General features: G+C 45.6%; 62 protein-coding genes and 1 tRNA gene (1 of these 63 running past the window's edge). 40 read left to right on the forward strand and 23 right to left on the reverse strand.

The genetic code is table 11. The features are described 5' to 3' along the window. Positions 1-52 precede the first annotated feature (52 nt). Positions 53-125, forward strand: a tRNA-Asn gene (locus HRI96_RS08860). Positions 126-170: 45 nt separating this feature from the next. On the opposite strand, the gene HRI96_RS08865 is transcribed toward HRI96_RS08860, so the two are convergent. Together HRI96_RS08865 and HRI96_RS08870 are read right to left on the reverse strand one after the other, a co-directional pair. Continuing rightward, positions 171-3,395: a FlgD immunoglobulin-like domain containing protein gene (locus HRI96_RS08865; RefSeq protein ID WP_210117017.1), complete on the reverse strand. Its 3,225-nt coding sequence runs from the start codon at positions 3,393-3,395 to the stop codon at positions 171-173. A 90-nt stretch (positions 3,396-3,485) separates the two neighbouring features. Then, positions 3,486-4,544 carry a hypothetical protein gene (locus tag HRI96_RS08870; RefSeq protein ID WP_210117018.1) on the reverse strand — a complete coding sequence of 353 codons (1,059 nt, stop codon included), beginning with the start codon at positions 4,542-4,544 and terminating at the stop codon, positions 3,486-3,488. 483 nt (positions 4,545-5,027) lie between these two features. On the opposite strand from HRI96_RS08870, the gene rsxC reads away from it, so the two are divergent. Genes rsxC through HRI96_RS08900 form a run of 6 tightly spaced genes read left to right on the forward strand, consistent with a single transcriptional unit; the run spans position 5,028 to position 9,506 of the window. Then, positions 5,028-6,395, forward strand: coding sequence for an electron transport complex subunit RsxC (gene rsxC, locus HRI96_RS08875; protein WP_210117019.1), 1,368 nt, complete (start codon positions 5,028-5,030; stop codon positions 6,393-6,395). Next, positions 6,395-7,357, forward strand: a complete 963-nt coding sequence (locus tag HRI96_RS08880) for an RnfABCDGE type electron transport complex subunit D (protein WP_210117020.1) — start codon at positions 6,395-6,397, stop codon at positions 7,355-7,357. The genes rsxC and HRI96_RS08880 overlap by 1 nt, the downstream gene beginning before the upstream one ends. Next, positions 7,354-7,947, forward strand: a complete 594-nt coding sequence (locus HRI96_RS08885) for an RnfABCDGE type electron transport complex subunit G (RefSeq protein WP_210117021.1) — start codon at positions 7,354-7,356, stop codon at positions 7,945-7,947. Before HRI96_RS08880 ends, HRI96_RS08885 begins: the two co-directional genes overlap by 4 nt. Before the next feature lie 18 nt (positions 7,948-7,965). Continuing rightward, positions 7,966-8,628, forward strand: a complete 663-nt coding sequence (gene rsxE, locus HRI96_RS08890) for an electron transport complex subunit RsxE (protein ID WP_210117022.1) — start codon at positions 7,966-7,968, stop codon at positions 8,626-8,628. Beyond that, the gene (locus HRI96_RS08895; RefSeq protein WP_210117023.1) at positions 8,625-9,203 is read left to right on the forward strand and encodes an electron transport complex protein RnfA; all 579 of its coding nucleotides are present in this window, start codon (positions 8,625-8,627) and stop codon (positions 9,201-9,203) included. Before rsxE ends, HRI96_RS08895 begins: the two co-directional genes overlap by 4 nt. Before the next feature lie 12 nt (positions 9,204-9,215). After that, complete coding sequence (locus HRI96_RS08900; protein WP_210117024.1) at positions 9,216-9,506, forward strand: RnfABCDGE type electron transport complex subunit B; 291 nt, start codon at positions 9,216-9,218, stop codon at positions 9,504-9,506. A 76-nt stretch (positions 9,507-9,582) separates the two neighbouring features. Here HRI96_RS08900 and HRI96_RS08905 read toward each other — a convergent pair whose 3' ends face one another. The 3 genes from HRI96_RS08905 to HRI96_RS08915 all read right to left on the reverse strand — a co-directional run bounded on the left by HRI96_RS08905 (position 9,583) and on the right by HRI96_RS08915 (position 11,730). Next, positions 9,583-10,452 carry an alpha/beta hydrolase gene (locus HRI96_RS08905; protein WP_210117025.1) on the reverse strand — a complete coding sequence of 290 codons (870 nt, stop codon included), beginning with the start codon at positions 10,450-10,452 and terminating at the stop codon, positions 9,583-9,585. A 110-nt stretch (positions 10,453-10,562) separates the two neighbouring features. Further along, entirely contained in the window at positions 10,563-11,036 is a 474-nt protein-coding gene (locus HRI96_RS08910; protein ID WP_210117026.1) for a flavodoxin, read from the reverse strand. Positions 11,037-11,337: 301 nt separating this feature from the next. Beyond that, positions 11,338-11,730, reverse strand: a complete 393-nt coding sequence (locus HRI96_RS08915) for a type II toxin-antitoxin system HicB family antitoxin (RefSeq protein ID WP_210117027.1) — start codon at positions 11,728-11,730, stop codon at positions 11,338-11,340. A 233-nt stretch (positions 11,731-11,963) separates the two neighbouring features. Here HRI96_RS08915 and HRI96_RS08920 point away from each other — a divergent pair, with 233 nt between their 5' ends. The 4 genes from HRI96_RS08920 to HRI96_RS08935 all read left to right on the forward strand — a co-directional run bounded on the left by HRI96_RS08920 (position 11,964) and on the right by HRI96_RS08935 (position 14,485). Beyond that, on the forward strand, positions 11,964-12,167 hold the full coding sequence (locus HRI96_RS08920; RefSeq protein WP_210117028.1) for a hypothetical protein: 204 nt from the start codon (positions 11,964-11,966) through the stop codon (positions 12,165-12,167). Positions 12,168-12,449: 282 nt separating this feature from the next. Continuing rightward, a complete protein-coding gene (locus HRI96_RS08925; protein WP_210117029.1) occupies positions 12,450-12,551 on the forward strand; it encodes a LysR family transcriptional regulator in 102 nt (33 codons plus the stop codon). 18 nt (positions 12,552-12,569) lie between these two features. Next, entirely contained in the window at positions 12,570-12,779 is a 210-nt protein-coding gene (locus tag HRI96_RS11765) for a hypothetical protein (RefSeq protein WP_256729202.1), read from the forward strand. A 155-nt stretch (positions 12,780-12,934) separates the two neighbouring features. Further along, the gene (locus tag HRI96_RS08935) at positions 12,935-14,485 is read left to right on the forward strand and encodes a DUF5312 family protein (protein WP_210117030.1); all 1,551 of its coding nucleotides are present in this window, start codon (positions 12,935-12,937) and stop codon (positions 14,483-14,485) included. 164 nt (positions 14,486-14,649) lie between these two features. On the opposite strand, the gene HRI96_RS08940 is transcribed toward HRI96_RS08935, so the two are convergent. From HRI96_RS08940 to HRI96_RS08960, 5 genes are all read right to left on the reverse strand, one after another. Next, complete coding sequence (locus HRI96_RS08940) at positions 14,650-15,315, reverse strand: methionine ABC transporter permease (RefSeq protein WP_430741160.1); 666 nt, start codon at positions 15,313-15,315, stop codon at positions 14,650-14,652. A gap of 35 nt (positions 15,316-15,350) precedes the next feature. Continuing rightward, positions 15,351-16,379 carry a methionine ABC transporter ATP-binding protein gene (locus tag HRI96_RS08945; RefSeq protein ID WP_210118676.1) on the reverse strand — a complete coding sequence of 343 codons (1,029 nt, stop codon included), beginning with the start codon at positions 16,377-16,379 and terminating at the stop codon, positions 15,351-15,353. A gap of 71 nt (positions 16,380-16,450) precedes the next feature. Then, positions 16,451-16,864 (reverse strand): acyl-CoA thioesterase, encoded by a 414-nt coding sequence (locus HRI96_RS08950; RefSeq protein WP_210117031.1) that lies wholly within the window; start codon positions 16,862-16,864, stop codon positions 16,451-16,453. Positions 16,865-17,015: 151 nt separating this feature from the next. Continuing rightward, positions 17,016-17,237 carry a DNA-binding domain-containing protein gene (locus HRI96_RS08955; protein WP_210118677.1) on the reverse strand — a complete coding sequence of 74 codons (222 nt, stop codon included), beginning with the start codon at positions 17,235-17,237 and terminating at the stop codon, positions 17,016-17,018. A 40-nt stretch (positions 17,238-17,277) separates the two neighbouring features. Continuing rightward, the gene (locus tag HRI96_RS08960; RefSeq protein WP_210117032.1) at positions 17,278-20,148 is read right to left on the reverse strand and encodes a hypothetical protein; all 2,871 of its coding nucleotides are present in this window, start codon (positions 20,146-20,148) and stop codon (positions 17,278-17,280) included. A 236-nt stretch (positions 20,149-20,384) separates the two neighbouring features. Between HRI96_RS08960 and hflX the strand changes: the two genes are divergently transcribed. The 6 genes from hflX to HRI96_RS08990 all read left to right on the forward strand — a co-directional run bounded on the left by hflX (position 20,385) and on the right by HRI96_RS08990 (position 24,276). Beyond that, positions 20,385-21,500 (forward strand): GTPase HflX, encoded by a 1,116-nt coding sequence (gene hflX / locus HRI96_RS08965; protein WP_210117033.1) that lies wholly within the window; start codon positions 20,385-20,387, stop codon positions 21,498-21,500. A 17-nt stretch (positions 21,501-21,517) separates the two neighbouring features. Next, a complete protein-coding gene (locus tag HRI96_RS08970) occupies positions 21,518-22,144 on the forward strand; it encodes an HD domain-containing protein (RefSeq protein WP_210117034.1) in 627 nt (208 codons plus the stop codon). Positions 22,145-22,275: 131 nt separating this feature from the next. Continuing rightward, entirely contained in the window at positions 22,276-22,749 is a 474-nt protein-coding gene (locus tag HRI96_RS08975) for a flagellar basal body-associated FliL family protein (RefSeq protein ID WP_210117035.1), read from the forward strand. A 121-nt stretch (positions 22,750-22,870) separates the two neighbouring features. Beyond that, positions 22,871-23,224, forward strand: a complete 354-nt coding sequence (locus HRI96_RS08980; protein ID WP_210117036.1) for a hypothetical protein — start codon at positions 22,871-22,873, stop codon at positions 23,222-23,224. Beyond that, positions 23,214-23,798: an RNA polymerase sigma factor gene (locus HRI96_RS08985; protein ID WP_210117037.1), complete on the forward strand. Its 585-nt coding sequence runs from the start codon at positions 23,214-23,216 to the stop codon at positions 23,796-23,798. Before HRI96_RS08980 ends, HRI96_RS08985 begins: the two co-directional genes overlap by 11 nt. A gap of 16 nt (positions 23,799-23,814) precedes the next feature. Next, a complete protein-coding gene (locus HRI96_RS08990) occupies positions 23,815-24,276 on the forward strand; it encodes a hypothetical protein (protein WP_210117038.1) in 462 nt (153 codons plus the stop codon). 2 nt (positions 24,277-24,278) lie between these two features. On the opposite strand, the gene HRI96_RS08995 is transcribed toward HRI96_RS08990, so the two are convergent. Both HRI96_RS08995 and HRI96_RS09000 read right to left on the reverse strand, forming a co-directional pair. Then, the gene (locus tag HRI96_RS08995; RefSeq protein ID WP_210117039.1) at positions 24,279-25,187 is read right to left on the reverse strand and encodes a peptidoglycan DD-metalloendopeptidase family protein; all 909 of its coding nucleotides are present in this window, start codon (positions 25,185-25,187) and stop codon (positions 24,279-24,281) included. Positions 25,188-25,216: 29 nt separating this feature from the next. Then, complete coding sequence (locus HRI96_RS09000) at positions 25,217-25,825, reverse strand: SAM-dependent methyltransferase (RefSeq protein WP_210117040.1); 609 nt, start codon at positions 25,823-25,825, stop codon at positions 25,217-25,219. A gap of 109 nt (positions 25,826-25,934) precedes the next feature. Between HRI96_RS09000 and HRI96_RS09005 the strand changes: the two genes are divergently transcribed. From HRI96_RS09005 to HRI96_RS09015, 3 genes are read left to right on the forward strand one after another with little or no spacing between them, the layout of a single operon-like run. Then, on the forward strand, positions 25,935-27,032 hold the full coding sequence (locus HRI96_RS09005; protein WP_210117041.1) for an FPP/GGPP synthase family protein: 1,098 nt from the start codon (positions 25,935-25,937) through the stop codon (positions 27,030-27,032). A gap of 12 nt (positions 27,033-27,044) precedes the next feature. Next, on the forward strand, positions 27,045-27,581 hold the full coding sequence (locus HRI96_RS09010) for a tetratricopeptide repeat protein (RefSeq protein WP_210117042.1): 537 nt from the start codon (positions 27,045-27,047) through the stop codon (positions 27,579-27,581). Continuing rightward, positions 27,574-27,990, forward strand: coding sequence for a SoxR reducing system RseC family protein (locus tag HRI96_RS09015; protein WP_210117043.1), 417 nt, complete (start codon positions 27,574-27,576; stop codon positions 27,988-27,990). Before HRI96_RS09010 ends, HRI96_RS09015 begins: the two co-directional genes overlap by 8 nt. On the opposite strand, the gene HRI96_RS09020 is transcribed toward HRI96_RS09015, so the two are convergent. Together HRI96_RS09020 and HRI96_RS09025 are read right to left on the reverse strand one after the other, a co-directional pair. Next, on the reverse strand, positions 27,982-29,178 hold the full coding sequence (locus HRI96_RS09020; protein WP_210117044.1) for a protein-glutamate methylesterase/protein-glutamine glutaminase: 1,197 nt from the start codon (positions 29,176-29,178) through the stop codon (positions 27,982-27,984). The genes HRI96_RS09015 and HRI96_RS09020 overlap by 9 nt on opposite strands. 147 nt (positions 29,179-29,325) lie before the next feature. Beyond that, entirely contained in the window at positions 29,326-30,144 is an 819-nt protein-coding gene (locus HRI96_RS09025; protein WP_210117045.1) for a CheR family methyltransferase, read from the reverse strand. A gap of 102 nt (positions 30,145-30,246) precedes the next feature. On the opposite strand from HRI96_RS09025, the gene HRI96_RS09030 reads away from it, so the two are divergent. The 5 genes from HRI96_RS09030 (at position 30,247) to rny (ending at position 35,875) form a co-directional block, all read left to right on the forward strand. After that, complete coding sequence (locus HRI96_RS09030) at positions 30,247-31,854, forward strand: CTP synthase (protein WP_210117046.1); 1,608 nt, start codon at positions 30,247-30,249, stop codon at positions 31,852-31,854. Beyond that, on the forward strand, positions 31,851-32,456 hold the full coding sequence (gene lptC / locus HRI96_RS09035) for an LPS export ABC transporter periplasmic protein LptC (RefSeq protein WP_210117047.1): 606 nt from the start codon (positions 31,851-31,853) through the stop codon (positions 32,454-32,456). The genes HRI96_RS09030 and lptC overlap by 4 nt, the downstream gene beginning before the upstream one ends. Further along, positions 32,453-33,424, forward strand: coding sequence for an LptA/OstA family protein (locus tag HRI96_RS09040; protein ID WP_256729203.1), 972 nt, complete (start codon positions 32,453-32,455; stop codon positions 33,422-33,424). The genes lptC and HRI96_RS09040 overlap by 4 nt, the downstream gene beginning before the upstream one ends. A gap of 13 nt (positions 33,425-33,437) precedes the next feature. Next, positions 33,438-34,205 (forward strand): LPS export ABC transporter ATP-binding protein, encoded by a 768-nt coding sequence (lptB, locus tag HRI96_RS09045; RefSeq protein ID WP_256729327.1) that lies wholly within the window; start codon positions 33,438-33,440, stop codon positions 34,203-34,205. 140 nt (positions 34,206-34,345) lie between these two features. Then, complete coding sequence (rny, locus tag HRI96_RS09050; protein WP_210117049.1) at positions 34,346-35,875, forward strand: ribonuclease Y; 1,530 nt, start codon at positions 34,346-34,348, stop codon at positions 35,873-35,875. 113 nt (positions 35,876-35,988) lie between these two features. On the opposite strand, the gene HRI96_RS09055 is transcribed toward rny, so the two are convergent. Beyond that, a complete protein-coding gene (locus HRI96_RS09055; RefSeq protein ID WP_210117050.1) occupies positions 35,989-36,573 on the reverse strand; it encodes a hypothetical protein in 585 nt (194 codons plus the stop codon). A 221-nt stretch (positions 36,574-36,794) separates the two neighbouring features. Here HRI96_RS09055 and HRI96_RS09060 point away from each other — a divergent pair, with 221 nt between their 5' ends. Together HRI96_RS09060 and HRI96_RS09065 are read left to right on the forward strand one after the other, a co-directional pair. Continuing rightward, entirely contained in the window at positions 36,795-37,289 is a 495-nt protein-coding gene (locus HRI96_RS09060) for a COG2426 family protein (RefSeq protein ID WP_210117051.1), read from the forward strand. Between the two features lie 223 nt (positions 37,290-37,512). Further along, positions 37,513-38,340, forward strand: coding sequence for an Mrp/NBP35 family ATP-binding protein (locus HRI96_RS09065; RefSeq protein ID WP_210117052.1), 828 nt, complete (start codon positions 37,513-37,515; stop codon positions 38,338-38,340). Positions 38,341-38,459: 119 nt separating this feature from the next. Here HRI96_RS09065 and HRI96_RS09070 read toward each other — a convergent pair whose 3' ends face one another. Then, entirely contained in the window at positions 38,460-39,536 is a 1,077-nt protein-coding gene (locus HRI96_RS09070; RefSeq protein WP_210117053.1) for a 2-dehydro-3-deoxygalactonokinase, read from the reverse strand. A 418-nt stretch (positions 39,537-39,954) separates the two neighbouring features. Here HRI96_RS09070 and HRI96_RS09075 point away from each other — a divergent pair, with 418 nt between their 5' ends. Next, positions 39,955-40,587, forward strand: a complete 633-nt coding sequence (locus HRI96_RS09075; RefSeq protein WP_210117054.1) for a bifunctional 4-hydroxy-2-oxoglutarate aldolase/2-dehydro-3-deoxy-phosphogluconate aldolase — start codon at positions 39,955-39,957, stop codon at positions 40,585-40,587. On the opposite strand, the gene HRI96_RS09080 is transcribed toward HRI96_RS09075, so the two are convergent. Together HRI96_RS09080 and HRI96_RS09085 are read right to left on the reverse strand one after the other, a co-directional pair. Beyond that, on the reverse strand, positions 40,568-41,584 hold the full coding sequence (locus HRI96_RS09080; protein WP_210117055.1) for a tRNA-dihydrouridine synthase family protein: 1,017 nt from the start codon (positions 41,582-41,584) through the stop codon (positions 40,568-40,570). The two genes, HRI96_RS09075 and HRI96_RS09080, sit on opposite strands and share 20 nt — an antisense overlap. Before the next feature lie 36 nt (positions 41,585-41,620). Continuing rightward, positions 41,621-42,526, reverse strand: a complete 906-nt coding sequence (locus tag HRI96_RS09085; RefSeq protein ID WP_210117056.1) for an aldose 1-epimerase family protein — start codon at positions 42,524-42,526, stop codon at positions 41,621-41,623. Between the two features lie 61 nt (positions 42,527-42,587). On the opposite strand from HRI96_RS09085, the gene HRI96_RS09090 reads away from it, so the two are divergent. The 3 genes from HRI96_RS09090 to sppA all read left to right on the forward strand — a co-directional run bounded on the left by HRI96_RS09090 (position 42,588) and on the right by sppA (position 44,826). Next, the gene (locus HRI96_RS09090; protein WP_210117057.1) at positions 42,588-42,734 is read left to right on the forward strand and encodes a hypothetical protein; all 147 of its coding nucleotides are present in this window, start codon (positions 42,588-42,590) and stop codon (positions 42,732-42,734) included. A gap of 114 nt (positions 42,735-42,848) precedes the next feature. Continuing rightward, complete coding sequence (locus HRI96_RS09095) at positions 42,849-43,553, forward strand: DUF975 family protein (protein WP_210117058.1); 705 nt, start codon at positions 42,849-42,851, stop codon at positions 43,551-43,553. Positions 43,554-43,707: 154 nt separating this feature from the next. Continuing rightward, positions 43,708-44,826, forward strand: a complete 1,119-nt coding sequence (gene sppA, locus HRI96_RS09100) for a signal peptide peptidase SppA (RefSeq protein WP_210117059.1) — start codon at positions 43,708-43,710, stop codon at positions 44,824-44,826. Here sppA and HRI96_RS09105 read toward each other — a convergent pair. The 5 genes from HRI96_RS09105 to HRI96_RS09125 all read right to left on the reverse strand — a co-directional run bounded on the left by HRI96_RS09105 (position 44,814) and on the right by HRI96_RS09125 (position 47,754). Next, a complete protein-coding gene (locus tag HRI96_RS09105; RefSeq protein WP_210117060.1) occupies positions 44,814-45,422 on the reverse strand; it encodes a response regulator in 609 nt (202 codons plus the stop codon). The two genes, sppA and HRI96_RS09105, sit on opposite strands and share 13 nt — an antisense overlap. A gap of 263 nt (positions 45,423-45,685) precedes the next feature. Further along, on the reverse strand, positions 45,686-46,303 hold the full coding sequence (locus tag HRI96_RS09110) for a regulatory protein RecX (protein WP_210117061.1): 618 nt from the start codon (positions 46,301-46,303) through the stop codon (positions 45,686-45,688). Positions 46,304-46,306: 3 nt separating this feature from the next. Next, on the reverse strand, positions 46,307-46,699 hold the full coding sequence (rpsI, locus tag HRI96_RS09115) for a 30S ribosomal protein S9 (protein WP_210117062.1): 393 nt from the start codon (positions 46,697-46,699) through the stop codon (positions 46,307-46,309). A 12-nt stretch (positions 46,700-46,711) separates the two neighbouring features. Further along, complete coding sequence (gene rplM / locus HRI96_RS09120; RefSeq protein WP_210117063.1) at positions 46,712-47,143, reverse strand: 50S ribosomal protein L13; 432 nt, start codon at positions 47,141-47,143, stop codon at positions 46,712-46,714. Between the two features lie 380 nt (positions 47,144-47,523). Continuing rightward, the gene (locus HRI96_RS09125) at positions 47,524-47,754 is read right to left on the reverse strand and encodes a hypothetical protein (protein WP_210117064.1); all 231 of its coding nucleotides are present in this window, start codon (positions 47,752-47,754) and stop codon (positions 47,524-47,526) included. Between the two features lie 190 nt (positions 47,755-47,944). Between HRI96_RS09125 and HRI96_RS09130 the strand changes: the two genes are divergently transcribed. The 9 genes from HRI96_RS09130 to HRI96_RS09170 all read left to right on the forward strand — a co-directional run. Further along, positions 47,945-48,667 carry an AzlC family ABC transporter permease gene (locus HRI96_RS09130; protein ID WP_210117065.1) on the forward strand — a complete coding sequence of 241 codons (723 nt, stop codon included), beginning with the start codon at positions 47,945-47,947 and terminating at the stop codon, positions 48,665-48,667. 23 nt (positions 48,668-48,690) lie between these two features. After that, positions 48,691-49,017, forward strand: coding sequence for a branched-chain amino acid transporter permease (locus HRI96_RS09135; RefSeq protein WP_210117066.1), 327 nt, complete (start codon positions 48,691-48,693; stop codon positions 49,015-49,017). Between the two features lie 119 nt (positions 49,018-49,136). After that, complete coding sequence (locus tag HRI96_RS09140; protein ID WP_210117067.1) at positions 49,137-50,324, forward strand: ABC transporter ATP-binding protein; 1,188 nt, start codon at positions 49,137-49,139, stop codon at positions 50,322-50,324. Between the two features lie 107 nt (positions 50,325-50,431). Continuing rightward, positions 50,432-51,262 (forward strand): ABC transporter permease, encoded by an 831-nt coding sequence (locus tag HRI96_RS09145; protein ID WP_256729328.1) that lies wholly within the window; start codon positions 50,432-50,434, stop codon positions 51,260-51,262. Next, complete coding sequence (locus HRI96_RS09150) at positions 51,259-52,140, forward strand: ABC transporter permease (protein ID WP_210117069.1); 882 nt, start codon at positions 51,259-51,261, stop codon at positions 52,138-52,140. Before HRI96_RS09145 ends, HRI96_RS09150 begins: the two co-directional genes overlap by 4 nt. 103 nt (positions 52,141-52,243) lie before the next feature. Continuing rightward, positions 52,244-53,305 carry an extracellular solute-binding protein gene (locus HRI96_RS09155; protein WP_210117070.1) on the forward strand — a complete coding sequence of 354 codons (1,062 nt, stop codon included), beginning with the start codon at positions 52,244-52,246 and terminating at the stop codon, positions 53,303-53,305. 38 nt (positions 53,306-53,343) lie between these two features. Next, positions 53,344-53,832 carry a Holliday junction resolvase-like protein gene (locus HRI96_RS09160; RefSeq protein ID WP_256729204.1) on the forward strand — a complete coding sequence of 163 codons (489 nt, stop codon included), beginning with the start codon at positions 53,344-53,346 and terminating at the stop codon, positions 53,830-53,832. Between the two features lie 49 nt (positions 53,833-53,881). Then, positions 53,882-55,141 carry an OmpA family protein gene (locus HRI96_RS09165; RefSeq protein ID WP_210117071.1) on the forward strand — a complete coding sequence of 420 codons (1,260 nt, stop codon included), beginning with the start codon at positions 53,882-53,884 and terminating at the stop codon, positions 55,139-55,141. Between the two features lie 51 nt (positions 55,142-55,192). After that, positions 55,193-55,451, forward strand: partial view of a CarD family transcriptional regulator gene (locus HRI96_RS09170; RefSeq protein WP_210117072.1) — the 5' end (the start) only. It continues 416 nt past the right edge of the window; the window shows 259 of its 675 coding nt (coding positions 1-259); the start codon lies at positions 55,193-55,195; its stop codon lies beyond the right edge, outside the window.

Raw genomic sequence — 55,451 nt, forward strand, 5'->3', positions numbered from 1 at the left:
ATTGACAAAGGATTTGTATTCTTGTATATTTTTTATCACATTCTAAAAATATGCTTGCTTAGCTCAGCTGGTAGAGCAATGGACTGTTAATCCATGTGTCGCAGGTTCAAAACCTGCAGCAGGCGTAAAAAAAAGCGCTTCGGCAAACCGAAGCGCTTTTTTATTTTAAGCTACTTATTAAGTATGAATTCCACGCGCCTGTTTTTCCAGTTGTTGTTTTTATCCTGCCAATCGGCTACGAGCTGCGTTCCTCCCTTTCCCTCCGTGGTAAGACGGTCTGCCCTTATTCCGAACTTTACAAGGTAATTTTTTACATATTCGGCGCGCGCCTGTGACAGCGGAATAAGTGCAGGGCCCCAAAGACCGGGATTGTCCTGCGTTTCTTCTTCTTCATACGCCGTAATCTTGTTTGCATGCCCCACTATCGTAACCTTATAATCGCTGAATTTTGAAAGTATGGCTTCTACACGCTTTAAAACCCGCTCGTTGCTGGCAGCTTTTTCAGGATCCAAACCGCCCTTTCCCACTTCGGCCGTCGTTTTAAAGTCCGCGTGATCGCTCCTGAATATAATGGAGGGAACCGCCATCTTAAGGACGTTGCCGTCGCGAATAACCAGAACGTCGACCCCTATAACGCCTTTTACGGTGCTACTCATACCCAAATCGTCGGAAGCTGTAAAGACGAAGGGATAGTCCATAGCGGACTGCACTCGTTCGGCAAGACCCTTGGAGTCTTTAGATACGTTGCTCAAACCGTCCCAGACAATTCTTTCGGTTATAGCCGAAGTTCCGCCGGTAGTCCAAAATTTCTGCCCGCTCTGCGGGTCATTGATCGAAAAGCTCCAGGATTTAAGATTGCTTTTGGTCTTTCCGGAGAGTTTTATAAACAGATCGTCGTTCGAACCGTCGTTGTCGGGACTAAAGAATTCGGGAGCGACCGAAGCCGTAAGCTCAGGCGGCGTTACCGTGCAAACAAAGGCCGCAGCTTTGGCGTGAACTTCATTTCCTTTGGCGTATATTATCTCAAGGCTTCCCGTCATCACTCCTTCGGCGGGTTTACCTTCGCCTGTCAAACCGTCCCAAACTATTTCTGCAGGAAGGTTTGCGCCGTTCCCGCCTGTCCAGCTTCTCACAGTCTTTCCGGCTTCATCGTTAACGTCAAATTTCCATGAAGAAATTCCTTCGGCAAGCGACGTTCTTACGGTAAACGTCTGAGTATCCTTTACGCCGTCTCCGTTCGGAGAAATTCCTTCAAGCGAAGTGGTAACGTAAGCTTGAGCCGGCCGCACGTCGGGTATTATCTTACTGATTTCGGAGCGGAAAGAGTTTCCTGCAAGGTCTTCCGATCTTATGACCATAGAATAGTTTCCGTACGGAACCGTGTTACCCGATTCATCCGTGCCGTCCCATGTAAAGCCTTCCCGCCCGGACTCTTCGATCTTTCCTTTCCACGAATAAGAGCGCACCGGCTTTTTATTAGCGTCTAGCACTTGAGCCGTCCAAAGATCTTCCTCCGTACAATCTTTTACCGAAACCGGTAAAACGTCTTTTTTCCCGTCCCCGTCGGGTGAAAACAGCGTCCACGGAACTTCGGCCAAGAGCGACGGATACTTGGTGTCAAGAACGAACGGCTGGGTTACGGATTTAGCTGCGGAGCCGCTTTCCGATCTTACCGAAAGCTCTGCAAGATACCTTCCGTCGGCGCATATTATACCATCGTCGCCCTTACCGTCCCACGTAAACGACTGGGGGAGCGTCCTTGAACCGCTTACCGTCCTTACGGTTTTTCCCGAATTATCTTTTATAAGAAGATCATAGGCCGCCACGGCGCTTTTTATCTTGGACATGACGGAAAAACCGATCGTATCTTTTACGCGGTCGTTGTTGGGGGAAAATGCGGAATTTTGCGCCGTAAGTATTACTTCCGTTTTGCTGGTGTCAAGAGTAAAAGCCGAAGGCGTTTCATAAACGGCGGAATTGCCGGCCAAGTCGGACGCGCTCAAAACAAATTTATAATCGCCGTCGGGGGCAAGTTTGCCGTTAGAATCGATTCCGTCCCATTGAAGCGATGAAGGAGGGAATTCTCCCAAATCGTATTCTTTGACTACGCGCAGAGGATCGGAAGCCGAAACTATCTTTCCCTTCCAGTTTTTAACAGGTGCCCCGGTTTTAGGCGTTATCATTTGGCTTACGGTTATCGTCTCTTTTACGCCGTCTCCGTCGGGTGAAAAGATTTTGTCACCGGCGCGCACGACGGCCTGCGGCTTTGAAGTGTCCAAAACAAAAACAGGCGATTTTATGGGAGAAGGTTCATAGCCGTTCAGATATTTTGCAGTAAGTCTCGCCTGATATGAGCCGTTTGAAAGCCTTTGTCCCACGTTATCTTTACCGTCAAAGGAAAGAACCGTAGGCGGCGCTTCGACTTCCATAGGGGTAACGGGAGCAAATTCCGCCACAGTGTTCCCTTTTTCATCGATTATGGAAATGTTCCACGCCGTAAGTTTATTGCCGGACGACTTTGCCGGAACCGGAACCGTTATGCCTAAAGTGATATCCTTCATCGGACTGTCGGTTCCCGGAGAAAAATACTTTCCTCCCAGAATAGTAATGTTTGTTACGGGTTTTTCAGCCGAGTAAATTATATTCTGTATTGAAACGGGAGCTGAAATATTACCCGCCCTGTCTTTTGCCGTTATCGAATACGAATACACTCCGTCCGCTACAAAAGAGTCTCCGTCGTTCTTGCCGTCCCAGCTGAAATTGAGCGGCTCGGATTCGACCCAACGATAAGTTTTAACCTCGTCGCCCGAAGCGTTTTTGAATTTGGCCGTCCATTCGTCTTCCTTTGTTCCGGACTGCTTGATCAAAAGCTTTGCTTTAGAGCCTTCGCCGAAGATCTTATCGTTATCCTTCATTTCGCCCAAAACCACGTTCGGCGGAGTATTGTCTACGACTACGTGATTAGGCGAAGTTTTTCTTATATCCGGAGAATAGCCTACGTTGCCGTTGTCGTCCGTGGCGGTAAAATAGTAGTAATAATCTCCGTCGGGAGCCGTTTCTCCGTTATCCAAAGCGCCGTTCCACGTAACGGTTTCGGGAATCACCACGCCCTGCTTAGGCGTAAAAAGACGCTTAAAAAAACCTTTTACGTCCATTTTATAAGGCACTTCATATTTGTTGCCTATCGTGCGGACAACTTTGCCCGATCGGTCGGTTATTATAAGACTCCACGCAGTTATATACCGGCGGTCGTAAATCTTTAAAGGAACTGTCAGATCGTCCTGCACGCCGTCGTTATTAGGCGAAATATAGACCGTCTGTCTTTCGGCAAACGCGTAAGAAGAGATAGAGATAAGAAAAAGCGCACATGCGGCGCATCTTAATATTTTTTTCATTTTAAACTCCGTCCAAATATCTGAATTGAGCGCCGGTTAAGGCGGCGACGGATTAACCGGCGATAACGTTAAAATTTCCTTCAGCTCCGTTTATTCGCCAAAAAGCTTTATTTCAGGAGCTTCGGTATCCTTCATGCCGAGTTTGAGCGTCACTCCGCCTGAAAACGCATTTACGTTTTCATATATCTTTTTCCATGCGCCTGTTACGGCAGCTTCGCTTTCCTGCCAGCCCTTCTCTTTCATAAAAGCGCTGTTCTTAGAATCAAGCATAAACTTAAATGTGATGCCTATGGAAGGCAGCCAGCTTTCGGAGCCTTCGATCACTTCCCGCGCGTTGTATTGCCATGCGCCGCTTAATTTTAAGAAATTCCTGTACATAAACTGCAAACCTGCGTCAAGTATGAAATTCTGCGCGGACGGAACCGTCATATCCAAGGAAAATGCCCCCGAAAAAAGCTCGCTTTCAAATACGGTAGCCGCAGCGCCTACGCGCAGAGTACCTATTCCCGGAAAAAAATCCGCTTCTTTTCCCTTTATTCCCAACACCGTAGTGTTTGTATAAGTTTTGCCGAGATTTTGCAAAGAAATTCCATAGCGCAGATTTTTCAGTCCCATGCAATCGCCCGCGTTATAAACAAACCCCAAATCGGCGGCGATCATAAAATCAGTGTTATAGTCGTAAAAATATCCGCTCGTAAGGCCCACGCCGACGGCGAGCTTTTCCGTTACGTCGCGGGAAGCCGACATCTTTAAGTTGAAACTCTTACCGACCTGCATTTCATAAAAAGGAATAACGGCTCCGTACATTTCCGCAGCGCCCACGCCCCATTTTGTGGGGACAAGCAAACCGCCCTGGAAAGCACTCGCAAATTTCTTATCGTCGGGATCTTTTGACGCAAAAAGCGCCGTATAGCCTGCGTCAAGCATGATCCTTTGTTCAAAAGCCGGAAGCGCCGGATTAAACGCTATGGATGCGGGCGTAACGTCAAAAAAAGCGCCGCCTGCCGCGGAAGACGCGGACGTCAGCTGGGTGGGGCTTGAAATACCGAAAAGATTTTCACCGCCCGCCGGCGGATTATAAGCGTACAGATTCAATGCGCATAAGAAAAACGCAAAAACAGTAAATTTTGATTTAATTCTTTTAATCATCTAAAATCCCCTTTCAAATACATAATACCTGCCGCATTTGCCGCACACGGATGTACGACCTACAATCTACAATCATAGTCGGCAGCTTTTGAAAAAACTGTCCCTTAAAATTCAACAGCCGAACAAAATGTCAATTTTAGAGGCTGTTGAATTAGTACGCTCTTTGCACGCTGATAAGCTATATATTAAAACAAATAAAAAATCAAGTAAGTAACATTTCTCTTCAATATTCGGACTTCCTAACCCGCGGCGCCGATTTACGCCGAAACGCCTAGCCGTCGGCGCTCCGCTGCAAACCCCGTACCTTTCCCCCCCCCCCCCCCAAAAAAAAAAAAGACGGAACCCGTGCGTGCGCCGTGCGTATACCGTATATGTACGGCGCTCTCCTGCAAAAGCGCAGAAACAAATAAAAAATGACAACTTTGTGCGCGCTTTATATTCATATCTGTTTACGAATCTTTGATCCTTTGTTAAAATCAAAATATGAAAACGTATACATTTAAAGGCGGAATTCATCCGCCGGAGAGGAAGGAGCCGTCTAAGGATTCTCCTATAACGGAAGCTTTTCCATCGTCAAAGACTGTGGTAATACCGCTTACGATGGGCGGCGCCCCGAATGCGGCAACCGTAAAAGCGGGCGACAAAGTCGTAAAAGGACAAGTGATCGCGGATTCACAGGAATTTATTTCGGCGCCTGTCCATGCCTCGGTTTCAGGGACGGTAAAAGAGATAGGGCTGCATCTGGTAACAGGGAATTTAAGGGTGCAGTGCATTACGATCGAAGGCGACGGTTCAAACGACTATTCGTACATGGAACCGCTGGATCCGTTCAAATGCAGCGGTGAAGAAGCCTTAAAACGCATAAGGGACGCGGGAATAGTCGGAATGGGCGGAGCTTCGTTTCCCACCCATGTAAAGCTGTCTCCTCCGCCCGGAACAAAAGTAGAATATCTTATACTGAACGGAGCCGAGTGCGAACCTTATTTGACAGTCGACTACAGGATGATGAAGGAATTTCCTCACAAAGTGATCGACGGGCTTGCAATCGTAATGAAAATAACGGGAACGCGCGGCGTTATCGCGATCGAGAACAACAAAGCCGATCTGGAAAATATTCTTAAATCGGAAATCATAAAGCAAAACAGGTCGAACGAAATTGAAGTTCGGGTGGTAAAGACAAAATATCCCCAAGGCTGCGAAAGAACTCTCATAAAAACCTGCATGGGAAGAGAAGTTCCTGCGGGAGGGTTGCCGGCCGACGTCGGATGCATAGTTTCAAACGTAGGAACGGTATGCGCCGTTTCCGATGCGTTCAGGCTGGGCAAACCCTTAATCGAGAGAGCTCTCACCTTTTCGGGAGGAGCGTGCCTTACGCCCAAAAATCTTTTTTTACCCGTAGGAACGCTCGTAAGCGATATTATCCCTGAAGCGATTTCCATAAAAGAAGGTGAAACCGTCAAGATTTTAAGCGGCGGCCCCATGATGGGCGCTGCCATGTCGTCTCCGGACTTTCCTATAGAAAAAGGCACGTCGGGAATTCTTTTTTTGACAAAAGAGGAACTGTGCCTTGAAGAAGAAAAAGGATGTATCGGCTGCGGGAAGTGTATCGACGCCTGTCCGATGAATTTAACCCCTGCAATGCTCGTCCGAGCTCTTAAGGTGCGGAATACCGAAAAAGCAAAAAAATTCGGCCTTATGGACTGCATCGAATGTGGCTGCTGCGCTTACGTGTGCCCTTCAAACATTCCGATAGTACAAAAACTCCGTCTGGGAAAATCAATAGTCAAACGGCAGCTCGCACAGGAAAAAGCCAGGGCATCGGCGGCAAAGCCGGCAGGAGGTAAGGCATAATGGCAGACTTAAGTTTAACTCAGTTAAAGGTTTCTTCTTCTCCGCACATTTCGGAAGGTCTCGACGCGCAAACCCTGATGTGCTTAGTTTTAACCGCATTGCTTCCGCTGTCGGTATACGGCGTAATACTCTATGGAGTAAATGCATTGGTAAGACTGCTGCTCTCCGTTGCGCTTGCAGTGGCTTTTGAAGCCTTGTTCCAACTTGCAACAAAGCAAAAAGTCACTGTAAAAGACTGTTCGGCGGCCGTCACGGGACTCCTTTTTGCCCTTACGCTGCCGCCTATGGTGCCCCTATGGCAATTGGCGATCGGGATACTGTTTTCCATCGTAGTTGCAAAAGGATTCTTCGGCGGATTGGGAGCGAACGTATACAATCCGGCGCTTGCGGGCAGAGCGTTTTTGTTCGTCAGTTTTCCGTCGTCAATGGGAGCCGTTTGGGTAAACCCTGCAACCGACGCCGTGAGTTCCGCGACGGTTCTTTCTCAAATAAAATCCGGAGACTTTACGGCCGGCACAGAAGACTATCTTAATTTTTTCTTAGGCAAGAGAGCGGGATGCATCGGCGAAACAGGCATATTTTTGATAATAATCGCATTCGTCTTTCTTTGGGCGACAAAGGTTATCGACTGGAGAGCTACGATCGCAATGCTTGTTACCGCGTCTTTAGCAGCCTTTCTTTCAGGCGGAGACGTCCTTATGACCTTGCTTTCAGGCGGATTGCTTTTCGGCGCGGTATTTATGGCGACCGATTATGCGACCACTCCGCAGACAAAGCCCGGCCGTCTCGTTTTCGGAGCTGCGTGCGGATTCATAACCTTTTTGATCAGAAAATTCGGGGGATATCCGGAAGGCGTAATGTTTTCAATACTCATAATGAATTCTCTTACGGCCTTTTTGAACAATCTCACGGGACGCAAGTACGGCTATAAACGGATAAAAAAGGCGGAGGCAAAAAAATGAAAACCATCAAACTCGGATTGATTCTTGCAGCCTATGCGGTTGCATCCTGTTTTTGTCTTGCGCTGATAAATAACATAACTTCTCCGGTAATCGCAAAAAACAAGGCGGGAAAAGTGGCGGACATACTCAAAGTGGTTTTTGCCGACGCCGATTCTTTTGAACAGGTTTCGGATTTTAAAACCGGAGAAGGCGCCGCCGTGATCGACGCGCTTTACATCGCCAAAAAAGGTAAAAACGTTTCGGGAGCCGTCACTCAAATAACGGGAGCCACTTACGACAAGGCCACAATCCTCGTAGGACAGGACTTAAAAGGCACCGTAACCGGCGTTCAATTCCTTGAATTGAGCGATTCCCCCGGCTTCGGACAAAAGGCAAGGGATCCCGCATTTAAAGTTTCAAGCGGCAAAACCTTTTACGAGCAATTTACCGGAAAAAAAGTAAAAGACGGATTTGTGCCGGGCGCCACATTCGAAGCTATAAGCGGATCTTCCATAACGTCAAAGGGAGTAGCTGCGCTGCTGTCCCAAGCGACGATAACCGCAGGCACATATCTTTCCGAAAAATACGGCGGAGAAGCCGTAGGCAATTGACAAAAGAGGTGAAATCAAATGAATAAAAATTTCGGTATTTTTAAAAACGGCATAGTCAAGGAAAACCCTCTTTTGGTGCTTTCGATAGGCTTATGCTCTTCTTTGGCGGTAACTACGAGCGTTTTTAACGGAATAGGAATGGGACTTTCCATGACCTTCGTGCTTTTGATGAGCGAAATAATCATAAGTTTGTTCCATAAGCTCATCCCTGACGCCATAAGGCTGCCCATATTCATAATAATAATCGCAGCCTTTACAACTATAGTGCAGTTGATCCTTGCGGCTTACATTCCCGCGCTATCGGAAGCGCTGGGCGTATTTTTGCCGCTTATAGTCGTAAACTGCATAATAATGGGACGCGTAGAATCCTTTGCATCAAAGAACGGCGTCGCTCCTTCCATATCCGATTCTTTGGGAATGGGCGTAGGCTATACTTGGGTATTAGTGGCCATTTCCTTTATCCGTGAATTAGTGGGTAACGGAACCTTGTTCAATATTAAGCTGATTCCCGACACCTATACGGTGGGAATGTTCAGCAAGGCTCCGGGAGGATTTATAATTTTCGGGCTTATGATCGCAATCACGGCGACGATAAGCAAGGCCGTAGAAAACAAAAAGAAAGCTGCGGCGGCCGCGGCTAAAAAATCTGCTGCAAACGGCGCGGAAGGCGGTGCAAAATGAGCGGCTTATTGAATATCTTTTTAAAATCCATGCTGGTAGATAACGTCATATTCGTGCAGTACCTTGCTTTGTGCCCGTTTATCGGAATGACAAGCGACACAGGGAAGTCAACAGGAATGGGAATCGCCACGACGTTCGTAATAATTTTGGCTACGGCTGTAACCTACCCATTGTACTACTTTGTACTCGTTCCTTTGCAGCTGGAATTCCTTCAAACACTGATATTTATCCTTGTAATAGCCTCATTAGTTCAGCTCGTGGAATTTTATCTTAAAAAATCGGCTCCAGCGCTTTACAGCGCGATGGGCGTTTATCTGGCTCTGATAACCACAAACTGCGCCGTTTTGGCGATAACGCTCAACTGCATAAGCAAAGACTACAATTACCTGCAGTCTTTAGTGTATGCGTTCGGTTCCGCCTCGGGATTTTTGATTTCAATGGTAGTAATGTCGGGAGTAAGAGAAAGGCTTGACATAGCCCCCGTGCCCGATTTTCTTAAAGGAAAACCGATTTTGTTTATTGCAGCGGGTTTTTTGTCGCTTTCGTTTCTCGGATTTTCAGGATTAATTAAGTAGCGGGGTTTACGGATGAAGATCATTATTTCGACTATCATAGTCTCTTTTGTTTTGGCTTTTACATTGGGCGTTCTTCTTGGGATTTTTCAAAAGATTTTTGCAGTCAAGGTTGACGAACGTGTCGTAAAGATCCGCGCAATTTTGCCCGGCATAAACTGCGGAGGCTGCGGATTTCCGGGCTGCGACGGGTTCGCGCAAGCCTGCGTTAAAGGGGAACTCGGAGGAAGAGCTTGCGCTCCGGGCGGCGCCAAGGTAAAACAGGCAATAGCGGAGATCATGGGAGCGTCTTCTCAAGGCGCATAAGCCCACAGAAAAATCAACAACCTCGCCGCAGATTCGCGCAGTTTGATTTCATCAAGCCGTTTAAGCGGCGACTTTTTTACCGAACCTGATGTCTCTTTTCGCCGATTATGCTTTGTACAAATTCTACCGCATATTCCGCGGCTTTCCGCATCGCGTTTCCGTAAAAGACGTGGCCCGCGCCATCAAGCGTTATGAGCTTCGCGTCGGGGAAGGTTTTAACCGCCCTTTCCGAATACGACAGCGGCACAAGCGAGTCGGCGCTTCCGTGAATGATGAGCGTTTTGCCGGAATATTGCGGTATCAATGTATAAATATCAAAGGACAGCGCATCCTTATTATAAATGCGCCCGACGGTTTTTCCGAGCAGCTTCATTGTGTCGGGAATCCGTTCCGGATCAGGTGTGCGCCGCCGAGCGTCATCATGCAACACAAAAGCGGGATATAATAAAACCAAGCCCGCGACATCGGCGGGGCGCAGTGCGGCAACATACGTCGAAACAAATCCTCCTTGGCTTTCTCCTAATAAAAAGATTTGCTCCGCCTTAAAACGCGCGTCGGCTTTTAAGTTATCGAGAATGACCGTCAAATCTTCAGCCTCGGTAAGCACCGACATTTCCGTCATTTTCCCGTCGCTTTTGATATGATTGCCGCCGCCGATAAACTCGAAAATGTATGCGGCAATGCCCTGTTCCGCAAAAGATTCGGCATAGCTTTTAACGCCGCTGCGGTTTCCGCCGAATCCGTGCGAAAGGATAACCAAGGGCACGGGCAATGCGCGATCGGGGATAAAAAGCTCACCGGATATTTTCATGCCGTTTCTTTGAAAATTTTGTTCTTCGACTTTAAAGGCGGCCGCCGCATTTGTTTGCGCCGCTGTGTTTGTTTGCGCCGCGGCGATCGTTCCGATACATAAAACAGCTGCCGATAAAAGCGTAAAATTTTTCATATTTTATCTTCCATACTTCGCCTAAACTGATATTTTTTCCATCGTTCAAGTAATCTAAAAAAATTGTAAAGTTATATCAGCCTCTTATAAAAACTCACTATTGAATATCGTTAAAACCGTGCAGCCCACTCGGCAAGTGTATCCTTGTTCAGCCGTCCATTCAACAATTTGCCTTCCACGATTTTTGCATTCGGAGCGCTCGGCTGCAAGTTGGCGACAGCCTTCCCGAAACCGCTTCCGTCCGATGTGGCAAAAAGGACGATCTTCTTACCGGTAAAATCATAGCGTTCAAGAAAGGTGTTGATGATTGTCGGAGCGATATACCACCAAATCAGAAAGCCGATAAAAATTACATCATAGTCGGCGATGTGTGCATCGGTATCCGCAATAGCGGGGCGCGAATTTTTATCTTTCATTTCCACTGTGCTGCGCGATTTTTTATCCATCCAGTCCAAATCCGCTTTTGTATACGGAACTGCCGGCTTTATTTCATACAAATCTGCTCCTGCAGTTTCCGCCAATGTGCGGGCCGCTTGAGCCGTTATTCCCGACGCGCTGAAAAATGCCACCAGTTTCTTTGCCATAATAGCCTCCTTAGGTTTTATTTCATACATATTTTAGGGCGACCCGGTTTCCGCTTCGCGAAAACCGTCGGGCTTTTCGGGGTTCCGCCTTTCGGCTCCATTCGACGCAACTGCTAAACGCAGTTGCTTACGAACGGCTTCGCCGCCCCTCCAATCCCTGTCGCGCGCGGTACTTCTGCCGCAACAGCCTCTGTCATACAAATTAGCAAACAAACCAAAATATGTACAATAAAAGTTTTGCACGGCGCTATATCAAAAACGCATAGTTGAGGTACGCCTTCTTTTGTGTGTCTGTATAAAGTCATATGAATGCCGCTTGTTTTTGTGTCAATACAACATGCTCTTTTTCCGAATTTTTTGAAAGCAAATAAACACAATATTGATTCATACTTACGCCTTCTCTTTTAGAATCTTCGGCGAGAGTCCTGTGCAACGTTTTCGGAATACGTAGTTTAAACTGCCCCGAATAAGAATCGGCTGAATTCGGCTCATTTATGGAAATTCCGTCTTCAATAGCCGCAGAAATCCACTCTTTCTTTGCATCCTCGGCATTTTCAACGGCTTCCGAAATTGTTAAACCGCAAGTAATACAACCCGGAAGATCTGGATAAGATGCAACATATCCGCCTTCTTCCGAGTCGGGGATAATTTCCAATTTATATGGCATTTTTATATATTCTTCAAAAGTTTTCATATTAATCCTCCAATTCCGAAAAACGCATATTATTATCAAGACATTTTATTTTCTCCAGTAATTTTTCCCATTGCGACATAATTTATCATAAAATGACACCGCATTTGGTGTCAAGCACTTTAAATCTGGTTAATTGTGAACACTTCTAAAACGTACTGTTCATATCAAAAGGTTTTTGAAAATTACTGCAAAATGGTCATAAATACGTTATACTACTATTCGGAGACGGTAAAATGTTTGCAACAACCGGAATTATTCAGGGGAATAAAATCCTTACAGACGATTCTTCGCTTGAACGTTACAACGGCAGAAAAGTAATCATAACCGTTTTGGAAGAGGAAACTTCGTATAATACTGTTTCCGATGAAAAACTTTTCACACTTTCCGATTCTCTCATCGATCGGAATAAAAAGGCCTATCGGGAATTGGCTCAATGATTTTTTTTGAGTACGAACAAGTCGTAAAGCTCCACAGTTCTCTTATCGAACAAACAGGTGGGATTGACGGTGTGCGTGACGGGAATCTTTTGGATTCGGCATTGAAAGGAGTGTCAAATTCCGAAAATGCTGCATTAATGCGCGAGCGCGCACACATATATCCGCGAGTTTTCTTTTGAAAACTCGAATAATATCTCCTGATAACAAAGAATTTTATATCCATCTCTTGCATTATAATTTCCCAGACTATATCAAAAACGCATAGCGTAATATACTGTCTTTATGGAACTCTATCAGCTGCGCGAGCTTATCGCCTTTGCCGAATGCGGAAACCTTTCCAAAGCGGCGGAAGCGGTACACACGTCGCAAAGCGCGTATAATTGATTATCCTGCTCCGCCCGCTTGAAGAAACTGACTCTGGCGGCAAGCCGCGCTACCGTTCCTAAAAGCAAAGTCACCGTCCCCTTGTCCGATCAGGAAGTGAACGTGCAGTTTTGGTGCATATGCTTGGCGGAAAAAGAAGCCGAATACGCACCGCTGCTCGCCGCGATGGAAAAAGATAAAAAACATCATACTTTATCCAAGATAAATTCACAAATCGAACTCCCGTAACCTGTGGTCGCGATAAACTCGTCGATGATTTTCATCCTGTACTTCTTGCTTGTCGTACAGGACCGTTTGGCCGTTTCTTCGGTCAATTTCTTTTTTTGTTTCCATGTCCAACTATTGTCTTGACAGTCCGTTATTTTTATCTCATATTTAAACTTATGGCAGAAAACAAAACGGATAAAACGGATAATAGGAATTTTATTCAAAAACTTATAGATTCCATCTTCGGGATCGGAGATCCTGAGGTTCTTAAAAAGAAGCAATTAAAATCCATAGCTAAAGACCTGTCAAAGTCGCATTTCAATTTTTATAAATTTTCATCGGATGAAGTTCTCCCTTCGCTGGCAAAGTTTTTTTATCAAATCTATAAAATCATATCTCCGGCGCAAACATTGATTCAATCGATGAACAATCCGGCCGCAATAAAAAACAGCATAGTCATGTCGGCTCTTTCCGAAGATCAGCTTACGCTTTCTCAAGAGCTGTCGGAACCGGCTATAAGGGAAAAGACAAAATCCGTTCCCGTAAGTCAGCTTTCGGAACAGATACATCAGCAGATAGATCAGTTTGTTTCGTCCTTCGACATGGAAAAAATAACGAAGATCGATCTTTTATACGCTTCTTTTCAGCGCTTTCAAGCGTTCTGCACATACGACTACTTTTTCCTGCTCAAAAAATTTTGTCCTACCCTCAAGGAACACGATTTTACGGTTCAGCCCCATTTTGAATCCATTAATTCAAAATATGTAAAAGAAGACATAAAAGATTTTGTAAGCGTCGCCTTAGTGCTTGAAAAAGATGAAGATTGGTCGTCGCTCTTTTCATTTTTTAAAGATTCCAGAGGAACGGAACCTTTGCCCATGCGCAGCTGGACGCAAATTCTTTCAAGGCTGCACAACATGAAGCGCGACAGAATTTTTGAAAAACTCATAAAACTCATAGACAAGGATCCGTTTTATGAAATTTCAATCACCACGCAGACTACGAACGTCGTGGAACCGTTCATTGAAAAAGTAAAAAACGAAGCGCTGCAAACGATTCAAAAACTTCACGGCGAGCAAAAAAAGAACCAGATAGACGGCTTGCTCACCCAGCTTTTCGGTACGGAAGCGATCGCGCGATTAAAAAACTATACTGAAGAAGCAAATTCGGATTTTATAAAGCACAAACTGCCCATGTTCGCGTACTGCCAACCGCTCAATTACCTTAAAGCGTTTTTGCTTGATTTTGTAAAAGCCGACTTTCGCGCCTTTGCGGACCTCGTGCTGGTACGCGGTCAGTGGACGTCTTCCCCGCTTTCAACACCGATGTCTGAAGCATACAACGACCTTTTGGATTATTCAAAAAAAATCACGGAATTTGACGAAAAACTTGCCGAAGACAACGAGATCGGCATAAAGATAAAGACTCTCATGCCCAGAACTTTGAGAGAACGCGATGCGTCAAACATAGCTTCAACTCTTATAGAAGACGCAAACGACGCGGCAAAGGAATTCCTTGTAGTCTGCACCCAAAACCTCATCACCATAGGCAAAACCGTAAAAACACTGCTGGAAGATTACGCAAAAATGCCTAGAGCTGAAATAATCATAAACTGGAAGGAACTTGAGCATTTTTCGGACGAACCGATCAAAGACTTCGGCGTTAGGATATATAAAAAAATATATCTGTTCACGCAGCTTATGCAGACGATGATCGGTAAAAAATAAGGGCTTAAAACGGAACGCCGCAAAACACAGGCTTAAACTCAAGCGGTTCCTGTCGCAAAACTGCAAGCGGCAGCGTTTCAGATCGCCGTCGATCAGCCGGATTAAAAGTTTAAAAGAGGGCGGTAAACACTGCGCGCAAAGTGAAAACTGCGCGCGACAGCACTTTAACGTTTCGATATTATCCTGTTTGAAATTTTCGTTCCCGTAAACTGTATAACTTCAACCAACACAAGAATAACAACGACGGCGGCAACCATCACTTCGGTTCTGAACCTTTGATAGCCGTAGCGGATCGCAAGGTCGCCAAGTCCGCCGCCGCCTATCGCACCCGCCATAGCCGAATACCCTATGAGGTTTATGATCGTAAGCGTGATTCCGTCGATTAAAGAAGGCATAGCTTCCGGCAGAAGAACCTTCGTTACGATCTGCATGAGAGTCGATCCCATAGAGCGCGCCGCCTGCACAACCCCGGGATCAACTTCTTTGAGAGCGGTCTCTATCACCCGAGCCACAAACGGAGCCGCAGCGATTGAAAGAGGAACTATGGTGGCTTTTGTGCCTATGCTCGTGCCGATCAAAATGCGCGACAGGGGGAACAGGAGAATCATGAGTATGATAAACGGAAAAGAGCGCAAAACGTTTACGATCCTTGTAAGAACCTGATTTAAGATCGGCCGCGGGCATATACCCGTTTCAGGCGCCGTAATGCAAAGCAAAACGCCCAGCGGCAGCCCCAGAACAACGCTGAACAGCGTAGACAAAAACACCATGATCATAGTCTGCACCGTGGCGTCAAAAACAAGCGTAAACAATTTATAAAGATCCATCATATACTTTCACCTATTTTCAAATTTTATGTAGAGAATTACTTACCCGCATCCGTTTTTTCAACAAAGATGCCTTCGCTTTTAAGATAAGCGAAGGCCTTTTCCAGTTCCGCCTTTTCGCCTGTGATGTCGGTTAAAAGCGTGCCTACCTTGCCGTTTTGCAATTTTTGGATGCCGCCGGCCCTTATATTGAATTCGACGTTGAATTTTTTGGAAAGGCGGCTTAAAACAGGCTCGTCGGTGAGATTGCCGCTGAAGCGGAGCAAATATGCCCCGCCGCCGGAAGACCAGCGTATCATATTGCCGTCATCCGTGCAGGCCGGCGGCTGCAAGTGCGAAAGAAATTCCTTCGTCGCCTCAGTCTTAGGATGCATAAAAATATCTTCTACGGAACCCTGTTCGACTACGGCTCCGTCGTTTAACACGGCTACATAGCTGCAGGCGTCGCGCACAACTTCCATCTGATGCGTTATCATCACAACGGTAAGGTTCATTTTTTGCTGAATCTGCCTGATCAGATCGAGAATGGAATGCGTAGTCTGCGGATCCAAGGCGCTCGTAGCTTCGTCGCAAAACAGTATGTCGGGATCGTTTGCAAGAGCGCGCGCTATGGCGATACGCTGCTTTTGCCCGCCTGAAAGAGTTGAAATAGGCGCGTCGGCTCTGTCTGCAAGGCCTACGAGTTCAAGCATTTCTTTAACGCGGCTTTTGATTTTTTCTTTTTTTACTCCGCAGATTTCAAGCGGATAGGCTATATTCTGCCCTGCCGTCCTTGAGCTGAACAAGTTGAAATTCTGAAATATCATACCTATACGGCGCCGCCGGACGATGAGCGCGGATGGCGAAAGATCGTCTACACGTTTTCCGTCGTAAAACACTTCACCCGAATCGGGACTTTCCAACAGGCTTATAAGACGCACAAGGGTGGATTTTCCCGCCCCGCTCTTGCCTATGATACCGAAAATTTTGTTTGAAGGAATAATAAGACTTACGCCGCGTACCGCGTGCACTTGCATAGAAGTTTTTCCGCCGTATGTCTTTACAAGATCTTTAAGTATTATTTCCATGGTTTTCCCCGCAAGAAGTTTTACCGATGTTTTCAAAAAGTTTTACGCGAAGTTTTATGCGCCGCCGGCTCTTATGTTCCGGACTTATCGGGCAGCAATCCGGGAACCATAAATTTTTCAGGCAGACGGCAAGGCCTTCCGTTTTCTTTGTTCACGCTTGCCCACGTAACGTCGGCTTCTACGCAAACCGTGCCGTCTTCCTTGCGTATAACTTGATGCATAGTCCCCGATACGGCGCCAAGATTAACCGAACACACTTCGATCGTGAGCTTATCGTCAAGAAAGGCGGAAGCCTTGTAGTAAATATCTATATGCGTCACATAAAGGTAAAAACCTTCGGCCACTGCGGCGTTATAATCGAATCCTATCTTGTGAAGATATTCCATTCTGGCATATTCAAGATAGTTCAAGTACACCGCGTTATTAACGTGTCCGTAAGAATCGCATTCGTATGATCGCACGGTTAATTCTGCAAAATGTTTCATTGAACCTAAGTATAATAAAACAAAGGTTTTTCGGCAATCGCGCATTGACGACAAGAGGCGGGAACAGGCCGCGTACTCATACTAAGAGAGGATTCATGTCGGGCGGCTGACGGTCAAAAGAGCACGAATATGCGCCGTCAATGTGTCCGAATCATTGACAACAAGCGGCGGGAATAAGGTCAACCGTCCTCCTGTGGGTTTTATAGTCGTAGGGGAAATTCTCCGTTGCCCACACACCCGATACACGCGGACTGATTTGCACAAGTCCGTCCATAAAGGCCGCTCCCTGCTGAATCAAATCTTTGACCGCTTTGCCGCGCAAACCGAGGATACTCAAGATGGTTTCTTTTCGGAACTTATAAGCGTAATTTATCGAACAGACTCGGAACGGATTATTTGCGGATAATAAATCGTTATTTTAATACGGATTCTACAAGCTTTTTAAAAGACGGATCTATTTTTGTGCCCTCTGTACGAATGTTGTCGGATATTCTGAAAAGTCCGTCGTCTTCGGCAATAATGACGGCATTATTTTTATCCGCGACATTGTCGTCTTTACTCTCAGAAAGGCTTTTATCCGCTTCTTCCGCCCCAGCTATTTCCGTGATCGGCGCATTTCCGCGTGCTGCAAAGGCCGTAAAAGAAAAATCAGGAACGAACGGCCGCGAAGCTGAACCCAAAATTTCTTCAAGAGGAAAGACTTCTTCTGCGGGCATATCAGCTTCTGAAACGGCCGAACCTCCGACAAGTGCAGTATCTTCAGAATCTATCGGGCGATCGCCGGTATAGGTATCGGGATCAGCGTAGGCGTCGGCAACAGTATCGGTAAAATCTGGCTCTTTCCGCGGCATTTCGTCGTCCAAATCATCAAAATCCGGAGACGATATTTGAAAATCGGAAACATCGCCTTCCGAAACGACACGGTTTTCTTTAGCGTCCGAATCAAATCCCGGTTTTTCGTCAAACTCTGATTTTTTATCTTCATTCTGTCCGGCCGCTTCGGGAGCCGAGGGCGTTGCGCCGGAGTCTGGGCGCATTTCCAAGGCGCTCGGGGCCGCGGTTTCCACCGTAGGTTCGGCTTCTTTGTGGTCGGAGGGCGCTGCTCCGGAAGGTCTGACATACGCGGCCTCCGATTCCGCAGCTTTTACCGCTTCGGGCAATTTAACATCATTGGCAGCCTGAGCGGGAAGTTTTACCTCGTCGGCGTCTTTAAGTTCCTCTACCGGTTCCGCTTCAAAGACTTCCTCGCCGGCGGAAGGTTCGGTACCGGAAACGTCGGCGGCGGCAGCAAGATTTTCGCCGACCTCAGCAGCAGCGGCGAGTTCTTCCACCGGTTCCGCGTCAGAGATATCATCGGCAGCGACAAAGTCTTCGACTTCGGAGACGTCTTCGGCAGCGACAAGTTTCTCTTCGCCCGGAGCTTCTTCCGCAGCGACAAGGTCTTCAATTTCGCCGGCCTCTGCGGAATCGCCGGCAACATCAAGGTCTTCATCATCGCCGCTTTCCTCAAGCTCTTCGACATCCTCAGCATCTTCGAGCACAGCGAGATCTTCGTCTTTTCCGATCTCGCCGGGAATCTGATTTTCAGTTTCCGCGACGCTCTCCGCCGGCTTAGGATCTCCCGCCAAAGCAGTAAAATTCTTCGCCTCGACGCCTGCGCCGTTTCCGCCGGCCGTTTCCGAAACACCCGTCCCCGACGCGCCCGCTCCCGGTACGGCAGCAGCCTGTATCTTTATTGTGCCGCTGCCTAAAATTTCCTGCAGCATTTGTTTTATTTCGGCGGAATTTTGCAGAGCGTTATTTCTTTCTTCGGCGGCTATGGCTGCCCCCGAGCGTACATTAAGAGCCGCAAAGATTTCTTCCCAGCTTTTGTTAAGCAATTCGTCAACTTCTTTTCCGTATTTTTTTACACGGTAATGCCCTAAGCTCTTCCTTATACTTTTGGAAACCTCATCCTTGCGGTTTTCGATATTTTTTACTACGGCGCTCCAGTCAACGTCCATTTTTTTATTCAAATATTCGTTTACAACCGAAAACTGAAAACGCCTTATGCGGTTTTGGATTACAACCATGTCGTCGGGTTTGAGGCTGAGCAATAAAAAAACCGCAAGGAATAAAGAAATAAAAACACAAACGAGTAAAAGTATTCGCACGGTCTGCGGCATAACAAAAATACTGTCGCGATAGACGCCGCTAATGACGGCGAAGGAAGATTTTTTGCTTGAAAGTAAAACCCAATATCTTACGGCCCCCTTCGATTTGCCGGTCATTTTTCCATCGATATTTTTATTGCGGACGATTTCACTGCGGGAACCGCCATCAACGTCGTCGCCTTCATCGCCGGTTATGTTGTCGACGCTTTTACCGTTCGCGCTTTCGAAGTTTTCGCCGCCGGCGTTTTTATCGTTCGCCGTTTCGAAGCCGTCTCTCCCGCCGCTTTCTTCATACGAAACTATCCTTTCAGGGCCTTTTTCATTACCCTTCCACCGTTCCAAAATCTGCTTTTCAAAAAAATCACGCCCTGCTACCGGAAGTCCGAAAACATATCCGTATGACGCCGTGCCGTCGGCAAAATCCAAAAGAATCCCCGTTTCGCTCAGAGTAATAAGATTTAAGGCTGAAAGTTCACGATTAAAATCGGCCGAACTTAAATAAAAAACGGCGGTGCCGCGGTAAGCGGTATACACGTCGTAAAAAGGAAACGAAAAAATTACACGACGATTGGCGGCGTCCGGCGTGATTTTATATTTTTCAGCGCCGCCGTCAGCGACAACGCTTCCGTCGGCGACGGAAATTCTACTGAACGGAATTTCCTGAGTGCCGGAAGGAGCGCTTAAAGCGCCGTAGTTTTTATAAACGCGTAAATTTTCGGAATTTTGTAATAGATCGGCAGAATAAGTGCTGAAGTGGACGCTTCGACCGTTCGAATCGATTATGCGTATTCCCGACAGCCCCGGAACGGAATTGAACAGAGCTCCGGTAATACGGCTTCTTTCGCGCACATCTTCGTCGGACGCACGCTGCGTCAAATATGAAGCTACCGGTTTTTCGGCCGTATATGCTTCAAGTTTGCCGAGCAAAGAATTTACATATAAGTCGTAGCCTGCGGCTATATCGTCAAGCTGGCGAGTAATCCCTAAAACTTTTGCAGGCTGGTAAAAACGTGTTTCTATTGCGGAAAAAAGCCCTGAAAAGGCCGCAATCGCAAACGCGGCAAACAGAAAAACGGCTACCAACAGACTGACTGCATTTTTTTGACCAGAGGTAATTTTGTCATCCTCCACAATTTAAATTCTCGAAAAAAATCGCTAAAGGCGAGTTTTCAAGACGCCGCAAACGGCATTCCCGGGAATTGCGATTTTCCTGCATGCTGTTTTTTAAAGACGATTTTACTCTAACATTATCGGCGTAAAATGCTTATAAAAGCAGATTTAATTATATAACAGGCGGATAATAATAGCAAAACTAAAGAAAACGAAAACCGCTTCATAAAAAAACGCCGATTAAATATACTGTAACGGTGATAGAAATTCGGCAGGAAGAAGAAAGAAAAACACAGTGCTTTTTGGTAGGAAGCGCAGGCGGCGATCTGAGCGAACTTGAAAGTCTTATTTCTACGCTGGAAATGAACATCGCAGGAAAGACCTCTCTCGTGCGGCCGAATCCTACGCCTGCGTACGGCATGGGCATAGGCAAGGTGCGGGAAATAATTCAGGCGGCGGAAGAAGCGGAAGCCGACTGCATAATTTTCGATTTTACGATCGACCCCACAAAACAGCGCAACTGGGAAAAACTTGCTAAAAAGCCCGTCTTCGACAGACAGGAAGTAATTCTAAGAATATTCGCCAAGCGGGCAGAGACAAGAGAAGCCTCTCTGCAAGTCGAACTCGCCCGCCTTGAATATTCTCTTCCAAGGCTCGCACATTCATACGGAGACCTGTCGCGCCAGCGAGGCGGCAATTACGGTTCCAAAGGAAGCGGAGAAACCCAGCTTGAACTGGATCAGCGCGGCGTCCGCTTAAAAATACGGCAGCTTAAAAAGGAACTTGAAAAAGTCGTTCAAAACCGCGACGTTCAGCGAAAAAGGCGGGAAAAATTTTCCATGCCTGTCTGCGCCCTTACGGGCTACACAAACGCAGGCAAGTCAAGCCTTATGAACGCGCTCACCGGAGCCGGCGTGTTCGTTGAAAATAAACTTTTTGCGACGCTCGATCCGACAACAAGGCGCCTGGCATTTAAAAACGGAAGCCACGTGCTCTTATCCGACACCGTAGGTTTTATAAGCAGTCTTCCGCACAGCCTGGTAAACGCTTTTAAATCTACATTGGAAGAAGCGGCAAGAGCGGATCTTTTGCTGCTCGTGCTTGACGCCTCCGACGAAAATATAAAAAACCAATACGATACGTGCATAAACGTGCTTGAAGAAATAGGCGCCGCAAAAAAACCGCGTATCGTCGCTCTCAATAAAATAGACTGTCTTGAAAACGAGGATTTAAAATTAAGCGCGTTAAAAATAAATTTTCCCGACGCCTCCTTTATAAGCGCCAAAACGGGACAGGGACTTGAAGATCTGCTTGAAACGATCCGTAACCGCATCGATATTCAGTTAATGCCGCCGTATACCGATCTAAAATAAATCTTTATAATCAAACCATGGAAAACAAAAATATTTTGGAAGTGTTTACCCCTTCCGAAGATGAAAGATTGAACCGGCAGCTTAAATTCAGCGTCGAAGCCGATAAAATGACAAAAATTCTGCGAAGGACGCTTTTGACCGACGGTTCCCGCCGTGAAAACGATGCGGAGCATTCGTGGCACATAGCGCTCATGTGCATGCTTTTCAGCGAATATGCAATTGAAAAACCGGATGTCCCTCACTGCGTAAGTCTTTGCGTCGTCCACGATCTTGTTGAAATATACGCCGGCGACACATTTGCCTTTGACAAAGAAGGCTATAAAGATAAAAGCGAACGCGAAAAAAATGCGGCAAAAAAACTGTTCTCCATTCTTCCAGAAGATCAGGGGAAAAAATTTAGCGCAATGTGGCAGGAATTTGAAGCGATGGAAAGCGCCGATTCTAAATTTGCAAACTGCATGGACAGGCTGCAGCCGTTTTTGCACAACACCCTCACAGGCGGACACACTTGGATTCAGGCGTCCGCGTCAAAGGAAGACGTCGAACACAGGATGGCGCTCGTAAAGCAGTTTATGCCGCGCTTGTGGCCGTGGGTGCAAAAAAACATTGAAAAAGGCCTTAAAGAAGGATGGATCCGCGGATAATTTAGCCGTAAGCCGAGGAACCTTGCAAACATGCGCGCCGAGCAAGTGCGCCATGTCTGCGTACGGATGTGCAAAACGTGCGCCGCGCGTTTAAGCCTGACAACGATCCGTTTATAATATAAACTGTTAATATGCAGATTTCACTGAATAAAATCTTAGCCCTAATATCCGTCGCAATAGCAGGTGCAATAATCATAATAACTGCGTTGAGCTTTGCCTCAGGCAAGGCTTCTCCCGGGCAAAACATGAGAAAGGCCGATCCTGCGCCCGAATCTGTAGCAAAAGAATACGCGGCCTTTACGGAACTGGGCAGGCTCCGTTCGTTTTCCAAACCCCAAAGCGGAAAAGACAGAGGAAGTCCCGTCATAATAACTCCGTGGATTTCTTACCCGGCCGGTGACAGAATTTTTTATGAAGAGCTCATCCAAAAGGCCAGAAAAATACGGTCGGTCATAACAGATTATTTTTCAAAATACACAAAGGAAGAGCTTTTAGCTATGGGTGAAAAAGAAATAAAAACCGAACTTGAGCGCCGGATCAACGCGGAACTTGTGCTCGGAAAAATAAAAGCCGTTTATTTCAGCGAATATATCTTCTTGGATTAACGCTTTTGCTCATGAGGCTGCGCGACTGATAATACGGTGCGGCATCGCCTTGCGGCATGATATTGCAACCTTATTATATTCTTGTGCGTCTAACTAATACGACGGAGGTAAAACTGTAAATATGCAAAACAGCGTAACATCGGCGGGAGCGCAGGTAGTGCTTGCCGTAATTCCCATCGTAGGAATAGTGATCGGAGGGATAATCATATTCTTTTATCTTTTATGGCATCATCATGAGATAAAGCTCCAGATCCGCACAGGCGGCTATAAACCGGCAAAATTCGACCTTAAAACATTTTCCCTGCTCGTAGGCCTTTTGCTCACGGGAACAGGTTTCGTGCTGACGCTTTTTTTTCTGCTTATGGCAGGGCTCGGCTACGCGCTCTTAGGAGGTGTAATCCCTCTCATGTTGGGACTGTGCATGCTTGTTTTCTACAAAGTGAATCCGGATTTTAGAAACACTAATGCCGATTGACAGCGCTGCGCGCATTAAAAATAAGCTTGCAATAAAACGTGACTATGCGCTCGCCAAGGCGGCTCTTAAAGGCGACACAAAATCTTTTGCGGTGCTCATGAAACTTTATAAGCGCCGAATAGAAATACTCGGTATAAGCTTTTTTAAAAACACGGCCGACACCGAAGATTTCGTTCAGGAAGTCTTTTTGCGCGCTTACACAAAGCTTTCTTCATTTCAAGGCAAATCGCTCTTTTCAACTTGGCTCACAAGGATTGCGTACAATATGGCTGTAAATGCGGTAAACCGAAGAAAAGAATACATGCCCATAGCCGACGAAGACTCTCTCGTCGCGCCCGATCTTTCTCCGGAAGAACGTCAGATCCGTAAAACGTCGCTTGAAGCCGTGCGTCTTGCAATTAACGAGTTGCCCGAGCGCTTTGCCGTCTGCCTTGACATGTATTTTTTTTACGACATTCCGTATGCGGAGATCAGCGAAATCACAGGCTTCCCGGTCAACACTATAAAGTCTCATATTTTCAGGGCTAAGCAAATTTTGCGCGATAAATTGGAGGAAGCGCACTTTGACTTTTAATATTATTGGAGGAATTATGAAAAATTATAATAAAATCATGGATGATTTTCTTTTGCTCGACAAAAACGAAAGAATCCCCCTGCACCTTACTTTGCGGCTCTTATTCTGCAAAAAATGCCGCACGGAGATAAGACTTATGACTATGGCCGAAAAACTCATGCAGGGGCCGGTTAAAATACAAGTCCCGGTAACGGACGAGAGCATTGAAAAAGTCCTTAAACAGATAGATCCCGTATTTTCTGCGGAAAATATAGAAAAAAGTCCCATTTCGCTTTCACGATGGATCGCCGCAGGAATAGTGATGACGCTTTTAATGATCTGTTTCGGTATAATGACGAGAAGCGATTCATATAAAATGCTGGTGCTGCCTTTTTATTTACTGTTTGCGGGAATGATAACCGTATACTGCGCTTTTTTTGTGGGATGCAATATGGATTTTTTTGTAAAAAAAATCGAAACGCTGCGGGTTGCGGGATAATTTCATTTTAAAAGATTAAAGGGATTTACGGTTCTGCCGTTTTTAAAAACCGTAAAATGAAGGTGAGGCCCCGTGCTCAACCCGGTGTTTCCCACCCTTCCTATCACAGTTGCGGGAGAAACGCCTTGCCCTTTTAAAACAAGGGTCGCGCTCAGATGCCCGTACAGCGTTTTATACCCTGAATGATGAGAAACAATGATATAGTTGCCGTAAACATTGTTGTAACCCACAAAGGAAACCACACCGCCTAAAGCTGCGTATACGGAAGTCCCGGCAGGGGCGCACATGTCGATTCCGCTGTGAAAAGAGCGCTTGCCTGTAAACGGACTTAACCTCCATCCGTAAGCGGAAGAAATGTAATAGCGCCTGACAGGCCGCATAAACAGGTCGCCGTTGATTTCCTGCCGTGTTATGCGGTCAAGCTCCGCGTCCGGAATAAAAATAGTCTGCCCGTCTGAAAGAGACGAGCCTTCGGGAAGATTGTTTACCAAGGCGCATTTTTTAGCGTCCACCTTGTATTTTTCGGCTACGGATGCGACGGTTTCGCCGTTCCCCTTAGCTGAATACATGATGCCCGGCATGTTCGGAATTTTAAGATACTGTCCTATTTGGAGCAGCCTTGATTGGCGTATGTTGTTCACGCTTATAATAGTGTCCTGAGTAATTCCGAATTTTTCGGCGATCGCTCCGATCATGTCGCCTTTATCAACGCGGTAAGACTGATATGTAATAACATAATCCGAATTTTCTTCTTCCGCCGATGCTGTCGGCATTTCGGGAGTTTCAAGTCCGCCCAGTCCGGAATCGGCTTTGGAAAAACTCTTTACTTCAAGCACAACCGCGGCAAAAACCACCGCAGCGCAAAAGGATATAAGAGAACGGATCAATATTTTATATGTGTTAAGCCGCATATTGTAAAAAACTCCGAACAATGAGAATTTTATTTTACACCTAATTTCTTGTTTATGCCAAGTAAATAGGTCTCAAACGATTCCGAACGGCACGCAGAAGGTTTAAAGCCGCGCGCCGAAGTAAACACATCCTTCATGTACTTTAAAAATTTCTGCTGATCGCCGTTTTGAAAAATTTTTACGGCAAAGTTTCCTCCGGTTTTGAGCACGGTTTCGCCATACCAAAGCGCCATTTCCACAAGCCCTTCGGATCGTGCGGTATCTACAGTACGGTTTCCGGTAGTTAGAGGAGCGGCGTCGCAGACTACAAGGTCGTACGGTCCCAAACTCCTTATCCTTTCCCTTATATCGGAAGAATTCAGATCTCCTTGCAGAAATACAAGGTTTTCGCCTTTTACATCCTTTGCAAGAGGATTTAGATCGCAGGAAACGACCTTTCCGCTTCCTTCCAAACTGCGAAGCAAAAACACGGTCCAACTTCCGGGCGCAGAACCCAAGTCAAGCACCGTGTAACCCTTTTTTACCAAACCGAATTTCATATCCATTTCTTTTAATTTATAAACCGAACGCGCAGGATAACCCTCCGAAAACGCTTTGCGGGACCAAAAGTCTGGTTTTTCATATGAATTCGACGCCATACTTATAGTTTCGGCAAATTTTTAAAAAAAATCAGCGCCGAACCCATAATGCCCCCCCCCCTGCATTTAGCCTTTGTCTTTTCTTCCGCATTCCGCTATACTTTAAGATATGGATAAAGACCGCTCCGACTCGATTAAAGAAGAATTGGCGGAAATAGAAGCCGAATTGGACAAAGCCTTGCCTCAGACATACACGCGGGAATGGAAAAACGAATCTTTTTTGTCGATCCCCGATTGTGTTTCGCCTTCGCATTTAAATGCGCTGACAATTCCGTGCAGAGAACTTTTAAAACTCGGCGGCAAACGCTGGCGGCCGCTGTTGCTTATCCTGTGTGCAAAAATTACGGCGGAACATACGGCGAAAAAAGATCCTGAAGCAAAAAAAAATATTATGAAAAATGCCCGTCACATCGTTCCTCTGGTAGAATTTGTGCACACGGCAAGTCTTATCCATGACGACATTGAAGACGCCTCCGAAATGCGGCGCGGCAAACCTGCGGCGCACATAACTTTCGGAATCGACACGGCGATAAACGCCGCGTCATGGCTTTATTTTGAAGCGGCGGTATGCGTTAACACCCTTCAAGCTCCGGAACACATAAAAAACAGACTGTTCCGATTATACACGCAGGAACTTCGCCGCCTGCACTTAGGACAGGCGATGGACATACTTTGGCACCGCGAGCCCGGCCTTATTCCTTCTGTCGAAGAATACAAGGCCATGGTTGAAAATAAAACGGGTACATTAGCTTCTCTTGCAGCCCAAGCGGGTATAATCGCAGCGGGAGGAGACGAATCCGACGCGGCAAAAGCCGGGAAAATTGCCGCACAGATCGGCATAGGTTTTCAAATCTTAGACGACGTTCAAAACCTTACCACCGGAAACGCAGGAAAACAAAGAGGGGACGATATTGTAGAAAACAAAAAAAGTCTTCCGGTACTGTTGCACTTGCAAAAGCGCCCCCAAGACAAAGATCTTATCACCCGGTACATGGCAAGCGCGCGCAAAAACGGAATCGATGACGAATGCGTGGAAAAATGCATATCGCTGCTTGAAAAAAACGGAGCCGTAAAAGACGCTTACGCCGAAGGGAAAGACCTTGTGAATTTAAAAAGCAGGGAACTGTCGGCCTTGTATTCCGGTCTTGCCGACGACGATTCCGACATCGTAAGGCTTTTCCGAAATATGATACCGGACATAAAATGATGCGGAGAGCTTATGCTTGAAAATATTGAAACCCTAAACGCGCAGGCGATCAGACTTGCATCGCAGGGCGACTACAAGGACGCTATAGTCTGTCTCAAACGGGCAATAATAATGGAAACCACGAATCATCTCTTGTGGTTCAATTTGGGAGTAACGTACCGCGATTCCGGCGACATAAAGCAGGCGCAAGCCGCAGTGGAAAAAGCGCTTGAACTTGATCCTGAAAACACCGAATTTCTGGACACTATGGCCATCCTTTGCAACACCGCAAAAGACACCGAATCGGCCATGGCGTACTGCGCGAAAGCTCTGGAAATAGAACCCGAAGACCCCCATCTTTGGAATACGGCGGGCGTGATTTTTTTTAACCGGCAGGAATACACGGACGCATCGGAAGCTTTTGAACGCGCAGTAACTTTAAATCCATATTATTACGACGCGCTCTATAATCTTCGCGACACATACGACGAGTTGGGAAACAGGGCGGGAAAAGCCGACTGCATTGAAAGAATGCGATCTCTAACAAAAGGAGGCGGCGCGGATGCATGACACGGCTTTAGTGACGGCGGTTTCAGGAAAAAAGATCACGGTTATTCCTTTAATAAAAGACGCATGTCTAAGCTGCAAAGAAGGATGCGCCAAACGCGGGCACCCTTTCGAAGCGGCAAACACGAAGGGCTTGCCGCTAAAGGAAGGCTCCATAGTTAAGATAAATTCCGCAAAAAAGCATGAAATTGCTCAAGCCGTTTTTTCGCTGATTTTCCCGATTTTTTGCGCCGCAGGAGGATATTTTCTTGCACGGCCTGCCGCAGCAACGTTAGGCAAGACAGCCGCGGCGGAGGGGCTTCAAGCGGGTTTTGTTTTGCTGGGATTTTCCGCCGCGGCTGCAACTGTATTCTGGCTGAGCAGAAAAAAGATAAAACCCGCTCAACCTGAAATAACGGAAATCTTAAGTTAAATGCTCACGCGCAAGCGCGCTTATCTCGTCGGCCATTTTCGCAAGCGGAACCTGCTTCTGCACTCCGCCCAATTCCCACGCAACTTTGGGCATGCCGTATACGATGCTGGATTCTTGGTCTTGACCTAAGGTCCATGCGCCTTCTTTTCGCATTTCGGCAAGCTGGGCGGCTCCGTCTTTGCCCATGCCGGTCATTATCACTCCGAGGGCGTGGTTTTTATATTCTTTGGCGACGGATTCAAAAAGATAATCTACAGAAGGTCTGTGTCCGTTTCTGTGAGGATCCTTGGAAAGACGGATTTCCGTCCCCTTAAGCCCGCGAGCTATGCACATCTGATAATCTCCGGGCGCTATATACACGTGTCCGCCTTGAACGAGGTCTCCTTCTTCGGCTTCCTTTACTTCAAGCGGGCAGATGTTGTTAAGGCTTATGGCAAATTCTTTTGTAAAACCTGCAGGCATGTGCTGAACCACGAGTATAGGCTGTTTTAAATGCGGGTCGATCATTTTAAATACATCGCGGAGCGCATTCGGGCCGCCGGTAGAAATTCCTATGACAATGATATCTATGCGATCTCCATTGCGGACGGGCGTAATTGTAGCCGCGGTTTTGACTTCCGCAGGCGCCTTCCATGAAAAAGAAAACGGTTTAGCCGGTTCTGCAGGCTTTTGCGGCGCAGCGGCGGCGCCTTTCTTTTCTATGACAAGCTGTTCGGCCCTTTTTAACTTCATCTGCTGATGAAAAAAATCTACGGGATAAACTTTTTTCCCTTGTCTGGCAGCATACGGATTTCCGTAAGAAGCGAGCATTTCCACAAGGTTTTCGGCAATCCCCGAAAGGTCGGCCGATATGGATCCGTTCGGCTTGGTGATGAAATCGCTCGCTCCCAATTCAAGGCACTGCATGGTAACTGCGGCGCCCTTAGTCGCGACGCTTGAAAGTATTATTACGGGAATATCCCAGCGGCGCGCTTTGCGTTCCTTCAAAAATTGCACGCCGTCCATCACGGGCATTTCAATATCAAGCACCATAATGTCAGGCTTCATTTCGGGAATCCGCTCAAGAGCGATCTCGCCGTTCATAGCTTTGGCGCACACTTTCATCCCTTCGGTATTATCGATAATACGCGAGATCAAATTTCTCATTAACGCTGAATCGTCACAAACAAGAACGGATATATCATCCATAATTTTAAGCCCTCTTTACAACTAAAATCTTGCTCCTTCTGTAACATAATTGCAAAGAAAAAACAAGACGACGTTAAAATTCAAGACCGCTATGCGACCCGTCCGGTGATAAGCCCGCCGGCAGGCTACATACAAATTTTCGAGTGTTTATTTTATATTTTTTTGATACAAACAAGCCCAGTCCGTTTTCAGAAATTCAAATTTTGTATCCATGCCGAACAAAGATTCCGAATGTCCTATAAAAAGATAGGAATGCGGAAGCAGGGAATTCCAAAATCGGTTTATTACGGCCAATTGGGCGGCTTCGTCAAAATATATCAAAACATTACGGCAAAAAATGACGTCGAGATTTCTCATTCCCGAATCGTTTTGCAGATTATGATAATCGAATTTGATTTTATCCATCAGTTCTTTTTTTACCTGATAGCCCGAATCGCTTTTGGTAAAAAAACGCTCCAAGTATTTTTCGGGAACTCCCGTTATGCGGGCGTTGGAATAAAATCCCTGCTGCCCCACCATAAGCGATTTAAGGGAAATATCCGAAGCGGTAACGGCAAAGTCAAAACCGGCAGGCAAGATATCCTTCAGGATCATAGCAATGGTGTACGGTTCTTCCCCCGTAGAACATCCTGCGCTCCAAACTCTGATAACCTTGTCGACCGTTTTCTTTTTTTCTTCAAGAAGGTGCGGAACGACATAATTCGTAAAGGCGTCAAAGTGAGGCTGGTTACGGAAAAAACGAGTAAGGTTCGTAGTCACCGAATCCAGCATGATCTTCATAGCTTCTTTGTCCGACATTATCAGATTATAATACGCTCCGACGCTGTCGATCTTATTTTCGTGAAGCTGTTCCTTTATCCTGCTGTCTAGAACGGAGCGGTTCGTTTCCGAAAACGTTATACCGCTTTGCTCGTAAATTATCTTGCGGAATTTTTCAAATTCCGCATCTGTCAATAAATCAGCCATATCTTTTATTATAATACACATAATACGGAAAAAGTAAATCATTTTCCTACGCCGCGCTGTAAATCTTGACTAAATACCTCTTAAATGGGAAAATTATTTTCCATGAGTAAGTATGTTCTGGTAACAAGCGGCGTGTGTTCCAGCTTGGGCAAAGGAGTAGCTTCCGCTTCGCTGGGCAGCCTTTTTGAATGCTGCGGTTATAAAGTCGCAATGATGAAATGCGATCCGTACATTAACGTGGACGCAGGAAATATAAGCCCGTATCAGCACGGGGAAGTTTTCGTAACGGAAGACGGCGCCGAAACGGATTTGGATTTGGGAAATTTCTCGCGTTTTACCGATGTAAATCTTACTTCCGCAAACTGCATAACGATCGGAAAAGTCTATAATTCCGTCATAAAAAACGAAAGAGCGGGACGCTACAACGGCCGCACGGTTCAGGTAATTCCTCACATAACGGATGAAATCAAGCGCCGCATTTTGAACCTCGGCTCGCAAAGCGGCGCCGACATAGTCCTTGTAGAAGTGGGAGGAACGGTAGGCGACATAGAAACCATACCTTTTTTGGAAGCCGTACGCCAGCTCATACGAGAACTGGGGCGACAAAATACGGTCTGCATTCATTTGGCGCTGGTTCCGATCATCATAGGCGGGGAATTAAAAAGCAAACCTATACAGCATTCGGTAAAACAGCTTCAGGAAGCGGGAATACAGCCCGACATCCTTTTATGCCGCTGCGAGCAAATGCTTGACGAGGCTTTGAGAAAAAAGGTGGGGCTTTTTTGCAACGTTTCTCCCGGAGCGGTATTTACGTCCACCGACGTGGAAAAATCCATATACGAATTGCCCGTCCTTTTTCATGAACAGAAAATCGACGCGAAAATCCTTGAAAAACTCGGGCTTAAACAAAAAAAATGCGATATTTCCATATGGACTGACTTTCTTGATAAGTTAAAAAGTCCGTTGCAGACCGTTACGGTCGGTATGGTCGGGAAAAAAGACTATCTTGACAACTGTTATAAATCCGTAAGGGAATCATTGTTCCACGCTGCGGTAACGTCGCATCAGATAGATTTGAAAATAGAAAAGATAGACGCCGAAACTCTTGAAAACATCGACAGCGTAGACAAATATCTTAACTGCTTGGACGGAATCGTAGTTCCCGGAAATTACGGACAGAGGGGCTTTTTAGGGCTCTTAGCTGCCGTAAAATATGCGCGAGAACACAAGGTGCCGTATCTGGGCATCGACCTTGGAATGCAGCTTATGGCCGTAGAAACCGCCCGCTCGCTTTTAAAATGGGAAGACGCCGACAGCACGGAATTCATGCAGAACTGCAAACACGCAATTATAAGTCTGCCTGAAGAACAGGCGGGAATTACGTCTACAGGCGTTATGAAGCTGGGAGCCGCTTTAGTCAACCTGAATAAAAACACGAAGATCTTCGACATATACAAAAAAAGACAGATCAGCGAACGCCACAGAAGCAAATACACCTTCGACAAACGCTATGAAGACGATATGGCGCAAAACGGTCTTATAACTTCCGCTACGGCGGTTTCCGACTCGCAGACGGAGGCTTTTGAATGGAAGGATCATCCTTGGGGAATAGGAGTTCAGTATCATCCGGAATTCGTGTCGCGCCCTTCAAATCCTCATCCGCTGTTTATCGCCTTTATTGGAGCGGTAATAAGAAACAAACAAAAATGAAGGAACTGTCGGCGGCATTTGCTGTAATATTTATGATTTCCTTGAGCGCCTGCTCTCTCAATTATGCAAACGGTATGCCGTCTGCAGACGATTTTGTTCCCGAAATCGTTTTTACCGATGCAAAATTTTATAGAATCGAAAATTCAAAAAAAAACCTTGACGTTTACGCGGACAAAATAGAACAGTATAAAAAAGGAGCCGTTTCCTATGCGGAAAATATAAAATTCGCGTCATACGACGGCGATGAAAAAATAAACAGCGAAGGAAGCTGCTCGCTCCTGTCCGCCGATTCCAAAAAAAAAGAATACATTTTGCTGGGAGACATAATAATAAAAAATCACCCTCAAAAAACTACAATCTCCGCTCAAAGCGTGCGCTGGAATGCCGATTCACAGCAGCTGACCGGCGGGAAAGATGAGGTTGTAACCCTTGTGCGGGACGACATAACTCTTAAGGGCAGAGGTTTTTCCGCAAGCGCCGTGAGCAACGGTTTTTCCTTCAGCGGCGAAACGGAAGGGACTATCGTTACGGGAAGCGCAACCGGAACTGCAGAGACTTCGGACGGCTTTGCAGCGGTAAACGCAGATAAAGTCGCTCCATGAATTTCATGAATTTTAACAAGATGAAGAATTTCATAACTGAAAATTTCACAAAAGCGATAAAGTTTCTTTTTTTAGCTATTATCCTGTCTCCGGCTTTTTCCGATGTCATAACATTTAGAGCCGACGGCATGACCGGAAGCACGGGCGGCAAAAACGACAGAACAAATTTGGAAGGCCACGCTTTTGTAAAAACCGATTCGATGGAAATCGCCGCCGATAAGATCGGCATAAGCGGCGATAATTTCAGATATATTCAGGCGGAAGGCAATATTTTTGTAAAAAATACCAAAACGGAGATGGATTTTACATGCGGAAGGCTCTCGTATGACAGAGAGACAAAGATCGCCGTCCTTGACACTGACGTGAAGCTTACGGATCCCAAAAACGGAGTTTCGGCCAAAGCCCAGATGGTAGAGTATAATCAAAACACCGAAACGGCAGTTCTGCAAATAAACATAGAGCTTAGGCAAAAGGACAACGTATGCACCGGCGCCTATGCGATTTACCATAAGAACGAACAACTGCTTGAAATGAGTGGGAGCCCTAAGATAGTACAAGGCGACGATATATTCCGCGCACAGGAAATAAGCTTAAAACTTGACTCGCAAGAGATAACCATGAGCGGCCGCGTGCAAGGTTCGATAACAAGCGCGTCAAAAAACGACAAATCCGAAAATGCGCCTGACGACGCGGATACGGCGGATAAAGCGGCTAAAAAAGATGCGGAGGCAGGCGCCGCCGCCGATCCAAGCGCAGCGCACGATGATGATCCAAAATCCGCCGCTCCGAATGAAAAATCGAATCGGAACGTCGCCGGCGATTCCTCTAAAAAAAACGCCGCATCAAACGGCCGCGCGCCTCTTTCCGGCCCGGAGCAAGGCGCATATAACGGCAAAAACGAGGCAAAAGGATCCCTTAGCGACGGCTCGCCTGCCCCGGCAAAGGGAGGATCGCGTGCAAAAAAATGAAACTGCGCCGCAGATGGAACCCGTTACAAACGGCGACATTGCGCTCCGCACAACGGATCACGAGCTGCGTATTTCAAGTTTATACAAAAATTTCGGACGCAAAAAAGTCGTGCAGGGAATAGACTTTTCCATGAAGACCGGTGAAATCTTAGGGCTTTTAGGTCCTAACGGATCGGGAAAAACTACGACATTCTACATGATAATAGGATTTTACCGTCCTACGGAAGGCGAAGTTATCTTGGACGGCAAAGTAATCACTGGTCTGCCCATGTATAAGAGGGCGCAGGCAGGAATTGCATATTTGCCGCAAGAGCCTTCAATCTTCAGAAAGATGACCGTTGAAGAAAACATATGGGCTATCATAGAAACGCGTAAGGATCTCACGAAAAAAGAAAAAATTTTCCGGCTGGATAAACTTATAGAAGAGTTTTCGATAGAAAAAATCAGAAAACAGCCGGCGTTTACGCTTTCAGGCGGAGAGAGACGCCGCACGGAAATAGCACGCTCTTTAGCCATAGAGCCTAAATTTCTCATGCTGGACGAACCGTTTGCAGGCATAGACCCCATAGCCGTAGCCGACATAAAAAAAATGATCCTTCTTCTTTCCGAGCGCGGCATCGGGATCCTCATAACCGATCACAATGTGCGCGATACGCTTGAAATCACTCACAGATCAATCATCATAAACACAGGTCAGATCGTAGTTCAGGGAACAAAGCACGAAATCCTCGATTCGCCTTTGGCGCGTGAAATATATCTGGGCAAAGACTTTTCAATGTAAACCCGGTCCGTCCGCATTTTTCATCAATACCTTAAATTGTCAACTGGTTTGACAACAATCCTTTTCATACTGTATGATATAGTAATATTAAATGAATAATTTTAATCATTAAGGAAGTTTTTTTCCTAAGGAGATTGATAATGAACATAGTTTTATTCATCATTCTCCCTGCTATTGGAATTGTTCTTGGATGGACTATTCGCTGGCTGTATGCCAGATTTCAACTATCTGCGTCTGAACAAAAAGCAGAACGTGTAAAACAGGATGCAATTAGAGAAGCTGAAGCTCAAAAAAAAGAAATTTTGCTTGAAGCAAAAGATGAACTCATTCGGGAACGTAACCAACAAGAAAGGGAGAATAGAGAACGCCGCGCTGAAATACAGCGTTACGAGTCGCGCATAAACAAAAAAGAAGAACTTCTTGACCAGCGCGCTTCGGAATATGAAAAACGCGACAAGGAATTTGCCAACCGTGTTACGGACATGGAAAAACGCGAAGCCGTAATGGTCAAGCAGGAAGAGCAATACAGGCAGGAACTTGAACGTATTTCAGGTCTTACGGTAGAAGAAGCAAAGAGTCTTATCATAAAAAACCTTGAAAACGATGCGAAACACGACGCGCAAGCGCTCATAAACAAGATTGAACAGGAATCAAATCTAAGCGCGGAAAAAAAGGCGCGCGATATACTTGTGGCTACAATTCAGCGCATTGCAACCGAAATTACAAGCGACATTACCGTTACAACAGTTTCATTGCCGAGCGATGAAATGAAGGGTCGCATTATCGGGCGCGAAGGCCGCAATATCCGCACTCTTGAAACCATAACAGGCGTAGACATAATCATTGACGATACGCCTGAAGCCGTCGTCATATCGTGTTTTGATCCCGTGCGCAAAGAAATAGCAAAAGTTTCTTTGGAAAGACTTATTTCAGACGGGCGCATACATCCCACACGGATCGAAGAAATAGTACAAAAGGTTACGAGGGAAATACAGCAGAAAATTTACGAAGAAGGCGAAAAAGCTCTGTTTGAGCTTGGCATACACAATATGAACACCGACGGAGTTATAGCTTTAGGCAGGCTCTACTTTAGGACGAGTTACGGACAAAACGTTCTTAACCACTCAAAAGAAGTCGCACTCATAGCAGCCATGCTCGCCGCCGAAATCGGAGCGAACCGCGACGTTGCAAAACGCGCCGCCCTTCTGCACGACATAGGAAAAGGCGTAGAAAACGAAACCGAACAAAACCACGCGGAAGCCGGCGCCGAAATAGCGCGAAAGATGGGAGAAGACCCCGTGATAATAAACGCTATAGCAGCGCATCACAACGATGTCGAGCCTTCTTCCCTTGAAGCGGTTATAGTGCAAATTGCAGATGCGATTTCCGCCGCGCGCCCGGGAGCCCGCCGAGAGACCGTAGACAACTACGTAAAAAGACTTGAAAATCTGGAGGCCGTCGCTGAAAATTTCCCCGGTGTGGAAAAGGCCTACGCTATCCAAGCGGGACGAGAGTTGCGCATTCTTGTAAACAATGAAAAAGTTTCCGATCAGGATGTAAAAGACCTTGCAAGAAATATAGCAAAACAAATCGAATCGGACTTAAAATATCCGGGCAGGATAAAGCTTACGATGATCCGCGAAACACGGATCGTAGAATACGCCCGCTAATTCGTTCATTCGTTTAACGGACAAAAGCGGTTTTACCGTTTATTTTACGCTCTTACAAAGATACGGGAAATTTCGCATCAGCGAAATTTCCCGTTTTTATATGCGGAATGCGATCAGCGGAAAAACAGTTTTAAATAAATGGAGAGCGTATTGTCCGAAAAAGAATTTCCTCTGGGAACATGCCGCCAGTAAGCGCCTATCACGGGACAAATGCCGTCTTTTCCGTATTTAATGTCGTAATCAACTGCAAACTTAAATCCGTTCCCCCAACTTGTGGACGAAATTATGGAATCCTGATTGTACATCTTTATAAAAGAAGTACGCCTGCCCAGCGTATAAGCGACGCTGAACGCGAGTCCCTTTAAACCGGGATACATCTTTATGCCGCCGTTAAAAGCGTAATCTAAAAAATAACAATGCCGGCTTCCTTTCCAAAACAGGTCGCTCATAATTTCGGAATCGGCGGTAAAAACAAGGATATCCGTAAGAGGAATAAAAAAACCGGCTTCTCCCCCGATGATGAATCTGTTAAAATTTTCGCTGTTCATGGCAGAAACAAGGTCTTTTGTTTCGCTGTCGCCGTAAAAAACATATCCGGATCCTATGCCCATTTCAAATCCCGCAGAATAAACTTCTTCCGCAAAAAAGATAAAAAATAAAGCAAAGATCACGGTGAAAACCGATATATTTTTTTTCATAAATCCCTCAAAATTCCGGTAAGATTTGCCGATCACAAAATCCGTGCGATCCTTATTTATTTATCGGACAAAAAAGATTTAATTTTAACGGGAAGATCCTTCATACGATGACGGATGTTCGGTAACAGGCGGCGCTTTTCTGTAAAATGTGCAAGAAAAACGATCGTCCGCTGATTTTTCTCCTATTCCCCTGTTTAAATGTTTTAAGTATACTTACCGTTATGCTAAAAAACTATCTTTGGATCTTTTTTATTTCGATGCTGCCTCTCATAGAATTGAGAGGCGCCGTCCCCGTTTCACAGGCTTTAGGACTGCCGCTTTTAACGTCATACATTGTCTGCATCATAGGGAATATGCTGCCCGTGCCTTTCATATATTTATTTGCGCGCCGTTTTTTGGAATGGGGAGCAAATAAAAAATTCATAGGAAAAATTTGCACTTTCTTTTTGATAAAAGGGGAAAAAGGGGGCCGAAAACTTAAAGAAAAAGCCGGACGGGGTTTGTTCGTAGCTCTTACGCTGTTCGTAGGTATTCCTATTCCCGGAACAGGCGCATGGACGGGAACTCTTGCCGCAAGCCTTCTGGACATGAATTTTAAAGATACTGTGGCGGCCGTTACAACAGGAGTTCTTATCGCGGGAGTGATTATGGGATTGGCCAGCGTAGGCGTATTCGGGGCAGCAGGCGCGCTATTTAACCGATCATTCCGTTTTTAATCGGTTTTTGAAAAAAGCAAAAATTTGACGCGGAGCAAAAGTTTTCTTATCTTCTATACTATACTATGGGAGTGTTTAAATTGAACGTCTAAAACAGCGCCGTTCAATTTAACTTCGAGTTTTCTTTGAAAACTCGTTTTATAACTGTGCGCAAAGAGCGCACAAATTGCACTCGGTCGAAAATTGAAATTTTCTCCCTCGTGCAATTTTATGGGAGTGGATCATGGCGGAAAATTCTGAAAACTGTACGCACAGCTGCGACTCTTGCAGCGCCAACTGCGCATCCCGCGACTTTCATGTCGAAGTGCACAAGGGAAGTACTGTAAAAAAGGTTATTGCAATATTAAGCGGCAAGGGCGGCGTAGGAAAATCTTTGGTGACGAGTCTCTTAGCCGTAAAGATGAATAAATTGGGCTATAAGACGGCTATCTTGGATGCCGACATCACAGGTCCGTCTATTCCTGAAGCCTTCGGACTAGGCGATGACAGAGCAACCGGCGACGGTAAAGCGCTGAATCCTGTCGTAACCGAAAAGGGCATACAGATAATGTCCATGAATTTTTTGCTGGAAAATGAAAACGATCCTGTAATATGGCGCGGGCCCGTAATTGCCGGCGCCGTAAAACAATTTTGGACCGACGTAGACTGGAAAGATGTGGATTTTATGTTCGTCGATATGCCGCCGGGAACGGGCGATGTTCCGCTCACGGTTTTTCAATCGCTTCCGGTGGACGGGATAATCGTAGTGTCTTCGCCGCAGCAGCTTGTCCGGGTAATCGTTGAAAAAGCGGTAAAGATGGCCACGAATATGAAAATTCCTATCATAGGCATAATTGAAAACATGAGCTACGTAAAATGCCCCGACTGCGGTAAAGAGATAAAAATCTACGGCGAAAGCAATATCGATGCGATAGCGACGGCCTATAATCTTCCCGTCCTTGCGCGCATTCCTATCGAACAAAGGGTTACCGAAGCCGTCGACACGGGCGACATAGAAAACCTTGACGTAGATTATATCGACGCAGCGGCGGCCTTGATCGAAAAGATATAAGCCCCGCGTGCCCGGTCTGCACGTCGCCCGGATGAACGGAGCCTGCATGCACGGTGCCGGAACTTAAAGGACAAATCGCCGGTTCGGCAAAAAAAATCATTGATTGCCAAACCTGCGGTTTACCGTATAGTTTTGTATGCGGCGAATACGGCTTTATAACCGAGGGCGGAAAAAGGTATGCTTCCGCATTCCATCCGTTTTACGGAGTATTCGGGGAAAGAATCCTCGGCTATAGCCTTATATATCTGAAATTGATTTTCGGAACCGCAGATATACATGTCGATCGGCTCGCCGAGCTTTTTCAAAGTCCGGTTTTTATCTTCCGCCTTATTTTGGGTTTTAGGATTTTTATCAGGTTTTCCGCCGAAAGCCGCGCTTACGGCCTGTAAAACGCCGCCGTTCAGAACGCCTTCCAAATAGCTATGCCGTTGTTCCGCAGTAGAATCCGTAAAAAGCAGCAGGGAACGGTCTATATAGATCGCACGGTTAAAACCGTACTTTTGAAGATTCCTATAGCCGAGCCGAACCATTTCAGTGTCGATCTTTTCATAGCCGCCTTCAAGAGCGGACGCCAATATTGTTTGGCTTTTTAAAGCTTTAAAAAGTTCCCCCGTAATTGTAGAAACTATGTTCACTATACTTCCGTCTTTTACCGCGGCAACCTGCGTGTGAGAGCCGGGCAGAACAAAGATAAAATTTCCTTTTAGAGCGGAAGCGGAATTTGAAGCCGGGAAAGAACTCATTATTCCGCATATCTCGGTTTCTTCCCCGCGCATATTATTTATACTATCCACATTTTCAGCGGTTATTTTACCTTCGGCGGGAAAACTTTTTATTCCGGGAATAAAATGAATTTCTTTTTTGAAAAACTTTTTTTCATCGAAAACAAACACGTTTCGGGCAAGTTTATTCAAATCGACGGGAACCGTTATGTGAGGAACTTCTACGATTCCGTTAGGCGAAGTTATCATTCCGCTCATCCAAATTTCGCCCACACTTTCTCGGCCGATTTTAAGCTCGGCACAGCCTTTTTCCAAAAGAAGATGGAGCTCGCGAGGGAGTAAATCCTTGTCACCGGAAAGCGCCGAGTCCTTGGATCCCACCGATTTTTCAGCCTTGTAAACAGGTTCTTCCTTGCCGTTAAATACGTACATTCTGGTATTTGTAGTTCCGGAATCAAAATAAAAATCATACATAAAGGCGGCGCCTCCTCGCTGAATATGAGTTTATCAAAAGTTGAAGGAATATGCTATAAATATTTATATGGCTGCCGGTGAAATCGCATCGGGGCTGTACGAGTATAAACAAGCATCGGCATAAAAGGAAAAAGCGAAACGCGAGGCAGCGATAACTGCCGCCGAGCCGCTCTGACCGTTGGCAAGCGAGCTTTCTATAAGAAAGCGAGCGCAGTCCGATACCTATTACGGTCAGCCGCGGCGAACGGCAGGACGCTGCCGGGAGTGTAGCCGTTTTTTTAATGCTGCAAACTAATTTCTATAACTTATATTTTTCGGTACGATTGTCCTAATATAGCCGCTTGAGAAACTGACTCGTAAAAACTCTTATTGACAGACGCGGATTTTACCGGCAATAATATTACAGAGGCAGGAGTAAATGGACGTTCTTTCTTTTATAAAGCAAAAAAAAATCGTTTCCATCGCGCGGAGAATTTCACCGGACAGAATTGTTGAAGCGGCAAAGGCCGTAAATTCCGGCGGAATCTTTTGCCTTGAGATCACATTCGATCAGTCGTCCGACAGCTGCATTGCGGACACGGCCAAATCTATCCGCGAAGTAAAAAAAGCCTTGGGTGATAAGATGTGCGTGGGAGCCGGTACGGTGGTTTCCGTAGAGCAGGCAAGGGCTGCAGCTGAAGCCGGAGCGGATTTTATACTTGCACCGGACACAAATCCCGCCGTCATTTCAGAAGCGAAAAAGCTCGGTCTCGTTTGCGTTCCCGGCGCAATGACGCCCACGGAAATTCAAAACGCGTGGAATCTCGGCGCCGACATAGTAAAGGTTTTTCCCGCAGGATATCTGGGGCTTGACTATATCAAAGCGGTAAGAGCTCCGATAAGCAACGTTCCGATCATGGCGGTAGGCGGCGTAAATGAAAAAAATATAAAAGATTTTCTCGGTGCAGGCTACTGCAGCTGCGGTATAGGCTCGAATATAATGAAAGAAAGCCTTATCAACGAGGGAAAATTTGAAGAGCTTTCACTCCTCGCTAAAAAATTCGTATTTTAACGTATCTGTCTTCGGGAACTTTTTCAAAATATTCTAAAAGCCGCATCTGCGCTTCATCCATATCCTTGGAATTTAAAAGCTGCGTGCGGCAATAATGCGCAAAGGAAAAATTTTGGCAGTAATATGTAAAAAATCTCTGCATCCTTGTGCGCCAAAATTCTTTCGGCTGATAAATTTTTAAGTCTTGAAGATAATCGAAAGCAAGAGCGTATAAGTCCGCCGTGGACAATGTATTTTCATACGACGTTGAAGTCCTGTCCCGACCTTCCGACGACAGGGCACGTTTTATTTCCATAAAAACCCACGGTTTTTGGACGGCCGCCCGCCCTATCATAATTCCGTCGGCAAGGGGCGCTTTTTCAAGGGCGGACGCTGCACTTTCGGCGCCGCACACATCGCCGTTAAGTATTACCGAAACGCCTCTTTTATGCATAATTTCGGAAAGTCTTTGCACATAAGAAAAATGCGGCGCCTTCGAATACTTTTGCCTGCGGGTTCTGGGATGCAACGTGATCATTTCAACCCCTTCGTCCGAAAGCATTTCACAAAAACAAAAAAAACCGTCGTCAGAAAAACCTTCATCGCCCAACCGGATCTTCGCGCTTAGGCGCAGCCTTTTTTTGCCGCAGGCAGCCGAGCGTTCAAGAGCCTTTCTCACTCTCATGACCATGGAGCGTGTTTCTTCGGAGGGCTTTTGCATCCACGCTATTCCGGCGCCGCTTGCGACGATCTCAGGAGCAGAGCAGCCCATGTTCAGATCCAAGCCTATGCCGCCCCGCTCGGCAATCTCAAAGGCGGCTCTTTCCAAAAGATCCGCCTTGCCGCCCGTAAGCTGCCAGACCGTTTTTTCAGGCGCGGCTTCGCTTATCAGATAGTATTTTTCAAAGGGGCCGTGCGTTAAAAGAGAACCGGCGTTTATCATTTCGGTAAAATACTCGTCGCATCCGCCGAATTTTTCTATCATTCGGCGAAGGGCTTCGTGACTTAACGTAGCCATCGGAGCGCAAATTAAACGGAGCTCTTTCACAAAAATTTACAAAATACTTATCGTCTGATCGGAGGTAAAACTTTTTCCAGGCTCAAGAAAAACAAGTCCCGGCTTAATTTCCCACGCATGGCTTGTGATGGCGGGATCCGGCACGCCGTACCAGGGTTCAATACAAACAAAGCGCGGCTCTCCGGCGTTCTGCCATATCATCACATACGGATAATCTTTCGTATTTATGCGAACAAGTTTTCCGGTCGTCTTATTGCGAAGTCCTACCCAGTCGGAACTGAAGGCGGTAAAAAAATGTCCGTTGCCGAATCCTTTTTCGGTCATAGGAATAATGCCGGCGTCTTTTTCACCGTAAGGTTTTGTGTAAGGGGCGATCCCGTTTTCATCCGATGCAAGGTATCCGTCGTCGGTACACACAACGCTCGTAAGAGCTTCTTTTTTTTCAAATTCGATCACGTAATCGCTGTTTTTAGTTCCTTCCTTGTCAGTGTTTCGCGGACAGCATAGTGCCGAATGACTTCCGAGCGAAAAACTTATCTTTTCCTTATCCGTATTTGTGACCGTCGAGGTAAAAATCATATCGTTTTCCGTAAGTTTATAATTTACTTTAAGCGAAAATTTCCACGGATATTTATCCGCGGTATAATCGTTTTCGGTCAATTCAAATTCGGCGGAATCGGAAGTGTTTTTTATAAGCGTAAAATCCATATCGCGCGCAAACCCGTTTATGGCAAGTTTGTATTCTTTTCTTCCATAAGTCATAAATCCGTCGCGGATCCGCCCCACGTGCGGGAACAGTATGGGCGCATGATATTTCCAAACGGACGGATCTCCATTCCAAATGAACTCTGTTCCGTCGGCAATTTCCTGCAAGGAATTTATCTCAGCTCCGTGTGTGTCGATTATCGCTCTGAAACGAGCGTTTTCCAATGTAATATTCATGATAAAAATATATCACATCGGCGCACTTTTAACTATAACAAAAATTCTGTATAGTAAGCCTATGTTCGAAATAGAACTGAAAGCTCATATCTTTGAGCGGCACGACTTTTATTGGCGCCTATCGCCGGAAAAATCTTCGGCAAAAACTTTGGAAATCCTTTGGGCGGATTCGGGTTTTACTTTGACCGACAAAAAAAATAGTATATAATTGGAAATATTCTACGTCGTACGGGACGGCTGCGCTTGAACTGTGCACTGTTCCCCCTCCGGACAAAGTTAAGATCGTTGCAGATTTCTGCAAAAGTTTTTATAGGAGATAAACATGTTTGATTCGGCTTTATACAAAAAAAGAGCGAAAGCACAGCTGAAGGGGCGCCGCCGGGTTCCGATGATAATGACGGCAATATTTTTATTCATAATCACGCTGCTTTTAGCGCCGTCGATGCACTTGATGAAGTCGGTAAGGGTTGAAACGTTTTCCAATTCAATGCCGAACTTTAATTTTAATGTGGCCGTGAATGCGGCTCCGGAACCCAACTTGGCGATATTGTATATTTTAGTATATATTCTGGTTACCGCTCAGCTGTACGTATATTTAAAAGCCGCAAAAGAAACCGCTCCCTTGCATTTTAATAATTTTTTGGACGGGCTTATGCTTTGGTTCAGAGCTTTAAGAGCGGGAATTTGGTTTACCTTGTGGGTTTCCGTATGGTCGTTTTTATTTGTGATTCCGGGAATAATAAAGGCCTTTTCATATTCGCAAATTTTCTTTTTGATTGCGGAATATCCCAAACTTCCCGTACGCAAGGCGATGAAAATCAGTAAAATCCTTACGAAAGGATACAAGGGAGACTTGTTCGTCATGGGCTTAAGTTTTATAGGCTGGTATATATTGTCGCTGCTCTCATTCGGCATAGGATTTTTGTGGCTTTGCCCTTATGCGGAACTCTCGTTTACAAATGCGTATCTTGACCTAAAAGAGATGGCATTTAAAACAGGCAGGCTTTTGCCTGAGGACTTGAAGTAAAACATGATACGCCGGCAATCGGCTGCGGAAAATGAAAATTTTATCATTAAGGAACTTCTAAAAACTTCAGTTTTTAGAGGTAACTCGGCATCTTTAAAAAATAGACAAAGACAAATTTTTAAAAGATGCCATTTATATTAAGAGGACGGACGGAATGTTATATAAATCAAATACAGACAAAGAAAACAAAGATTCTGAAGGTTTTACAAAAAAAAGAAGGCGCCTTTCCAAAGGATATATTGTTCTTATAGGTCTGATAATTGTCGCGGCTGCAGCGGGAATTTATCCCTTGTTCTTTGCACATACAAACTCGTTAAAAACCTCCGATACCGTAAATTCCACGGATCGCAAATCCTTTGACGTATCTCCTTCCGACAAATTCAATAAAATAACGGACATAAAAAAACTTTTTGAAAAAAGATTCAACATCAATGAACTTAAAAAAAGCGACTATATAGCCGTCGTTTACATAGAAGGCGTAATAGAAGACAAAAACAAAACTTACAATCAAAGCGAATTGCTTGACGTCATAAGCGATTTGGAATACGACGAAAGGAACAAGGCCATTCTGCTTTTTATAAATTCTCCGGGGGGAGGAGTTTACCAGTCCGACGAAGTATATACCGCGCTTGAAAGGTATAAAACCACAGGGAAAAAAGTTCACGCATACATGGGAGAACTGGCGGCTTCCGGCGGATACTATGTTGCCTGCGCAGCAAGCCACATAAGCGCAAACAGAAACACACTAACAGGTTCCATAGGCGTGATTGCAGGTCAATCTTTGGACGCTACGGGACTCCTTCAAAAATTGGGCATAAAAGCAAAAACAATCACGGCCGGTAAAAATAAAAACATGATGAATTTTGACGAACCGCTTTCTCAGGAACAGCTGTCCATAATGCAGTCCGTAGCCGACGACGCTTACGTTCAGTTTACAAACATAGTCGCAAACAGCAGAAACATGTCTCAAAAAAGGATACAAACGCTTGCGGACGGAAGAATTTACACTGCGCGTCAGGCGCTTGAAAACGGCCTTATCGACAGCATATGCTCGGTTGAAGAAGCCCAAAAAAAACTTGAAGAAGAGCTTAAAATGCCTATGATCGACAAGCGGACTTTCAGGTTTGAAAGGCGGCCTTCGGTTTATGATTATTTTACTGACATAAAAACGGCCGTTAAGATATTTTCCGTTTTTGCAAATACGGGTTCTATTGATGCGGCGTTAAAGCAGGCGAGCAGAATGTCCTATCCCGCTTACTATTATTCCCGGTAAACTCTTTCCACTATTTTTGAAAGACTGTCAAGAACGAGCGGTTTTCTAAAAAAATGTGCTACTCCCAATTTTTCAAGCCGCTCTTCTATTCCGGTTTCTTCCAAGGCCGTTATAACCAAAACTTGAGGATTGCCGAATTTTCCGCCTTCATAAATCTGTTTACAGAGTTCGAAGCCGTCCATTCCCGGCAGATCAAGATCGAGGATAAGACACTGAGGGTGCTTGCTCGCAAGCAAGAGTCCGGCTTCAAAACCGTCATAGGCTTGAAAAATATTGATGGCGGGAAATTTTTTCCGCATATAATCGGCAATAACGTCATTTAAAGGCTTATCGTCGTCTATTATTAAAAGCGTATTAAGGGCGTATGCGGATCTGTCCTTGCAAAGTTTAAGCAGAGCTTCGGGGATAAGCATGTTTCGGCTGCTCATAAAGGCAGCCAAATCGTCAGGATAAACGCGAAACTGTCCGCCGGGAGTGGTAAAAGCTTTTAAATATCCGCTTCTAATCCAATTAATAGCAGTCTGATTTACGACGCCGCAGATATTTGCAACTTCAAGTGCGGAAAAGACAACGGATTTGGTACCTCTTTTTGACATTATTCAAGCCTCATAATAAAACAATACGTATCAAGTCATTTTAGCATAATACGCTTTTCTAGGGCAAGGCGCCGGAAATGGATAAAGGTAAAAAGGCCGAAACTTCAGCTTGTGGACAATTTTCTTGGATATATGTGCCCGGCAGTCGTTAGACTACAGCACCTTAATGTTGTTGACGTTTGCACTGCCGCCGGTCTGCTGTTGTCTTGCCGTTGCCTGCCATCGGCCTGCTTTTGCCGGTCGCAGCCAGCCGCATACGGGCGTCAAATAAACTCTGTGTCGGCCGCAGGTAGAACATCCCGGATTAGATTGTATGAAAACCCCGCGCGCAACAAGGCGGCAAATGTTTTGTTTTGATCTTTTTTAAGCCTGCGGCATTTTTCCAACGCCTTAATGCAGGCGTCTCTTTCATCGTTTTGAGCAAAAAAATCGTCCAGAGCTGCGGCGGAAGTTTCTTTATCGATGCCGCGTGCGGCAAGTTCACATGCAAGTTTTGACCGGCCTTCGCTGTGAGTTATTTTTCTGTTATTCAGCCATGCGCGCGCAAAACGCATGTCCGACAGATACGAAGCGCTCTCCAAATGATCAAGAGCTTTATCTATCGCAGTTTTTTCAAATTTTTTTACCTTAAGCTTACGATAAAGTCCCGCCCTGCTTTGCTCCGCGCGGGACAGATATTCCAGTGCTTTTTTTTCGGCGGCAAAGGCAAGCCCCGCATTTATAATGTCGTCTTCTTTTTCTTCGATAAAAACCGAACCGGAAACTATTTGTTCGGGAGGCACGAGGGACAGATAAGAGCTGCGGATAAAAAAAGAAGGTCCCGACTCGGTTATAATTTTAATACAACCGGCAGAGACCTCTTCAACGCGGGAAATAACCAAAGTTTAACGTTTACTGAACTGGAATCTTCTGCGCGCGCCCTTCTGGCCGTATTTTTTACGTTCAACCATGCGAGAGTCGCGAGTAAGGTACCCGTTAGCCTTAAGAGCCGTGTGCGTATCCTGGTCGATCTGTGTCAGGGCGCGGGCAATACCGTGCAAACAGGCAGCGGCCTGTCCGTTTAATCCGCCGCCGAGAACATTGATCACGATATCGAATTTGCTGTCATTTGAAGTAACCAAGAGCGGCTGATGAACGATACGGATCTGTTCTTCGGTCGCAAAATAATCTTTTATATCTTTTCCGTTTACAACAATCTTTCCGCTGCCTTCACGCATAAAAACACGGGCGACCGCAGTTTTTCTTCTACCTGTACCAATAGCAATATCTTTTACCATCTCAAGCTCCTGTTAAATTTCAATCGGCTGCGGATTTTGCGCAGAATGCGGGTGTTCGGCGCCGGCATAAATTTTTACATTGCCGGCCATAGTGCGGCCGAGTCGTCCGCTCGGGAGCATTCCGTTTATCGCACGGCGCATCGGTTCTTCAGGATGCTTTTTGATCAATTCTTCATAGCTGCGTTTTTTTAAGCTGCCTACAAAACCGGTCGTATAATTGTAATAAATCTTATCAGTCTGCTTAGCGCCTGTCATGGCCGCCTTCCCGACATTGATAATGACAACATAATCACCCATATTTTGATTTGCGGTAAACGAAGGTTTGTTTTTGCCGCGCAATATTGAAGCCGCTTTTGCAGCAACGCGCCCTATCGGTTTATCCGTCGCATCGATCAAATACCATTTACGGTCTTGTTCGTGTTCTTTTACGAAAATAGTTTTCATGCATATACCTTACTAAAATAAAGTTGTTCGCTTTGGGATCTTGCATCCGATCCTTTGGCGCACCGATGATCGAGCAAAACATCGGCGCTATATACGGGGTATATAAATATAAATGAATTTAAATGAAAGTGTCAAGTGAATTACAAACCGCTGTCGCAGCGAATCACTGCGCAGCAGGCGCGACAACGAACAATCGAATCGGCACGCTGCCGGCACAACAATAGCGGAATCACGGCGCGACAATAGTCAGCAAAACCGAATTTAAAATCACAGATTTCGGCACCGACAAAATATATATCAGCAGAATGTGAAAAATAAAGGCTCGCTTACTTCAAAGCGCGCTGTTTTATAAAATGCGCTGTTTCACTGAACGACGAAATTTATTTTTTTTCTTCCGCAGACTGGGCGGCGGCCTCTTCTTTTTGAGCTTCTTTTTTGTCTTTAATGTCGGCCGCCCCGATAAACAAGGCGATAAGGCCTATAAAGGCGGCGAGAACTGGTGCGCATCCTTTTAAAAACGCAATTATTTCCGCACTCCAATCGAGACACGAGGGAAGCGCCGCAACAACGGTAAAAGCGATCAAAACCAGACCTATAATTATTGAAACCATAACATCCGTCCTTAAACAATTTAAAATTTTCGACTGCCGTCGTAGATGCGGCTGCAAGACCGAACAATATCAATCTTACACAATTTTTAAGGCAAGTCAATGATGTTCTGCCGCATAGTTTTACCCGCAATCGGGTTTGTAACAATCGGGTTTATTTGCACAAGGATATAAGTTTAGCTATACTATAAAAATGAACAGATACTACATCGCGCAGGCCGTTAAAATAACTTCGCCCGTATTTTTCGGATACATTGCCATAGGGATCCCTTTCGGACTTATGGTGACGACGGCCGGTTACCCGTGGTGGCTCGCTCCGCTCATGAGCCTTTTGATGTATGCGGGGGCGGGACAATATGTTGCGATAGGCTTGTTTGCATCAGGCGTTCCTCTTACGGCGATCGCGGTTACCGAATTGCTGCTTAACATAAGGCACATAGTGTACGGCCTTTCCCTCATAAGCGGATTTAAAAATACCGGAAAATGGAAACCGTTTTTAATCTTTGCACTTACCGACGAAACCTACGCGCTTCTTACCGGCGTTAAATTACCGAAACACACGGATCCGGGGGCTTTTTACGGAACTATAGCGCTGCTCAATTACTCGTACTGGGTTTCGGGCAGCACAATAGGAGCCGCAGCCGGCGCCGTTTTGCCTTTTTCATTTGAAGGCGTAGATTTTGCGCTTACCGCGCTGTTCGCAGTCATGCTTGTAAACCGTATGAAGTCTACCCGCGACTTTTTACCTGTCATAATAGGCGCCGCGGTAACGGTATTTGCCGTAATATTATCCAAAGCGGGAATTCTGGACGGAAAACACATATTGATCTGTGCCCTGTCGGCAGGAATAGCAAGCCTTATTATTTTCCGCGGAAATAAAAGCACAAAAGAAATTTCAAACCGAACGGAACCGTAAAATACGGCAAAAGGAAGATTTAAATGAAATTAAACATGCAAAGCGTTATGATTGCGGTTGCGGTAAGCGCGGCGATCATTTTCGGTACCAGAGCTTTCCCTTTTATACTTTTTTCCAAAAAAGAGCCGCCTGCAATCATAAAATTCATTGAAAAGTATATTCCGCCCATGATCATCGCAATACTTGTAGTCTACGGGGTTAAAGACATAAACGTAACGGCATTCCCTTACGGAATTCCTTATTTTATAGCCCTTGCTTCTGCGGTCATGCTTCACTTATGGAAAAACAATCCGATGCTGAGTATTTTCGGCAGCACGATTTTATTTATGATCCTACAAAAACTATGGTAAACTGCAAATTTTTTCCAAAATAATTAAAAAAAATATTGACAAAGCCGAACAATAGCAGCATTGTAGATCTTACGCTAATATTTTAAAGCGCTTATTATTGACCTCTACAGGAGAAGTCATTGAAAGGCAGTCGGGTTTCCATAGACCATGTTTCCAAGAACTTCGGGGATTTCCAAGCGCTTAGAGACATAAATTTTGTTATTAAGCCGGGTGAGTTTTTCTCACTCCTTGGTCCGTCAGGATGCGGAAAGACAACGCTACTGCGCATAATAGCCGGATTTGAAGATCCCGACGAGGGCTCAATTCTGTTTGACGATAAAAACGTCATACCTATGCCGCCGGATAAACGGCATTCAAACACGGTATTTCAGACTTACGCGCTTTTTCCTCATCTTACCGTCTACGAAAACATTGCGTTTCCTTTGCGGTTAAAAAAAATCGATAAAAAGACTATAGATGAAAAAGTACGCTCGTATATCCGCTTGGTTCAGCTTGACGGCCACGAGGACAAAAAACCTAACAGGCTTTCAGGCGGACAAAAGCAGCGCGTCGCCATCGCGAGGGCGCTCATAAACGAGCCTCAGGTACTGCTCTTGGACGAACCGCTTTCCGCTCTGGACGCTAAGCTCAGGGCGAACCTCCTTATCGACCTTGACAACCTTCACGACAAGATCGGCATAACGTTCATTTACGTAACGCACGATCAAAGCGAAGCTCTTTCAGTTTCGGACCGTATCGCCATCATGAACCACGGCCGTGTGCTGCAAATAGGCACGCCTTTTGAAATTTACGAAAGCCCCGCGACGCAGTTTGTAGCGGAATTCATAGGCGAAACAAACCTGTTTGAAGCCGAAGTTGAAAAATGCGTGCCTTACAATGTAAACGGCGACAAAGAATACATGGTAACGCTAAAAGTTCCCGCATTGGGCAAGCAGGCGCCGCTTCCGACGGATACGCCCGAAATGGCCGACAGCGATAAATTCATGATGGTCACCGATTATGAGCATACGGAACCGGGACAAAAAGTTGCATTTACCGTCCGCCCCGAAAAAATCCGTATAACCAATGAAACCCCGAACGTAAAAGGACGAACGGACATAAACGTATTTAAAGGAGTCGTAGAAGAGCCGGTCTATTCGGGATTCCAGTCCAAATTTTATGTCCGCCTTGAAAACGGCGCCGTCATCAAAGTATTCAAACAGCATACAAATTACCTGGACGACGGGCCTGAAATTTCATGGAAGGACACCGTTTACGTTTCATGGTCTGCAAACGACGGTTACATTGTTGAGGATATAGAGCGATGAGTAAAAAAGCGGACTTAACGGAAAAACCTCCGACGGGTAAAGAAGAATTCTCCTCTATAGCAGGAGGGCGCAAAAAATCAAACCCGGGCGCTCTGTACGCGTGGCCTATGGGGCTGTGGTTTATAGCGTTCTTTATCGCACCGCTCGTTATCATAGTAGTATACAGTTTTATGAAAAAGGGACTGTACGGCGGAGTTGAATGGGAATTCTCCCTCAAAGCTTACCGCCAAATGCTCAGCCCCAATTACGGAATCCTTGTCATGCGGACGCTAAGATTATCCGTAATATCTACGCTCATTACTATTCTGATAGCCCTTCCCTGCGGATATGCGATGGCAAGAAGCAAATATCAGACCGTTCTCCTTTTTCTTGTCATAATTCCGTTTTGGACAAATTCGCTCATAAGAATTTTTGCATGGATGTCCATATTGAACAACGACGGAATTTTAAATCAGATACTGAGAAGCCTCGGACTTGTAAAAAACTATGTAAAATTTCTTTATACCGGAGGCGCCGTAGTGCTTGTTTCCGTGTACATGTATATTCCGTACGCCATTTTGCCGATTTTTACCGCCGTAGACAGATTTGATTTTTCGCTCCTTGAAGCCGCCCGCGACTTAGGCGCCAATAAATTCCAAGCGATAATGAAGGTTCTTATCCCCAGCATAAAAAGCAGCATTCTTACCGGCGTGGTCTTTACCTTTATCCCTATTTTCGGCGCATATACGGTGCCGCTTTTGGTAGGAGGAAAGGATTCCTACATGCTCGGCAACATAATCGTGGACCAAGTTCAAAAAACACGCAACTGGCCGCTTGCGGCGGCTTTCAGCATGGTTTTGACGGCAGTAAGCACGGCAGGGGTGCTTTGGATGCTCGCTGCAAGCAAAAATGCCGCCGCTCTCAAAAAGACGGATAATACGGATGGAGCGCCAAAATGAAACTCAATTTTTATTCCATTTTGGCAAGCCGTTTTTTATGGAAAAAACGGCCGACGGGCGAACCTGCCGTACATGCAAAAAAGACATGGAAGCAGAGAGCAAAGATGCTGTCGTTTTCAAAAACGGTTCTGTTTTTTACATTGCTGTTTTTATTTATTCCTCTTATCATCATTACGGTTTTTTCATTCAATAAAAGCAAGGGCGGAGAATTTACAGGCCTTTCTCTTATCTGGTATAAAAAACTTTTGTTCGAGTCAGGAGACCTTTGGGCTGCGCTTTTTAACAGCCTAATAGTGGCGGTTACCGCAGGAATAGTTTCTACGATCCTCGGCACCTTGTCCGCGCTGGGAATAAGCTGGTATAAGTTTAGGGGCCGTTCGTTCATACAGACAATAAGTTTTTTGCCCATGGTGCTGCCGGAAGTTATAATAGGCGTTTCGATGCTTATATTTTTCAGCGGAATAAAACTTCCCTTGGGGCTGTTCACTATTTTTGCGGCGCATACTACTTTCTGTCTTCCGTTCGTTTACCTCATGATTTCGGCGCGCCTTGACGAATTTGATTTTTCAATAATCGAAGCCGCTCACGACTTGGGCGCAACGGAATTACAGACGATGACAAAGGTAATAATTCCCGCCATTATGCCGGGAATACTTTCAGGCTTTTTAATGGCGATCACAATGTCGCTTGAAGATTTTGTGATTACGTTTTTTGTTTCCGGCCCCGGATCGACTACGCTGCCTCTGTATGTTTATTCCATGATCCGCTTCGGTGTTTCTCCGGTGATAAATTCGCTTTCATTTGTCATGATCTTATGTACTTGCTTTATAGCCTTTGTGCTCAGGGGAGGCCTTAAAACCGTAGCGTCAAACAGGTGACCGGTTTAATCAAAAAATACGCCGATTGCAAACTGCAAAAAGCTTTAACCGTAAGGCGATAAAAGAACCGGCAAAATTTAGCCGCATTTTATGGGAGTCTATTATGAAAAGAATTTTTAACGAGTTTTTTGCCGCGGCATTAATGGGTGCCGCCATTTTATCCGTTTCCTGCTCAAAAAAAACAAGCGAAACCGCAAATAAAACTCTTTATCTTTTCAATTGGACATATTATACGCCGGATTCGCTGATTAAAAAATTCGAAAAAGAATTCGACGTAACGGTAAAGGTAGACACCTTTGATTCCAACGAGGTCATGTATGCAAAACTAAAAGCGGGAGCCAAGGGGTACGACATAACGTTCCCGTCCCAAGATTACGCTTCAATCATGATAAAACAAGGAATGTTAAAAGAAATCGATATTGAAAAATTTCCCAATTCAAAATATATAAATCCCAAAGTTTTAGAAAAAGCGACTTATGATCCTACAATGAAATACGGCGTGCCTTACTATATGGGAGCGGCGGGAATTGCGGTAAACAAGCAAAAGGTAGCGCACTACGAAAAGACGTGGGGTATCTTCAGCCGTACGGATCTTAAAGATCACATGACAATGATGGACGATATGAGAGAAGTTTTAGGCGACGCGCTTGCATTTCAAGGAAAATCCGTAAACACCATCGACGATAAGGAGATCGAAGAAGCCAAAGACCTTGTAATAAACAGTTGGAGACCGAATCTTATAAAATTCGACGCGGAAGGCTTCGGCAAGTCCTTTGCTTCGGGGGATTTTTGGGTGTGTCAGGGGTATGCGGAAGTTGTTTTCGGCGAAGTGCCGGAAGAAAAACAAGCCGACATGGTTGATTTTTTTATTCCCAAGGAAGGCGGGCCCATGTACATAGATTCCATGGTCATATTAAAAGGAGCGAAAAACTACGAACTCGCCATGAAATTTATAAATTTCATACATGAACCTGAAAATTATGCGATATTTCTAGATGAATTCCGTTTTCCATGCTACGTAAACACGGAAGCCGAAAAATTTCGTAAAACAAAACCCATGTACGACGCCGAAGAAATGGATCCCTGTGAATTAAAAGAGGATTTAGGTGAAGGCCTTGAAAAATACAATAATGCCTGGCAGGAAATACGGTTCACGGCAAAATGACCTTCCCGTGCGGATACTTTTAGTTTATGAGGCATAAAATGAATAGGATATTTTCTGCCGCCGCCGACATAATTTCCTTGTTTGCAAAAAAAGCGGCCGCTTCACCCGAGTATGTCGCTATGGTTTTACTTTTTTTTGCGCTTCTAATCACAGCCTTTTGTATTATACTTTTTCGGATCGGGCTTAAACTCGGGCGCTATGAAGAAAAACAAAAACTCACCGCTTTGCTCCAGGCCGGTCGAGACGACGCCGTAAAGCGCTCGCGTGCGGTCTTAAGCGGACAGATGGCGGAACAGATCGCGCCGTTTTTAAAAGACTTTCCGTGTAATCCTGCGGACGTCCGCTTTGTAGGCAAACCTTTGGATTTTATAGGATTCCCCGGCGCGGCGGACGGGAGCGCAATAAAAGAAATTTTATTTATAGAAGTAAAGACCGGAAATTCAGGTCTTTCAAAGCGCGAACGCGAGATAAAGGCCGCCGTAGAAGAAGGCCGCGTGCGTTACGTCGAATATAATCTGAGTATTTAAAATCTGCCCGATTATCGTCATAAATGCCGATAATTAAGACGGAGTCTTTATGAAAAAAAACAAATTCGCATTATTTATTGCGGTGATCATTTTTGCGCATTTTTCTTTTTTTGCACAGACTAATGTAAACGGCGATTCACCGGGCACAGGCGGAAAAATTTTTACATTCAAATATAAAAAAGACGACAGATATCGGATACTTTCGCGCGTAAACGAAGATGTGCTTATAAACAACCGTCTGGATCATCATTCCGAAATCGTAAGCAGGGTAAGCGTTCACATAGAAAGCGTAAAAGCCGGCGGAAAAGGCGTTCACAAAGCAAACTTTATGACCTCCGACACTTCAACCGCAGGCGAAAACGGCAAACATCTCACGTGGAACGAAGAATACAACAGCGAATATGAAAGAGACCCCCAAGGCCGCTTTACCATAGACGCCGAATATTTTATGCCCGTCATCCGCGACATGCCGGTCTTTCCGCAAAAACCGATATTTCCGGGCGAAACCTGGACGGAAGAAGGATACGAAGCCCACGATCTTAGGCGGACATTCAATATCAAACAGCCTCTCAAAGTGCCGTTTAACGCCGTATATGTCTATGAAGGCGAAAAAAGCGTCGATTCGGGTAAAAAGTTCGATGTCTTTACGGTAACGTACAATCTTTATTTTGACAGCCCTTCTCCCGAAAACAAAGAAGGTCTTTATTCCGAATATCCGGTAACCACTACGGGGTATTCTCAGCAAAAACTGTACTGGGATTACGACAGAGGCGCTTTGGACCATTACACCGAAACGTTCCGCATAACAATCGTAACGTCATACGGCAACGTATTTAAATTTAACGGAACTACGGAAGCCGAAATAACGCAGTTTGAAAGAACGTCGGACGATCTTGATAAGGTTAAAGAAAAAATCGAAAACCTTAACCTTAAAGACGTTCAGGTAAAAAATAACGAAAAAGGAATAACCATAAGCCTTGAAAACATTCAGTTCAAAGCCGATTCGGCGGTGCTGCAGGACAGCGAAAAGGAAAAACTGAAAAAGATCGCCGTCATATTAAAGGAATATCCCAATAACGATCTTCTCATAAGCGGCTATACGGCTCTGGCGGGAACAATGAAGTCGCGTCTTAAACTTTCAAAAGAGAGAGCCGAAGCGGTGGCGGATTATCTGGCGGGAATAGGCGTAAAAGACCTTTATCACATTTTTACAAAAGGATTCGGAGCGCAAAACCCCGTAGCGCCGAATAATACGGACGAAGGCCGCTCCCGCAACAGGCGGGTTGAAATCACTATTCTGGATAAATAGCTAGGGGCTGCCCCTTTGATTATTCCTTCATTTTGTGATATTATACGCTACATGGATTTGAATACTAATTTCAAGCTCAATCAGCAAGTGGTTTATCCCAGCCAGGGCGTAGGCAAAGTAGTCGATATTTTCGAAAAAGTCTTTAACGGCGAAACGCTTCTGCATTATAAAATTTATCTTGAAGTGTCGGACATGATTGTGATCGTGCCGGTAAACCGTGCGGAAGGGCTTGGAATCCGCGCTATAGTTTCTGCGGAAGAAGCGCAAAAAGCGATCGATCTTTTAGGAGAAGGATTTGAGCCTATCACGT

Source organism: Treponema parvum (assembly GCF_017893945.1).
GTDB lineage: Bacteria > Spirochaetota > Spirochaetia > Treponematales > Treponemataceae > Treponema_D > Treponema_D parvum_A.

Coding starts and splice junctions, on each gene's coding strand:
- HRI96_RS08865 (WP_210117017.1), bottom strand. CDS start 3,395: ATGAAAAAAATATTAAGATGCGCCGCATGTGCGCTTTTTCTTATCTCT.
- HRI96_RS08990 (WP_210117038.1), top strand. CDS start 23,815: ATGAAAAATTATAATAAAATCATGGATGATTTTCTTTTGCTCGACAAA.
- HRI96_RS09015 (WP_210117043.1), top strand. CDS start 27,574: ATGCATGACACGGCTTTAGTGACGGCGGTTTCAGGAAAAAAGATCACG.
- HRI96_RS09060 (WP_210117051.1), top strand. CDS start 36,795: ATGCTAAAAAACTATCTTTGGATCTTTTTTATTTCGATGCTGCCTCTC.
- HRI96_RS08880 (WP_210117020.1), top strand. CDS start 6,395: ATGGCAGACTTAAGTTTAACTCAGTTAAAGGTTTCTTCTTCTCCGCAC.
- HRI96_RS09075 (WP_210117054.1), top strand. CDS start 39,955: ATGGACGTTCTTTCTTTTATAAAGCAAAAAAAAATCGTTTCCATCGCG.
- HRI96_RS09025 (WP_210117045.1), bottom strand. CDS start 30,144: ATGGCTGATTTATTGACAGATGCGGAATTTGAAAAATTCCGCAAGATA.
- HRI96_RS09005 (WP_210117041.1), top strand. CDS start 25,935: ATGGATAAAGACCGCTCCGACTCGATTAAAGAAGAATTGGCGGAAATA.
- lptC (WP_210117047.1), top strand. CDS start 31,851: ATGAAGGAACTGTCGGCGGCATTTGCTGTAATATTTATGATTTCCTTG.
- HRI96_RS09135 (WP_210117066.1), top strand. CDS start 48,691: ATGAAATTAAACATGCAAAGCGTTATGATTGCGGTTGCGGTAAGCGCG.
- HRI96_RS09030 (WP_210117046.1), top strand. CDS start 30,247: ATGAGTAAGTATGTTCTGGTAACAAGCGGCGTGTGTTCCAGCTTGGGC.
- HRI96_RS09065 (WP_210117052.1), top strand. CDS start 37,513: ATGGCGGAAAATTCTGAAAACTGTACGCACAGCTGCGACTCTTGCAGC.
- sppA (WP_210117059.1), top strand. CDS start 43,708: ATGTTATATAAATCAAATACAGACAAAGAAAACAAAGATTCTGAAGGT.
- HRI96_RS08980 (WP_210117036.1), top strand. CDS start 22,871: ATGCAAAACAGCGTAACATCGGCGGGAGCGCAGGTAGTGCTTGCCGTA.
- HRI96_RS08935 (WP_210117030.1), top strand. CDS start 12,935: ATGGCAGAAAACAAAACGGATAAAACGGATAATAGGAATTTTATTCAA.
- HRI96_RS09010 (WP_210117042.1), top strand. CDS start 27,045: ATGCTTGAAAATATTGAAACCCTAAACGCGCAGGCGATCAGACTTGCA.
- HRI96_RS08995 (WP_210117039.1), bottom strand. CDS start 25,187: ATGCGGCTTAACACATATAAAATATTGATCCGTTCTCTTATATCCTTT.
- HRI96_RS08915 (WP_210117027.1), bottom strand. CDS start 11,730: ATGAAAACTTTTGAAGAATATATAAAAATGCCATATAAATTGGAAATT.
- HRI96_RS09020 (WP_210117044.1), bottom strand. CDS start 29,178: ATGGATGATATATCCGTTCTTGTTTGTGACGATTCAGCGTTAATGAGA.
- HRI96_RS08870 (WP_210117018.1), bottom strand. CDS start 4,544: ATGATTAAAAGAATTAAATCAAAATTTACTGTTTTTGCGTTTTTCTTA.
- HRI96_RS09150 (WP_210117069.1), top strand. CDS start 51,259: ATGAAACTCAATTTTTATTCCATTTTGGCAAGCCGTTTTTTATGGAAA.
- HRI96_RS08985 (WP_210117037.1), top strand. CDS start 23,214: ATGCCGATTGACAGCGCTGCGCGCATTAAAAATAAGCTTGCAATAAAA.
- HRI96_RS09130 (WP_210117065.1), top strand. CDS start 47,945: ATGAACAGATACTACATCGCGCAGGCCGTTAAAATAACTTCGCCCGTA.
- rsxC (WP_210117019.1), top strand. CDS start 5,028: ATGAAAACGTATACATTTAAAGGCGGAATTCATCCGCCGGAGAGGAAG.
- HRI96_RS09160 (WP_256729204.1), top strand. CDS start 53,344: ATGAATAGGATATTTTCTGCCGCCGCCGACATAATTTCCTTGTTTGCA.
- HRI96_RS08925 (WP_210117029.1), top strand. CDS start 12,450: ATGGAACTCTATCAGCTGCGCGAGCTTATCGCCTTTGCCGAATGCGGA.
- HRI96_RS08920 (WP_210117028.1), top strand. CDS start 11,964: ATGTTTGCAACAACCGGAATTATTCAGGGGAATAAAATCCTTACAGAC.
- HRI96_RS09090 (WP_210117057.1), top strand. CDS start 42,588: ATGTTCGAAATAGAACTGAAAGCTCATATCTTTGAGCGGCACGACTTT.
- HRI96_RS08910 (WP_210117026.1), bottom strand. CDS start 11,036: ATGGCAAAGAAACTGGTGGCATTTTTCAGCGCGTCGGGAATAACGGCT.
- HRI96_RS09000 (WP_210117040.1), bottom strand. CDS start 25,825: ATGGCGTCGAATTCATATGAAAAACCAGACTTTTGGTCCCGCAAAGCG.
- HRI96_RS09095 (WP_210117058.1), top strand. CDS start 42,849: ATGTTTGATTCGGCTTTATACAAAAAAAGAGCGAAAGCACAGCTGAAG.
- HRI96_RS09105 (WP_210117060.1), bottom strand. CDS start 45,422: ATGTCAAAAAGAGGTACCAAATCCGTTGTCTTTTCCGCACTTGAAGTT.
- rny (WP_210117049.1), top strand. CDS start 34,346: ATGAACATAGTTTTATTCATCATTCTCCCTGCTATTGGAATTGTTCTT.
- HRI96_RS08975 (WP_210117035.1), top strand. CDS start 22,276: ATGCAGATTTCACTGAATAAAATCTTAGCCCTAATATCCGTCGCAATA.
- HRI96_RS08950 (WP_210117031.1), bottom strand. CDS start 16,864: ATGAAACATTTTGCAGAATTAACCGTGCGATCATACGAATGCGATTCT.
- HRI96_RS09165 (WP_210117071.1), top strand. CDS start 53,882: ATGAAAAAAAACAAATTCGCATTATTTATTGCGGTGATCATTTTTGCG.
- rsxE (WP_210117022.1), top strand. CDS start 7,966: ATGAATAAAAATTTCGGTATTTTTAAAAACGGCATAGTCAAGGAAAAC.
- HRI96_RS08900 (WP_210117024.1), top strand. CDS start 9,216: ATGAAGATCATTATTTCGACTATCATAGTCTCTTTTGTTTTGGCTTTT.
- HRI96_RS08895 (WP_210117023.1), top strand. CDS start 8,625: ATGAGCGGCTTATTGAATATCTTTTTAAAATCCATGCTGGTAGATAAC.
- rplM (WP_210117063.1), bottom strand. CDS start 47,143: ATGAAAACTATTTTCGTAAAAGAACACGAACAAGACCGTAAATGGTAT.
- rpsI (WP_210117062.1), bottom strand. CDS start 46,699: ATGGTAAAAGATATTGCTATTGGTACAGGTAGAAGAAAAACTGCGGTC.
- HRI96_RS09155 (WP_210117070.1), top strand. CDS start 52,244: ATGAAAAGAATTTTTAACGAGTTTTTTGCCGCGGCATTAATGGGTGCC.
- HRI96_RS08970 (WP_210117034.1), top strand. CDS start 21,518: ATGGAAAACAAAAATATTTTGGAAGTGTTTACCCCTTCCGAAGATGAA.
- HRI96_RS09085 (WP_210117056.1), bottom strand. CDS start 42,526: ATGAATATTACATTGGAAAACGCTCGTTTCAGAGCGATAATCGACACA.
- HRI96_RS08905 (WP_210117025.1), bottom strand. CDS start 10,452: ATGAAAAATTTTACGCTTTTATCGGCAGCTGTTTTATGTATCGGAACG.
- HRI96_RS09040 (WP_256729203.1), top strand. CDS start 32,453: ATGAATTTCATGAATTTTAACAAGATGAAGAATTTCATAACTGAAAAT.
- HRI96_RS09145 (WP_256729328.1), top strand. CDS start 50,432: ATGGGGCTGTGGTTTATAGCGTTCTTTATCGCACCGCTCGTTATCATA.
- HRI96_RS09125 (WP_210117064.1), bottom strand. CDS start 47,754: ATGGTTTCAATAATTATAGGTCTGGTTTTGATCGCTTTTACCGTTGTT.
- lptB (WP_256729327.1), top strand. CDS start 33,438: ATGGAACCCGTTACAAACGGCGACATTGCGCTCCGCACAACGGATCAC.
- HRI96_RS08885 (WP_210117021.1), top strand. CDS start 7,354: ATGAAAACCATCAAACTCGGATTGATTCTTGCAGCCTATGCGGTTGCA.
- HRI96_RS08940 (WP_430741160.1), bottom strand. CDS start 15,315: ATGATGGATCTTTATAAATTGTTTACGCTTGTTTTTGACGCCACGGTG.
- HRI96_RS08945 (WP_210118676.1), bottom strand. CDS start 16,379: ATGGAAATAATACTTAAAGATCTTGTAAAGACATACGGCGGAAAAACT.
- HRI96_RS09070 (WP_210117053.1), bottom strand. CDS start 39,536: ATGTATGATTTTTATTTTGATTCCGGAACTACAAATACCAGAATGTAC.
- HRI96_RS09080 (WP_210117055.1), bottom strand. CDS start 41,584: ATGGCTACGTTAAGTCACGAAGCCCTTCGCCGAATGATAGAAAAATTC.
- HRI96_RS09055 (WP_210117050.1), bottom strand. CDS start 36,573: ATGAAAAAAAATATATCGGTTTTCACCGTGATCTTTGCTTTATTTTTT.